The organism is Pseudomaricurvus alkylphenolicus, assembly GCF_011683955.1.
GTDB classification, from domain to species: Bacteria; Pseudomonadota; Gammaproteobacteria; order Pseudomonadales; family Cellvibrionaceae; genus Pseudomaricurvus; species Pseudomaricurvus alkylphenolicus.
On sequence record NZ_JAAQPI010000004.1, the window covers coordinates 172,455 to 230,125 of the forward strand.

General features: G+C 53.7%; 43 protein-coding genes (2 of these 43 cut by a window edge). 21 read left to right on the plus strand and 22 right to left on the minus strand.

Annotation, left to right across the window (positions count from 1 at the left end):
- The 4 genes in view from HBA55_RS12595 to HBA55_RS12610 are tightly spaced (at most 58 nt apart) and all read right to left on the minus strand, a layout consistent with a single transcriptional unit that may run on beyond the window.
- Positions 1-122, minus strand: the 5' portion of a protein-coding gene (locus tag HBA55_RS12595; RefSeq protein WP_166991447.1) for a thiamine pyrophosphate-dependent enzyme. It extends 1,522 nt beyond the left edge of the window; 122 of the gene's 1,644 nt are visible here — the first part of the coding sequence; it begins with the start codon at positions 120-122; its stop codon lies off the left edge, out of view.
- Between the two features lie 53 nt (positions 123-175).
- Positions 176-445, minus strand: coding sequence for a hypothetical protein (locus HBA55_RS12600; RefSeq protein ID WP_166991450.1), 270 nt, complete (start codon positions 443-445; stop codon positions 176-178).
- Between the two features lie 8 nt (positions 446-453).
- A complete protein-coding gene (locus HBA55_RS12605; protein ID WP_166991452.1) occupies positions 454-1,608 on the minus strand; it encodes a nitrilase-related carbon-nitrogen hydrolase in 1,155 nt (384 codons plus the stop codon).
- Between the two features lie 58 nt (positions 1,609-1,666).
- Entirely contained in the window at positions 1,667-3,250 is a 1,584-nt protein-coding gene (locus HBA55_RS12610) for a phytoene desaturase family protein (RefSeq protein ID WP_166991456.1), read from the minus strand.
- A 357-nt stretch (positions 3,251-3,607) separates the two neighbouring features.
- Here HBA55_RS12610 and HBA55_RS12615 point away from each other — a divergent pair, with 357 nt between their 5' ends.
- A complete protein-coding gene (locus tag HBA55_RS12615; protein WP_166991459.1) occupies positions 3,608-4,339 on the plus strand; it encodes a FadR/GntR family transcriptional regulator in 732 nt (243 codons plus the stop codon).
- Here the strand turns inward: HBA55_RS12615 and HBA55_RS12620 are convergent.
- Positions 4,336-6,093, minus strand: coding sequence for an ABC transporter ATP-binding protein (locus tag HBA55_RS12620; RefSeq protein ID WP_206019779.1), 1,758 nt, complete (start codon positions 6,091-6,093; stop codon positions 4,336-4,338). The two genes, HBA55_RS12615 and HBA55_RS12620, sit on opposite strands and share 4 nt — an antisense overlap.
- Complete coding sequence (locus tag HBA55_RS12625) at positions 6,080-7,870, minus strand: ABC transporter ATP-binding protein (protein ID WP_206019780.1); 1,791 nt, start codon at positions 7,868-7,870, stop codon at positions 6,080-6,082. The genes HBA55_RS12620 and HBA55_RS12625 overlap by 14 nt, the downstream gene beginning before the upstream one ends.
- A 124-nt stretch (positions 7,871-7,994) precedes the next feature.
- On the opposite strand from HBA55_RS12625, the gene HBA55_RS12630 reads away from it, so the two are divergent.
- Complete coding sequence (locus HBA55_RS12630; RefSeq protein ID WP_166991465.1) at positions 7,995-8,783, plus strand: SDR family NAD(P)-dependent oxidoreductase; 789 nt, start codon at positions 7,995-7,997, stop codon at positions 8,781-8,783.
- A 1-nt stretch (position 8,784) separates the two neighbouring features.
- Positions 8,785-9,360 carry a DNA-J related domain-containing protein gene (locus tag HBA55_RS12635; protein ID WP_166991468.1) on the plus strand — a complete coding sequence of 192 codons (576 nt, stop codon included), beginning with the start codon at positions 8,785-8,787 and terminating at the stop codon, positions 9,358-9,360.
- 462 nt (positions 9,361-9,822) lie between these two features.
- Here the strand turns inward: HBA55_RS12635 and HBA55_RS12640 are convergent, their stop codons facing one another.
- Both HBA55_RS12640 and HBA55_RS12645 read right to left on the minus strand, forming a co-directional pair.
- A complete protein-coding gene (locus HBA55_RS12640; protein ID WP_166991471.1) occupies positions 9,823-10,662 on the minus strand; it encodes an SDR family NAD(P)-dependent oxidoreductase in 840 nt (279 codons plus the stop codon).
- Between the two features lie 124 nt (positions 10,663-10,786).
- Positions 10,787-13,075 (minus strand): TonB-dependent receptor, encoded by a 2,289-nt coding sequence (locus tag HBA55_RS12645; RefSeq protein WP_166991474.1) that lies wholly within the window; start codon positions 13,073-13,075, stop codon positions 10,787-10,789.
- A 469-nt stretch (positions 13,076-13,544) separates the two neighbouring features.
- On the opposite strand from HBA55_RS12645, the gene HBA55_RS12650 reads away from it, so the two are divergent.
- From HBA55_RS12650 to HBA55_RS12675, 6 genes are read left to right on the plus strand one after another with little or no spacing between them, the layout of a single operon-like run.
- Positions 13,545-15,200: an AMP-binding protein gene (locus tag HBA55_RS12650; protein ID WP_166991477.1), complete on the plus strand. Its 1,656-nt coding sequence runs from the start codon at positions 13,545-13,547 to the stop codon at positions 15,198-15,200.
- Positions 15,197-16,381: a thiolase family protein gene (locus tag HBA55_RS12655; protein ID WP_166991480.1), complete on the plus strand. Its 1,185-nt coding sequence runs from the start codon at positions 15,197-15,199 to the stop codon at positions 16,379-16,381. Before HBA55_RS12650 ends, HBA55_RS12655 begins: the two co-directional genes overlap by 4 nt.
- Positions 16,378-16,770, plus strand: coding sequence for a Zn-ribbon domain-containing OB-fold protein (locus tag HBA55_RS12660; protein WP_166991483.1), 393 nt, complete (start codon positions 16,378-16,380; stop codon positions 16,768-16,770). Before HBA55_RS12655 ends, HBA55_RS12660 begins: the two co-directional genes overlap by 4 nt.
- Before the next feature lie 28 nt (positions 16,771-16,798).
- Positions 16,799-17,527, plus strand: coding sequence for an SDR family oxidoreductase (locus HBA55_RS12665; RefSeq protein WP_166991486.1), 729 nt, complete (start codon positions 16,799-16,801; stop codon positions 17,525-17,527).
- The gene (locus HBA55_RS12670) at positions 17,524-18,891 is read left to right on the plus strand and encodes an aromatic ring-hydroxylating oxygenase subunit alpha (protein ID WP_166991489.1); all 1,368 of its coding nucleotides are present in this window, start codon (positions 17,524-17,526) and stop codon (positions 18,889-18,891) included. Before HBA55_RS12665 ends, HBA55_RS12670 begins: the two co-directional genes overlap by 4 nt.
- A gap of 2 nt (positions 18,892-18,893) precedes the next feature.
- Positions 18,894-19,400, plus strand: a complete 507-nt coding sequence (locus HBA55_RS12675) for an aromatic-ring-hydroxylating dioxygenase subunit beta (RefSeq protein WP_166991492.1) — start codon at positions 18,894-18,896, stop codon at positions 19,398-19,400.
- A gap of 46 nt (positions 19,401-19,446) precedes the next feature.
- Here HBA55_RS12675 and HBA55_RS12680 read toward each other — a convergent pair whose 3' ends face one another.
- From HBA55_RS12680 to HBA55_RS12690, 3 genes are read right to left on the minus strand one after another with little or no spacing between them, the layout of a single operon-like run.
- Positions 19,447-20,760, minus strand: a complete 1,314-nt coding sequence (locus HBA55_RS12680) for a YfiM family lipoprotein (protein WP_166991495.1) — start codon at positions 20,758-20,760, stop codon at positions 19,447-19,449.
- Between the two features lie 26 nt (positions 20,761-20,786).
- Positions 20,787-22,301: a PAS domain-containing sensor histidine kinase gene (locus tag HBA55_RS12685; protein ID WP_166991498.1), complete on the minus strand. Its 1,515-nt coding sequence runs from the start codon at positions 22,299-22,301 to the stop codon at positions 20,787-20,789.
- A gap of 27 nt (positions 22,302-22,328) precedes the next feature.
- The gene (locus HBA55_RS12690) at positions 22,329-23,102 is read right to left on the minus strand and encodes an SDR family oxidoreductase (RefSeq protein WP_166991501.1); all 774 of its coding nucleotides are present in this window, start codon (positions 23,100-23,102) and stop codon (positions 22,329-22,331) included.
- Between the two features lie 286 nt (positions 23,103-23,388).
- Between HBA55_RS12690 and HBA55_RS12695 the strand changes: the two genes are divergently transcribed.
- From HBA55_RS12695 to HBA55_RS12705, 3 genes are all read left to right on the plus strand, one after another.
- Complete coding sequence (locus HBA55_RS12695) at positions 23,389-25,191, plus strand: acyl-CoA dehydrogenase (protein WP_166991504.1); 1,803 nt, start codon at positions 23,389-23,391, stop codon at positions 25,189-25,191.
- Positions 25,192-25,231: 40 nt separating this feature from the next.
- Positions 25,232-27,349, plus strand: a complete 2,118-nt coding sequence (locus HBA55_RS12700; protein WP_166991507.1) for a 3-hydroxyacyl-CoA dehydrogenase NAD-binding domain-containing protein — start codon at positions 25,232-25,234, stop codon at positions 27,347-27,349.
- A gap of 122 nt (positions 27,350-27,471) precedes the next feature.
- Entirely contained in the window at positions 27,472-28,656 is a 1,185-nt protein-coding gene (locus tag HBA55_RS12705) for an acetyl-CoA C-acyltransferase (RefSeq protein WP_166991510.1), read from the plus strand.
- Between the two features lie 97 nt (positions 28,657-28,753).
- Here the strand turns inward: HBA55_RS12705 and HBA55_RS12710 are convergent, their stop codons facing one another.
- Complete coding sequence (locus HBA55_RS12710; protein ID WP_166991513.1) at positions 28,754-30,991, minus strand: TonB-dependent receptor; 2,238 nt, start codon at positions 30,989-30,991, stop codon at positions 28,754-28,756.
- A 242-nt stretch (positions 30,992-31,233) separates the two neighbouring features.
- Entirely contained in the window at positions 31,234-33,198 is a 1,965-nt protein-coding gene (locus HBA55_RS12715; RefSeq protein ID WP_166991516.1) for an NAD(P)-binding protein, read from the minus strand.
- A 250-nt stretch (positions 33,199-33,448) separates the two neighbouring features.
- Here HBA55_RS12715 and HBA55_RS12720 point away from each other — a divergent pair, with 250 nt between their 5' ends.
- Positions 33,449-34,090 carry a TetR/AcrR family transcriptional regulator gene (locus HBA55_RS12720; RefSeq protein ID WP_166991519.1) on the plus strand — a complete coding sequence of 214 codons (642 nt, stop codon included), beginning with the start codon at positions 33,449-33,451 and terminating at the stop codon, positions 34,088-34,090.
- Between the two features lie 24 nt (positions 34,091-34,114).
- On the opposite strand, the gene HBA55_RS12725 is transcribed toward HBA55_RS12720, so the two are convergent.
- Complete coding sequence (locus HBA55_RS12725; protein WP_166991522.1) at positions 34,115-34,588, minus strand: nuclear transport factor 2 family protein; 474 nt, start codon at positions 34,586-34,588, stop codon at positions 34,115-34,117.
- A gap of 390 nt (positions 34,589-34,978) precedes the next feature.
- Here HBA55_RS12725 and HBA55_RS12730 point away from each other — a divergent pair, with 390 nt between their 5' ends.
- Positions 34,979-35,299 carry a hypothetical protein gene (locus tag HBA55_RS12730; protein WP_166991525.1) on the plus strand — a complete coding sequence of 107 codons (321 nt, stop codon included), beginning with the start codon at positions 34,979-34,981 and terminating at the stop codon, positions 35,297-35,299.
- 254 nt (positions 35,300-35,553) lie between these two features.
- The gene (locus HBA55_RS12735) at positions 35,554-36,204 is read left to right on the plus strand and encodes a hypothetical protein (protein WP_166991528.1); all 651 of its coding nucleotides are present in this window, start codon (positions 35,554-35,556) and stop codon (positions 36,202-36,204) included.
- Here HBA55_RS12735 and HBA55_RS12740 read toward each other — a convergent pair.
- The 6 genes from HBA55_RS12740 to HBA55_RS12765 all read right to left on the minus strand — a co-directional run bounded on the left by HBA55_RS12740 (position 36,201) and on the right by HBA55_RS12765 (position 46,692).
- Positions 36,201-37,133 carry a hypothetical protein gene (locus HBA55_RS12740; RefSeq protein ID WP_166991531.1) on the minus strand — a complete coding sequence of 311 codons (933 nt, stop codon included), beginning with the start codon at positions 37,131-37,133 and terminating at the stop codon, positions 36,201-36,203. The genes HBA55_RS12735 and HBA55_RS12740 overlap by 4 nt on opposite strands.
- Positions 37,114-37,833: a GntR family transcriptional regulator gene (locus HBA55_RS12745; protein ID WP_166991534.1), complete on the minus strand. Its 720-nt coding sequence runs from the start codon at positions 37,831-37,833 to the stop codon at positions 37,114-37,116. The genes HBA55_RS12740 and HBA55_RS12745 overlap by 20 nt, the downstream gene beginning before the upstream one ends.
- A 167-nt stretch (positions 37,834-38,000) precedes the next feature.
- The gene (locus HBA55_RS12750; RefSeq protein WP_166991538.1) at positions 38,001-40,400 is read right to left on the minus strand and encodes a TonB-dependent receptor; all 2,400 of its coding nucleotides are present in this window, start codon (positions 40,398-40,400) and stop codon (positions 38,001-38,003) included.
- Positions 40,401-40,763: 363 nt separating this feature from the next.
- Positions 40,764-42,488 carry a solute:sodium symporter family transporter gene (locus HBA55_RS12755; protein WP_166991542.1) on the minus strand — a complete coding sequence of 575 codons (1,725 nt, stop codon included), beginning with the start codon at positions 42,486-42,488 and terminating at the stop codon, positions 40,764-40,766.
- Between the two features lie 106 nt (positions 42,489-42,594).
- Positions 42,595-44,682, minus strand: coding sequence for a glycoside hydrolase family 31 protein (locus HBA55_RS12760; protein ID WP_166991545.1), 2,088 nt, complete (start codon positions 44,680-44,682; stop codon positions 42,595-42,597).
- 288 nt (positions 44,683-44,970) lie between these two features.
- Positions 44,971-46,692: a SulP family inorganic anion transporter gene (locus HBA55_RS12765; RefSeq protein ID WP_166991548.1), complete on the minus strand. Its 1,722-nt coding sequence runs from the start codon at positions 46,690-46,692 to the stop codon at positions 44,971-44,973.
- Positions 46,693-46,877: 185 nt separating this feature from the next.
- Between HBA55_RS12765 and HBA55_RS12770 the strand changes: the two genes are divergently transcribed.
- The gene (locus HBA55_RS12770) at positions 46,878-47,837 is read left to right on the plus strand and encodes an aldo/keto reductase (RefSeq protein ID WP_166991551.1); all 960 of its coding nucleotides are present in this window, start codon (positions 46,878-46,880) and stop codon (positions 47,835-47,837) included.
- Positions 47,838-47,848: 11 nt separating this feature from the next.
- Positions 47,849-48,823, plus strand: coding sequence for a TauD/TfdA family dioxygenase (locus HBA55_RS12775; RefSeq protein WP_206019781.1), 975 nt, complete (start codon positions 47,849-47,851; stop codon positions 48,821-48,823).
- A gap of 84 nt (positions 48,824-48,907) precedes the next feature.
- Here HBA55_RS12775 and HBA55_RS12780 read toward each other — a convergent pair whose 3' ends face one another.
- Complete coding sequence (locus HBA55_RS12780; RefSeq protein ID WP_166991555.1) at positions 48,908-49,801, minus strand: AraC family transcriptional regulator; 894 nt, start codon at positions 49,799-49,801, stop codon at positions 48,908-48,910.
- Positions 49,802-49,984: 183 nt separating this feature from the next.
- On the opposite strand from HBA55_RS12780, the gene HBA55_RS12785 reads away from it, so the two are divergent.
- From HBA55_RS12785 to HBA55_RS12795, 3 genes are all read left to right on the plus strand, one after another.
- Complete coding sequence (locus tag HBA55_RS12785; RefSeq protein ID WP_166991558.1) at positions 49,985-51,133, plus strand: iron-containing alcohol dehydrogenase; 1,149 nt, start codon at positions 49,985-49,987, stop codon at positions 51,131-51,133.
- 711 nt (positions 51,134-51,844) lie between these two features.
- Positions 51,845-53,047 carry a sodium:proton antiporter NhaD gene (gene nhaD, locus HBA55_RS12790; RefSeq protein WP_240946070.1) on the plus strand — a complete coding sequence of 401 codons (1,203 nt, stop codon included), beginning with the start codon at positions 51,845-51,847 and terminating at the stop codon, positions 53,045-53,047.
- 83 nt (positions 53,048-53,130) lie between these two features.
- Positions 53,131-53,868: a helix-turn-helix transcriptional regulator gene (locus tag HBA55_RS12795; RefSeq protein WP_166991563.1), complete on the plus strand. Its 738-nt coding sequence runs from the start codon at positions 53,131-53,133 to the stop codon at positions 53,866-53,868.
- A 53-nt stretch (positions 53,869-53,921) separates the two neighbouring features.
- Here HBA55_RS12795 and HBA55_RS12800 read toward each other — a convergent pair whose 3' ends face one another.
- The gene (locus HBA55_RS12800) at positions 53,922-56,132 is read right to left on the minus strand and encodes a TonB-dependent receptor (RefSeq protein ID WP_166991566.1); all 2,211 of its coding nucleotides are present in this window, start codon (positions 56,130-56,132) and stop codon (positions 53,922-53,924) included.
- 415 nt (positions 56,133-56,547) lie between these two features.
- Here HBA55_RS12800 and HBA55_RS12805 point away from each other — a divergent pair, with 415 nt between their 5' ends.
- Positions 56,548-57,671, plus strand: partial view of a 2Fe-2S iron-sulfur cluster-binding protein gene (locus tag HBA55_RS12805; RefSeq protein WP_166991569.1) — the 5' end (the start) only. 2,113 nt of this gene lie beyond the right edge of the window; only the first 1,124 of its 3,237 coding nucleotides appear in the window; the start codon lies at positions 56,548-56,550; the stop codon falls past the right edge of the window.

Genomic DNA, 57,671 nt, shown 5'->3' on the forward strand with positions numbered 1-57,671 from the left:
CCCTCTTTGTACATGGCATCGAACAGGAAATCCAACTGCCCGCCTGGCAGTGCAAATACGGTATCCACGCCGTTTGCGCGCAGAGACTTAATAATGGCCTCGCCACCTGTCATCGTTGTCATAACTTATAAACCTCGAAATTCAATTATTTGTACACGCAGTTTTTAATAGCCTGCTAATGTGCAACACGCTTTCCGGCCTGCGCCTGCTTTTGACTTTTACGGCGTCGGTAGCGAATCAGGAAATAGGGAAAGCCCAACATATACACCCAGAACATAGGCACCTTGATGGCCTTGCCAAGTGCGCTGACCACATCATCAGGGCTTACGTAGACCCTGCTCTGCATAGGCTGATCCGGGTGGCTATGGATAATCAGGTGATCTTTTTTGTATTCGAAGTGACCGAACTCAAAATCGATATCCGCCAGTTTGCTTTTGACTTTCATGGGCTCACCTACGTTTTCTGCAAACGCCCTGTGCTCTGGGCGTAGTCGATGCGTTTTTGCAACAGCTCGGAAACCTCTCCCGGCTCCATCCCTGCAGGCGGAGTAAACTGGCCGCGCTCGTACAGGTTGTTAAAGACCTCTTTGCAGATGGAGATCTTTTCCACCAGTGCCTTAGGGGGTTTGCCCGACGGGAAACGGTTAGGCGGATAAATGGGATTGGTGTACATCTCCCGGAAGCCTTCAGTGCGTACATCCACCCAGCAGTTATGATTGGTACGGGTGCGATAGTGGCGCAACGCCTCGATATCAATGGTCACCGCCAACACCTGCTCAGAGGGATAAGGCGCCTCGCGCAGCAGCATGCCGGTGTAATCAATCGCGAAGGAGTGCCCGGGACAGAATGCCTTCGGATAATAATCGTAGTTTACACTGCCCCAGTTGGAACCCAGCAGATAGCACATATTGTCGTGAGCTCGGGTGCGGCGGGTAAACTTCCAGAAATCCCACGGCTGGGAAACACCCTCGACCTCTTGAATGGCACCGGGATGACAAATGACTTCAGCACCGTTGTAACCCAATGCCCGTGACACCTCAGGTGTGCACCCATCGTGGCAGGTCATGGTGCCCAGCTTGCCAATCTCTGTATCAATAACCGGGAACAGATCTTTGATACTGCCGCCGAAATGTTCGCAGTATTCATCAAAAATATCGTGTGGGCTGGTACCCAGACCCAGCGAGGCATTGATGTGCCACTTGTGGTACTTCAACACCACCTCGCCGGTGGGACCTACGATAAAATTGGTGTTAAACCAGCGATCGGGAAATTCCGGTACCTGCTCAACCACACCGCCACCACAAATATACAGACCGTATTCTTTGGCGATTTCTCCCAGCTGATCAATCTCGGGGCCGGGAATGGTCACGGCTTTTTTCATCTGGTCGCCGATCTTGCTTTCGCCCTTACCGGGCGTACCGACACCCTGCAAAAAATACTCTGGCAGAACCACCAGACGCACCGGCACTTCCCAGTAGTAACCCACACCAAAGTGAATCAGGTTTTTAACCCGATCCAGATTCAGCTGAATACCTTCTTTATCACTGACGACATTCACTTCCGGTTGAATAATCAATGCCGTATAAGGATCAATTCTCTCTCTTGCCATTTTGTAGTCTCTAAGAAAGTCTCTAAAAAAATGTCTTTAATATGTGACTCAATGAGCGTTAGAAGTCGAAATCATCGTCTTCGCTCTTGATGCCCAGGTCGTGCAAAATTTCGTTGGCCGCGATGGTGCCCATTCCGCAGATACCGCCACCGGGATGGCAGGAGGGTCCGGTCATGTAAAAGTTTTTCAGTGGACCGCGATAATCAGCGTAGTTGGGGAATGGTCGGAAAGCGCCCATTTGCGCCAGAGTACGTTCACCACCGGTGGTGACACCGCGGTTAAAACACAGGTTGGCCCTGGCGAGGCTCGGTCCGGTCTCCACATACTCCGCCATAATATTGTCATCGGACATATTGGTGGTGTAGTTGCGCAGCTGCTTTAACAAGGTGTTACGGCAATAGTCCGCCCCAATCTCTTCCCAGTTATCTCCGTTGGCAAGATCCACGGGCACAAAAGTATCCATGATCAATGTGTGCTTGCCGTCCGGAGCCCGGGTCGGGTCCATTCGAGTCCAGGCGGCGGTCCAAAGGAACGGATCACTCGGCGCCTGGCCAGCCGCGATTTCCTGATACTGCTTATCGATATCCGCCACGGTACCGAAAATGCGCTGGAAGGCAGTCTGGTCCATATCCGACCCGCCTTTAAAGCTGGGCGCTTCGTGCAGGGCGTAGTGCACCCGCGCGATAGTGATGTCACCAAACTTAAAGTTGCGCACCATATCCTTGAAGCCGCCCGGCAGCTCGTTATCGTCGAATCCCTTAAGGTAGGTCTGGAATGGATCCAGAGCACTGACCACACCACGGCTCGCCATAATCTCGGTGCCGTCGTGCAATCGAATGCCTTTGCAGCTACCGTTTTCGGTAATAAATTTATTCACCGTCATGCCGGTCATCACCGCACTGCCGTTGGCCTCGATGTAGCGCTTCATGGACTCGGACAACATGCCGCTGCCGCCTTCCGGAATAGACTGTCCAAAGTAATGGATGCTGGGAATCATCACGTAGAAACCGGCCGCGGTTCCCAGTTGGTCCGGCAGCGTCTGGGGCGCCATGGCCCAGCCCAGGATAAACGCGCGTACATGGTCATTTTCAAAATTTTCCAGTGTGAACTGGCGTGAGCTCAACTGGTAGTCCCGCAGGCGCTTCAGGCCTTCAGGGTTGTTTTCCAGTCCTTGATACATATAGCTGGGAGGCGCCGGAGGCGAGAACATGCCCTTAACCACGCCATCCTGAATTTCGCCAAACTCTTCATAGATCTCGCGGTAGCGCTGGGCATCCTTGCGGGAGTATTCCGCGATGGTATCGCAGGTTTTGTCCACGTCCTTGTATACGATAATGCCCTGACCTTCGTACTTGTTGGGGTGACCGGTTATGTGGTCATCGGACCAAATGTATTTCAGCCCATGCTTTTCCAGCTCCGGCTTCAGCTCCTGAAAGTCCGGGTTCAGATGGATCCAAACGTGAGACGATCCAAACGGATCGTGCTTGAAATTGGGCAGAGTCAGCTCTCGCGTGAGGGCGCCGCCGCCAACCCAGTCGTTGCGCTCTGCAACCAGTACTTTCAATCCATTCTTAACCAGTAACGAGGCGCAGATCAGCCCGTTGTGGCCGCCGCCCGCAATGATTACATCGTAATCTGACATTAGTGCTTTACCTCATCTCCTTACCACCACCGTCGAATAGGGACGATTGGTTCGATGTCGTGTGCCCAAAGGCAATTAATGGGATGAATGAAATTTACTAATAATCCCATTAATTGTCAACGGAAGCAGACCAACGACAACCAAATAAAATAGAGAATTTCTGTAGTGCACTGCCCAACTTAACTTATAAGTATCTGTTTTCAAAAGATTTAATTTTGGCAAAATGCCAAATAGGAAATTTCTTTAATTTGAAACCGCCCAAATCAATTAATCCCATTATAATATTCAAAGTGGATCATCAAAGTGGCAAAGGTTAAAATGCGTACATGTGACTAATACACCCAAGGACATCGCCTCATGGCCAATTCCCCCTCCGAAGCCCCCAAGAAGAATACGCGAGGCCAGGTTAATGCCGCAGTCGATACCCTGGGCAGGCGTATTGCCGGCGGTGAATACTCAGAGGGCGAGACACTGCCCATAGAACAGGAGCTGGCCGCCAGCCTGACGGTGGGCAGAAATGCATTAAGGGAGGCCGTAAAGGTACTTTCCGGCAAAGGGCTGATTTCAACGGCGCCCCGAAGCGGCACCAAGGTTCGCCCCCGAGGTGAGTGGAACATGCTGGACCCGGACGTGCTGCGCTGGCATGCCGACCCTGAAATTGCCACGCGGGAATTTATGCTCGACCTGATCGAACTGCGCCGCATTATTGAGCCGAAAGCCGCAGAATTGGCGGCGGTGAGGGCAACCAAAGAAGATGTGGCAGAGATTCTCTCCGCCTATGAAGCCATGGCAAAGAGCGAAGACGATCAGGAGCGCATGGAGACCGATATCGCCTTCCACAGCGCGATTCTCAAAGCGTCACACAATTCCGTGCTGAGTCATTTTAAGTACGCGATCTCCACCTACCTGCGCGCCCACGTCGATGTGGGCGAGAGCCAGCCGCAAGAGGTGGTCAAGGAAGACCTGGAGCGCCATTATCAAATTGCCTGGTCGATCGCCTCCGGGAAAGCCAAATCTGCCTATACCAAAACAGTGGAAATGCTCAACCTAAACCGCAGCCATTTTGAAGAGACTACAGAGAAGCCTTAGGATTCTGACAAGGCATTAAGCAGGCCCGCGTAATGCCCCTGCATGTCGATCAACTCGCTGTGGGATCCACGCTCAATAATCTGCCCTTTCTCCAACACCAGTATCTGATCGGAATGACGAATGGTACTGAGTCGGTGAGCGATGGCGATGACCGTTTTATCCATAAACACATGATCGATGGCCTTTTGAATCAGTCGCTCGGTCACGGAATCCACCGAGCTGGTGGCCTCGTCGAGCAGAACCACCTCGCTGCCGGAAGCCATGGCCCGGGCAAACGCGATCAACTGGCATTGTCCCGCTGACAGATTACCGCCATTGCCCTGCAGCTCAAATTGATACTGTCCTGGCAACTGCTCGATAAACCCGTCCGCATAAACGTAACGGGCAGCATCCCTGACCTGGGCGGCAGAGATATCCTCACGCCCCAACCCGATGTTGAATTCGATTGAGCGGTTGAAAAGAAACACTTCTTGCTGCATCAAAGAGAACAACCGACCGGCCTGCGCCTGGGAGATATCTCGCAGCTCCATACCATTTAGCCGAATGGAGCCGCTGTAGTTATCGTAGGTTTTGGTGAGCAATCGCAGAATTGTGGACTTGCCTGAGCCCGTGCCACCCACCAGGGCAATCTGGCTGCCCTTGTGCAGCTCGAAACTCACACCCTTTAGCACCAGCGGGCCGGACTCGTTATAGCGAAAGCTTACGTCCTCAAACACCAGTGATTCAAATTGTTCCAGTGCTTGAGGCTGTCGCGTCGACATTGGAGAGCTTTGTTTACCCTCTTCCTGCAGTGGCTGCTCATAAATTTCTTCGATATGACCAAACGCGGCCAACGCGCGCTGGATAGAGGCAATTTGCGAAGTAAAATCCCGTATCGGAACAAAAATCCGGTCCAGCGTCTGGGTGAATCCAATCAACACACCATAGGTGATACTGGCCGCCAGGATCTCTTTGGCACCAAACCAGATAATCAATGCCATGGCGATCGTGGTAATACCCTCGATAATGGCAAACAGAGCGGAGTCGTAAAAATTGGATCGCGACTGGGCGTCGTAAAAGCCCTGGGTGTAACCGCCATACTTGTGCTGCACCTGATCCTCCGCCGAATAGAGCTGCACGGTCTTCATCCCGTTGAGGCTCTCCTGCAGATAGCCGGTTCCCTGGGACAAAACCACCCGCCCGCGGGCGTAGGATTCGCGCAGTCGGCGACGCAACATTTCCGTAACCAAGTAGGTGGGCGGCCCCATCACCAACACCATCAGTGCCAGTTTCCAGTTAATAAACGCCAGAAAAATCAGCAGAGCCAGGGTCGTGAGTACATCACGAACCATACTCAACAAACCCTGGGCAAAGGACTCGTTCACCGCTTCCAGATCGCTGGTCAGGCGTGTGAGCGATACACCAATAGGCGTGGTATCAAAATATCGACGCGGAAAGGCCAGAATACGCGCAAACATATCCGCGCGCATATCCCGTAGTGCATGCAATGCTGAAGTCTGCAAAAAATAATTGAACAGCGCATCCGAGAGGTAGTTGCCCAGCAACACCAACAGCAGCAACCCGGACCACCAATACAGTCCGCTGATCTCGCCAGTGACCACCTTGGTATCGATGATATGCATGATCAACCAGGGAAACAGCACACTGCACAGAATGGATAAGGGCACCGCCATGGCCCCCACATACACCTGCCGGCGGTAACACTTCAGGTACCCCCAGAAACGGTGAATCAAATGCAGATCAAACCACTTCATGATTCACCTCCATTTCTCCACCAGCCCGTTGCAGATCCCAGGTTTGCCGGTAGAGCGATGAAGACTCCAGCAACTCCTCATGAGTGCCGCGGGCGACAATCTCTCCCTCATCCAGCACCAATATGTAGTCCACCCGCTCCAGCACACTGGCGCGGTGAGAGACAATCAAAATGCTTTGGCTTTGCATCACTTCGAAGATCTGGTCCAACAGGAATCTTTCGGTTTCATTGTCAACGGCCGACAATACATTATCCAAAATCATCAGCTTGGACGGGGAATACATGGCGCGAGCGAGACTCAGACGCTGTTTTTGCCCGCCGGAAAGCAAAATACCTTTCTCACCCACGAGCGTGTTCTCCCCCTCTGGGAACTGCTGCACCTCATCCAGCAAATCACTCTGGAACAGCACGTCATCCAGCGCCCGATACTCCTGGTCACCAGCGCTGAAACGAATATTGTTGGCCACAGAATCGGAAAACAGAAAGGGCTCCTGGGTGATGGTGCGAACCGCGCTGCGCAAATCCTGGCGCGAAAGCTCGGTAATGTCGTGGCGGTCAATAAAAATACGGTCTCTCTCGATTTCCAGGTGGCGATTGATGCAATTAACCAGCGTACTTTTTCCTGAACCCACCTGCCCAAGAATCCCCAGGGTTTGCCCCGGTCGGATCTCAAAACTGATGTTCTTTAGGGTTGGCTGTTGTTGCCCTGGATAGGTATAAGACAGATTCCGCACCTTAACCGCACAGCTAAACAGATTGTCGCGCTCCTCCTCCGGCAGGTGGCGCGTATCCTGGGCCGGCAAGTCGCGATCCAGAATCTTGCGCAGGCTCTCAATGCTGAGCATACCGGTCTGGAACGATGAAAAGATCATCGCCATGGAGAAAAACGGCATGGCCAGCAGCGTGGCGTAGGCCAAAAACGCCACCAGCTCACCCAGAGACAGCTCGGACTGAATCACATACAGCCCGCCCACCGCCAGTATCAGCACCTTCATAATACGATCGGTGTAGCCCAGAATCGGCAATACCAGTGTCCGGATCCTGGCCAGCTGAATCGAGCGTTTGAGTAACACCTCGTTGCCTTCGGCGAAAGAGGCTTTCGCCCAGGGCTGGACCTGATAAGACTTGATAACTTCAATCCCCGACATCAGCTCAACAGAACGCGTGGAAAGGTCCTGCAACTCCACCATGCGCTGCTTCATCATACGCCGCATCTTGCCGATGGCACGGTGGGAAATCAGAAACGTAACCACCACGGGCACCATGCAGTAGAGCGTGAGCTCAGGCGAAAGCTCCCACATTTTGTAGGGGGTTAATGACAGCGCAAAACTGATATTAAACACCTGCAGCATTACCACCCCTGCCAGCGCGCGAATACCATTGATATCGTTATTGACAATAGAAATCAGGCTGCCGGTTTCGTACTGCTGGTAAAAATCCCGCTGCAGGCGGGTCAGCTTGCCAAAGGCATCATTTTTGAGGTCTCTTTCGATGGCTCGGCCGGGGTTAAAGAACAACATCCGCGAAAGAGTTCGGGCCCCCATCATGGTCACGGCCAGCACAACGATCAATCCGATGGTGGTTGTAAACTGGTCCTGATGCTGCTCCAGGGAATCCTTAAGCAGGTCAATAGCCGTACCGATATGCCGGGGAATACTCACTGCCAGCCAATTGGTGGCCAGCAACATAAAAATGCCCAATCCGTAGGACAGTTTGTGCTGGTAGACGTAGTTTAGGAAAAACCGCCAGTTGGTGTCGCGCGCAGGGTGATTCGACAAGCTAAATCCAGTGCTTTGTGGTGAAAAGGGGTCATTGAGAGAGGTGCTATGGTACCTTTTTTGCACCCTGTTGCGCTACACTGCCTGGCACCTGGCGCTCATAGCAACAACATCAGAGGCACTTATGGATTTGAATCTAGAGGGCAAAACTGCCCTGGTCACGGGCAGCAACCGCGGCACAGGAGAAACCATTGCCCGGGCTCTCGCCGCCGAGGGCGTGCGTGTTGCCGTACACAGCAATGAACAAGGGGCTGCCACGGAGGTTGCCAACGACATACCGGAAGCCGTTGATGTATGGGGTGACCTCACTGCCGATGCCGGTGCCGCGCAGGTGCTTGAACAATGCCAGCATGCCCTGGGGCATGTCGATATTTTGATCAACAACTACGGCACAGCGGCCGCCGGTCTGTGGGAACATTGCAGCAGTGATGACTGGCTCGACATGTACCAGAAGAACGTCTTGTCGGCCACTCGCCTGGTCCAGGGCTTGCTGCCCAGCCTTAAGAGTCGCCATTGGGGTCGAATCATCAACCTGGGCACCATCGGCAGTCACCAACCCAATGACATAATGCCCCACTATTATGCCGCCAAAGGGGCACTGGCAACCATGGGTGTGAGCTTGACCAAAGCTTTGGCAGGCACTGGAATCACCGTCAACACCGTCTCGCCGGGCTTGATCCACACACCCGAACTGGAGGCTGGTTATCGCAAACGGGCCGCGAAAAAGGGCTGGGGAGAGAGCTGGGAAGAGATTCTGACAAGACTGGTTGAGGAGGACTTCCCCAACCCCTGCGGTCGGATCGCCACCCGCCAGGAAGTTGCCGATGCGGTTGTGTTTCTTTGCAGCCCGCGTTCGGACTTTATCAATGGGCAGAATATTCGGATTGATGGCGGCGCGGTAAGGTACGTTTAACGTGGACAACCCGCTGATCACTCCTTTGGCAACCCTGCTGAGCGAGCGCAAAGCTCAGGCCTGGAGCGAACATCAGCTACTGTCGTCGCTGGTGGAACAGGGGCATCTGCAAGAAGATTACGCGTCGGATAATCTCGGCCTGTTCCAGGCTCACTTTCTGACCATGAACGCACTCTACCGACTGCGCCGGCAGTGGCAGCAGAATGGCAGCGGCTGGTTGATCATTTCCCCACTGCTCATTGAGCTCAAGGCACCCTCCAGCTCCGAAGCAGACGAACAACAGTTGCAAGACAGCGACGGGGCGCTGGAAGATTACTATCTGGATTGGCAACATTTTCGCGGTGCCAGTGACGAGTCGGTGGAACAGCTGCTGAATTCATTCTGGACTCGCTTTCTTGCGCAGGATGAAAAACAGCAGGCGCTGCAGCGATTGGATCTGGAAGAGCCTGTTACTTTAGCGGAAATCAAACAGCGATATCGGCAGCGGGTAATGCAGTATCATCCGGATCGAGGGGGTGATGAAAACCAGATTCGGGAATTGAATCGTGCCATGGAGATTTTGAAGCGGTGTTTTTAGATTCGTTAGCCGGGATCAAAAAGGCAGCATAGTGCCACAACCGGTAATTCACAAATGCGCTCTTCGAGCGCAATCGCCCTCAGGGCGGGCTCCTACAAGATACCCCAACCACCCGTAGCAGCGCGCTCCGAGCGCGACCGGTCTTCTCCAGAGTAACGGTTTAAAGCTGCGAAGGTCAGAACGATAAACTTGGTGTACCTCGATCTAAAAGGTGGCTGGGTGTTCGTTGGAGGGGCATTTCAAGCGAACGCCGAAGGAGTCAATGAGACAAGCGTTTTCTGCTTGGCTCATTGGGGACTGAGGGAAGCCTGGAGGGCCGGTAGCGTCCCTCCAACGGACACCCAGCCGCCCGTTGTGGCACAAAATCATCAGCCCCTTTCGTCCTATCCGCAAAGAAAAGACCTGAGAAAGACACCTAATTCCAATATCTCTTTGGGACCATACATTGGCAACTTAGGGCGATCATTGCTTACCCTGATCGGGTGAGACCCACCACTCGGTAGCGGACCAATTCAATACCGCTGCCTGCCGCTCAGACTCCGACATACGATGTATTCGCCCAAGGACCTCAGCAGCAACGTCGTCGCCGGGAACCCGAAACTCCGTATTGGCTCCATCCATCACGGACATAACCGCCTGAACAACATCCTCGACTCGACCGCTGCTATCCCTAAGGCGCGGTTGTCGCAGTGCAAACATTAATGACCCATAGCAGGAAGGCACATCTGACATTATCTCCTGCCGTATTAACCCAGACGGAAAGGAGGACGGCACGACTGCACTTACCTCGATGCCAAAGGGCTGCACCTCCACTCGCAAACTTTCCAGCATTCGCTCCAACGCTGCTTTGCTCGCTGCGTAGCTGCCATCACCAGGCAGGCCAATTTGTGCGGAGAGAGAACTGATGCCGATAATTTTGCCACAAGCCTGCTGCCTGAATATTGGGAGTACCGCCTGGACACAGTTGAGTGCCCCGAAATAATTCACCTCAAACATCTGGCGGTCAGACGCTGCATCACTAGATTCCATCGGTGAAGTCGTGTGGACGCCCGCATTCAGTATCACCGCATGCAATGATGCGTCTTCAGAGATCCTGCCAACAACATCATTGACTTGCCCGGCCTCCGTAACATCCATCCGCAATATCTGCAACTGAGGATGTCCATCCATCGCCAGTAACTCACCCGGGCGATTCAGATCGTGCAGGGTCGCCACCACTCTCTTGCCATCATCCAGGCAACGACGCACAAGGGCAGCCCCCAGCCCGCTACTGCACCCCGTTATTAGCACCGTTCCGTTCATTTTCTATATTCCAAACCGCTCCCGGCGTCCTGCCTCCCGCTGAATACCGTACATCCTGTAAACAAAAAGGCGGGCACCCACTGAGAGTGCCCGCTGACAGGGAGGTACAACAAGAACTGCCTACTCAGTCAAACATATAGGTGAGCTGCATGCCGTATACACGTGGATGGGGCTTAACCTTGATACCCACCAGGCCAAAACCATCGCCGGTACCGGTGTAGTAATCTTCGCCAAAGACATTCTCAACATAAGCACTCAGACGAATACGCTCGCTTTCCAGACCCGCACGGATATTCACCACATTGTAGTCATCAATCTGGTAAGGGAATTTCGGCAGCTCCAACACTCCAGCGGTTGAAGCGACAGCCTCCAAATTGCTGGCCGCTTCGTCGCGGTAGTTCCACTCGCCGCGAATAAAGCCTTCGTATTCGCCCATGGTGAAGGCGTAGTCAAGTGATGCACTCATGGTGAGCTCGGGTGTCATCGGCAAACGTTCGCCCGACAAATCCACCTCGGTGGAATTGCCTTTAATCAGTGCGTTTTCGAAAGAGTCAAACTCAGAATCGAGATAACCCATGCTGAAACTTGCGGTCAGGCTTTCGGTCACTCTCGCAGTAACCTCAAGTTCGGCACCTGAGGCAGACGCCTCAGCTGCGTTCAGGGTTTTCTCCACTGCGGAACTGATATCATTGGGATCGGCCAGGAAATTGGACTGTACCTGCAGATCGGTCCAATCCAGATAGAACAGCGCACCGGCGACACGAACACGTCCACCCGCCAGTTCGGACTTAAAGCCCAACTCGTAGCTGGTAAGTTCTTCCGGATCGAAGTCGGTGATATCGCCACTGCGGGTAAAGTCCACACCACCAGCCTTGTAGCCCTGAGAGACGGAGCCGTAAACATTAAATTCCCGGGTGGGTGCGTACTTCAACACCACCTTGGGCGAGAAGTTGGTAAATGAGCTGTCGCCCTGGCTATCGGGAACCGCGCCTTCAAACGCAACCACATCAAACGAGCGATTGTCGATTTCGTCCCGAGTGTAACGAGCCCCCAAGGTCAGATCCCACTGATCGTTGAGGTGATAGACCGCCTCACCAAATACCGCCTGACTCTCGGTTTCAAACACGCGGTTGTTTTCATTGATTCGAAATCCGCCTGGAATCGGTGGCAACAGTCCGATGACTTCGCCCGTATTGGGATCCGTATATTCGCCGTCATCACCCGCCTGGACGGAGTTAAACTGTTCAATTTCGTCCTTGGCGTAAAACACACCCAGGGTCCAATCAATGGTCTGGTCACCAGTGGATTGAATGCGAAATTCCTGGCTGAAGGAGCTGCCTTCATATTCATTGAAGCGTCTCAGCGTATCAAGACTCATGCCGTCCAGGTCAGCAGAGCGATCGGTCTCACTCTCAACCACACCGGTGATCGACTTAAATTGGAAACCGTCAAAATCGTGGGCAATGCGCAGGTTGACGATGGTAAATTCATTGGTGTTGATCTCTTTGAGATCCCGATTCACCTTGTCATCATTGCTGGAATAAAAGCCGGCCTCATTGATCGCCACAAAACCGGCGCCGAAAATACTCTGGGTGTCCTGATTCAGAACGCCCGTGGGCACGGTAATATCGCCGCCTTCGTCCTCATCGGTATAGGTGAGGGATAAGTCAACGGAAGTCTTATCGGAAGGCAACCAACGAAATGCCACGCGACCGGAATGGTGCTCATAGCCATCCTCGGCTCCGGCAGGATTAACGTTTTCTACAAAGCCATCGGACTCTTCATAGGCGTAAACCGCCCGCATCATAAAGGTTTCGGAAATGGGCAGATTAACAATGGCCTCGCCACCGTAGGTGTCAAAGTTGCTGGCTTTGACAGACGCCTCGGCGTAGAACTCGCTATCAGGCAGCTTGGTGCTGATGTTCAGAGCTCCCCCCAGCGAGTTGCGACCAAAATAGGTGCCCTGGGGGCCACGCAGCACTTCGATCCGTTCCATATCCTGCAGCTGGGGGTTAATAGTGCCATTGGAGACGCTACCCACGTTCAGCTCGTCAATATAAAAGCCAATGGAGTTGGCGGTGCTCACTTCACCCAGGCCAACATTACTGACACCACGGATACTGATGTTGACACTGCGACTGCCGGAGCCGCCGTCATCGCTGAAGCCCACATTTGGGGTTATGGAAAGATAGTCCCGCGCCTCGCTGATATTGCCTTTCTTAAGCGCCTCGGAAGAAAATGCACTTACACTGATAGGCACGTCCTGCAGGGATTGCTCGCGACGCTGGGCGGTCACCACAATTTCTTCCAGGGTAAGGGCCTCATCGGCGATGGTGGCAGGGCCGGAACCCATCGCTATAGCCATCATCGTCAACACCAGGGGGGTTCTGTTGTGTGTCGCTAATTTCACCATGACTGCTCTCTTATTCTTACTCTTCATTTTAGATGAATCACGCTACCGGTCTGATCAGGTCTTCTTATCTTCCTTCAACCTTTCGACTTATCTTTCGATTCGCCCTTTGATTTACCGTTCAGACCGACTCTCAATATCATCATGATCGACGATGGACTCATTTAATCCCATTAATAACATTTCTGTCAACACACCAATCTAACATTTATGGGATTAATTAGTGGTAAAACGTGATTAAAATACTGACTTATAATAGATAGATCCTTTTTGAGATATTTTTAATCCCATTATTAAAATCATGGGAAATGTGATTCATAGCCTCTGACCTATAGGGTTTGCTCAGAAATAGCCGCCCAGCAATATCCATAAAGCTGATATCGGACATACACTTTATTAACTTACAATTTAAATCGGCCTCAACTACAGTATTAAAAAACGCAAAAAACAATAGCCAAGGTCACAACTGATTATGCCGAGTGTCTACGAAGCTTTCCGCGACAGCGTGAGCCTGTGTCCGTCCAACCCGTTTATTCATATTCCAGCCGCTGCCTGTGCTCAGTATCACGACGGCCCCATTGAGCTGACCTACGCCGAAGCCGGAGATCAGGTGGAACAGCTGCAACTTCACTACGGCAGTGCCGGCTACGGCATAGGCCACCGAGTAGGGTTGCTGCTGGAGAATCGGGTGGAGTTCTTTCTGCACTGGATCGCCCTGAACGCCCTCGGCGTAAGTGTAGTACCTGTTAACGGCGAGATGACCGCCGAAGAAAAAGCCTACCTCTTGGGCCACAGTGAGTCTTGTCTGGTGATCACTCTGCCGCACCGACTGCAAGATCTGGAAGCCACCAACCTACTGCTGCCGGAAGCACTGCCACTGGTCCCCATCACTGACCTGACATCTTTACCTGCGGTGACAACGCCAGCCTCCAAAGGTAGGCCGAGTGACGACACCGAGTGCGCCCTGCTATATACCTCCGGCAGTACCGGCAAACCCAAGGGCTGCGTCCTCACCAACGATTACTTTCTTACCAGTGGCCGCTGGTACGCTGAGCTGGGCGGCTTGTGCGCGCTGGAGACGGGCAAAGAGCGGTTGTTGACGCCCCTGCCCGTGGTGCATATGAACGCCATGGCCTGTTCCACCATGGTGATGATTCTGACCGGTGGTTGCATCGTTCAGCTCGACCGTTTTCACCCCAAGAGCTGGTGGAAAACTGTACGCGACAGCGGCGCCACCGTTGTGCACTATCTGGGTGTGATGCCGGCCATCTTATTAAACATGGATGCCGATACCAGCGATACTCAACACGCGATCAAATTCGGCTTTGGTGCGGGCGTGAATCCCACACATCACGCTGCGTTTGAAGATCGCTTTAACTTCCCTCTGATCGAAGCCTGGGCGATGACGGAATCCGGATGCGCCGGCGCCATTATTGCCAACCATGAGCCTCGCCATGTGGGCACTTCCTGCATCGGCAAACCCTCGGCCGCTATCGAGGTAAAACTGGTGGATGAACAGGGCGAAGAAGTCGTTTTTGGCGAACCCGGTGAACTGCTGGTGCGCGCCGCAGGTGATAATCCCCGCAAGGGATTTTTTGTAGAGTATTTAAAGAATCCCGAAGCTACCGCCGAAACCTGGGCCGGAGATTGGTTGCACACCGGCGATGTGGTACGTTTTGGCGAAGATGGCCAGCTGCACTTTGTGGACCGTCGCAAGAATGTGATTCGCCGCAGCGGCGAAAATATTTCGGCACTGGAAGTGGAAGCCGCGTTATCAACACATCCGGCTATCGACCAAGTGGCCGTCGCGCCCGTGCCCGATGAAATTCGTGGCGATGAAGTGACAGCCTGCATTGTATTGGCTGACGGTTTCGCGGCCGACGAGAATACCGCACGCGATATCTACGACCATTGCTTCGAGGCTCTGGTTTACTTTAAAACACCCGGCTATATCGCCTTTGTGGACGCCCTGCCACTGACACCTTCTCAAAAGCCCCAACGCGGTGAACTCAAGACACTGTGTCGAGAATTGGTGCAAGCGCAAAACTGCCTGGACCTTCGCGATTGGAAAAAGCGCAGCTATGTACCCGGTGCTTCGATAACAGCGGCGGAGGCCAAGGCAGGATGAGCCGACCACAACCCTACACAGGCGTCGCCATACTGGCACCGGTGACTGTGCCTTACGCACGCTTTAGTGATCACAGTGCAGCCTGGTTTATCGGCAATGCACTGGCGACTATGCTCCGGCAAACCGGCATCGACAAAAAGGAAGTGGACGGCCTCAGTATTTCCAGCTTTACCCTGGGTTCGGACTCGGCTGTCAGTCTGACAGAACACTTCGGATTGGTGCCTCGTTGGTTGGAGCAGATTCCCTTTGGTGGCTCCTCGGGCGTGGTGAGTTTGCGCCGAGCCGCGCGTGCCATCCAAAACGGCGATGCCGACATGATTGCCTGCATCGGTGGCGACACCTCTCAGACACAGAGCTTTAAAGAGACAGTCGCCAACTTCAGTACCTTTAGCACCGACGCCGTCTATCCCTACGGCTCCCCCGGTCCCAATGGTCCCTTTTCTCTGATCACTCAGCGCTATATGGACACCTACGGCGCCACACGGGAAGATTTCGGCCGTATCGCCGTCTCTCAACGCTATAACGCCAATCACAACCCCAATGCGCTGCTGGGTCACAAAACCCTGACAATGGAGCAATACCTGCAGGCACGGCCCATTGCCGGGCCGGTGCATTTGTTTGACTGTGTGATGCCCTGTGCCGGCGCGGACGGATTTCTCGTCACCAGCGTAGCGCGTGCAGAAGCCCTGGGGCTACCCTATGCCACGCTGTTAGCGGCAGACGAAAGACACAATGCCTTCCACCAAGACCCCGTGCAATTGCGTGGCGGCTGGTCACTGTTTCGCGACGATCTCTACAATTTGGCGGGCGTCGGCCCACAAGATATCGACTGCCTGCAAACCTACGACGACTACCCTGTCATCTGCATGTTGCAAATGGAGGGCCTGGGTTTCTGCGAGCAGGGCAGCGCGCCGGAGTTTGTACGCAACAACTCACTCAGCTTTGACGGCGGTGGATTGCCCCACAACACCAACGGCGGACAACTTTCGGTTGGACAAGCCGGCTGCGGTTACCTCGGTGTGGTGGAAACGATTAAGCAGGTTTTGAACTGCGCTGGTGATCACCAGGTGCCCTCCGCCCGTATCGGCATGGTCAGCGGCTACGGCATGGTCAACTATGATCGCGGCCTTTGCAGTGCCGCCGCAATTGTTCGCGGTGAAAAACAGGGAGGCCTGGCATGAGCCATCCACTACCCCCAAGCCATCGCACCCCACTGGGTTTTCAACTTCGCGATGCACAGACACGAGACCAACTGGTGCTGCAGGTTTGCCAGCAATGCGAAACGGTGCAATACCCGCCGCGCAACGTTTGCGTGAATTGCCTGGACAATGACCTCAACTGGCAGCCCGTAAGCGCGGAAGGCAAAGTCCTGGCCAGTAACCAACTGCACAGCAGCGTAGAAGAATATTACCAAGAAGGCATTCCCTTCGAGTTAGCTTCGGTCAAGCTCAACGCAGGCCCGGTGGTGTTGGCGTGTAACTCTATAGATGCCACAGCAGGCGATCAGGTACGTGTTCTGGGTGAACAAGACGAACACGGCAACCTGCTGCTGCGAGCGTTGAAACCATGAACAAGATAGATAACAGGAGAGAGAACTGATGAGCAAACACACCGCCCTGGTCACCGGAGGCAGCAGTGGCATCGGCCTGGAGATTTGCCGCCAACTGCTGGACAGCGATTACGAGGTGATCAACCTGTCACGCCGTCCAGCGCCGCTGGAACACCCGGCTCTGCACAATTACACCGCCGATCTTTCCGACCTGGAGCAAACCAAAGCCGTGGCGCAAGAGGTTTGCAGCAAGTTTGAAGTGGATACTCTGATTCACAACGCCGGCCTGATTCGCGCAGCACTGATCGAAGATGTCTCCATTGAAGACCTTCACCACTTGACCGATGTACATCTGGGTGCGGATATCCTGTTGACCCAAGCGGTTCTGCCCAATATGAAAGCGAAAGGTTATGGCCGCATCATTAATATGGCCACCCGCGCCCTGCAGGGAATGGAAACCCGCACCTGTTACTCCGCCACTAAAGCGGCCATGGCCGCCATGACGCGCACCTGGGCGCTGGAGATGGGGGGTCACGGCATAACCGTGAACGCCGTAGCTCCCGGCCCGATTGCCGAAACCGAAATGTTCCACAACGTGATCCCGGAAGAAAGCGAAAAAATGAAATCCATGGCGGCAGGCCTGCCGGTCAAACGCCTGGGCAGCCCCGGCGATGTCGCCCGCGCCGTTATGTTTCTCGCCTCACCGGACAACGGATTTATCACCGGCCAGACGCTGTTTGTCTGCGGCGGTGCCAGCCTTGGAGGACTGTCACTATGACCACAGCCACAGAAGCACGCAACAACATCATTGCCCGACAGCAGCAAACACTCGGCCACAGCAACGAAGAACTCACCAGCCTGGTGGAGAAAGACCGCGTTCACCGCGACGTATATCTGGACCCGGAAATCTTCGATCTGGAAATGGAACGCATTTGGGGCCAGGCCTGGGTCTTTGTCGGTCACGACTCGCAGGTGAAAAAGCCAGGCGACTTTATTACCACTACCATCGGCAAGGAACCGGTGGTAATGGTGCGCGACAAGAAAGGCGAAGTTAACGTGGTATACAACCGCTGCGGCCACAAAGGCGCCAAAGTCGTGGGTAAACCCTGTGGCAATGCGCAGATGTTTCGCTGCCCTTACCACGGCTGGACCTTCCAACTGGATGGTACCCTTAACGCTACACCACATAAATGCGGCTATGAAGACACCGCCTTCGACCCCGCTGATCCGCAGTTCAGTATGCAGAAGGTGGCCAGAGTTGAGAATTATCGCGGCTTTGTTTTCGCCAATTTGTCCGAGCAGGGTGACGACTTTGAAACCTTTATGGGCGCTGCGCTGGAAACCATCGACAATATGGCCGACCGCTCGCCGCAAGGCGAGGTGGAAGTGGTCGGTGCCTGCCTGCCCTACTTTCACGACTGCAACTGGAAGATGTTTTTCGAGAATCTGAACGATGCCCAGCACCCCATGGTGTGCCACGGCTCCGTTGGTGTTGCCACCAAGAAGACTGTACGTGAATTGCCCGAAGGCACCCCAGTCCCCAAAGAAGTTGAAATCATTTCGCCCTTCGGCAGCTCCTACGAACTGTTCGACGATATGGGCGTAACCGTGATGGAGAACGGTCATAGTTTTATGGGCGGCAAGCACAGTATCCACTCGTCTTACTCGGAGATTCCCGGCTACATGGAGGCTATGATCGAAAGCCACGGCCAGGAAAAAACCGAGCGGGTTCTGGGCAGCAACCGTCACAACACCGCCATCTACCCGTCGTTTACGATTAAGGATGCGGTACAGATCATTCGTGTGGTGCGTCCAGTATCCGTCGACAAGACTCTGATTCAGACCTGGCACTTCCGCCTTAAGGGTGCACCGGAGCAAATGCTGCATCGGACCATCACCTACTCACGCCTGATCAATTCACCGGCCTCCATGGTCGGCCCTGACGACTGGGATTGCTACGCCCGCATGCAGGAATCCCTGCGCTCCAACAGCGCTGAGTGGGTCGACATGCGCCGCTATATTGGCAGAGAAGAAAGCGCTGATGGCTTGACCCGTGCCAAAGGCACCAGCGACCTGTCCATGCGCAACCAGTACAAAGCATGGACAAACTACATGACTCAAACCAGCGAGCAGGAGGCCTGATCATGAGCACAAACACGGCACAAACCCTGTATACCCAACCGCAGACCAGCGAGCTGGAGCAGTTTCTCTACCACGAGGCCGACCTGCTGGACAATAACGACCTGAAGAGCTGGATGGAACTGTTTACTGAAGACGGCACCTACTGGATGCCCGTCGCCAGGGACCAGGACGATCCCCACGGGCATATTTCCATCCTGTTTGAAAACCGCGCTGTTATGGCCGTGCGCGCCAATAATTTTGGCCATCGGTTGTCGGCTTCCATGGAGTACGATATTCGCACCTCTCATTTGATTGGTAATGTACGGGTGACGGAGTTTGATGAAAATAGCGGCGATTGCACGGTGAAATCGAATTTCCAGGCGGTGCTGTATTATCGTGAACAGACGTTGTTTGCAGGAACCTGTACCCATCAGCTAAAGCGTCAGGGTGAGGGATATAGGATTTTGCAGAAGCGCGTGGATATTTTGAATTGCGACGCGCCGCATCGGTCGATTATGACGTATATCTGATGCGGCTTTTGACCCACAGCACTTGATTGGCCAGAAAGCCTGCGAACTATCCCTGAGCGTCGTCCCGATAGAGCCGTAGTGCAAGCAACTGTTGGTCAATCTGGTCAGTCAAACGGCGATAGGCTTCGCTGTCGATATCACCGTAACGCTGTCGGAACTCGGCTTGGCTCAACCCTTCCGGCAGGCGGTTAATCGGAATCATCAGGTCTGATTCTTGCAGCGGCAGATCGAACCGCGCAAGCAGCTCAGCGGCCTGTTGCGGGTCACGGCTGGCACGCATTGCAAATAGAGTCCCGGCGCGATCCGCGGCCAGATCGGCAAAGCTGAAACCGCTGCCGCCGGCAACACTATCCAGCATCTCCTTGAATTCGCCGATGGCGTAGCTGGAACCGGCGTCGCCCAGCACCTGTATTGCGGCGGAATAAACAAAGTGCAGGCGCAGATCAATCCGTCCACGCAGCAGTGTGCGGTGGTGAGGAGGATTCTGTCGCTGTTGCTCATTCAATACCGGCCCAGTCAGTTGCTCGAAATGGTGGCTACCCAGATAGAGCGACAGTGCCAGAATCGCCGAGCGAGCGTGCAGGTGTTGCTCTCCCTCGGCAGCCTGCTGTTGTACATTGAGCATCAACGGGGCCAGGAAATAGCTCAACGACACCCATTCATGCGGCTCCAAAGCCTGGCCTTCTCGCAACAGCTGATCGTAGTAATGAGCGATGCGAATCGAATCCAGCCCGGAGTTGTCGTCGAAGCTGCGCAGCCGCTCCAGCAGTCGGCTGAGTTGCTGTCGAGGATCTGAGGGCGGTTGAATCAACAGCTGCAGTTGATCCTCTTGCGCCTGTTGCAATCGAACCAGATCCAGCAGTAGCTGCCCCTGCTGTTGACCAAACACCCGCTCCACCAGCGACGGCAGCAACCGGCGGGTCCAGCTGTCGGGCAGCGTTATACTGCCCAACTGCACGTTAGTCAGCTGCAGTTGCTGTGGCGATACTGGCAGATGCAGCTGCAGTGACAGATAACGTCCGAATATGTTGTCGGGAAGCTCAATGCTGGCTCTGATCCAGAGTCCATCAGTGGTCGGGTTAAAGTGGCTGTGGATCGGGTAGGCGCGAGCCAGCAGGCTATTGAGGCTCTGCAGCTCGGCATAGCTGATATCAAGTCGGTCCGGTTGTTGGCGCTGCATCAGCCTTAGGGTGCGCTTGACCAGCTGCTTGGCGTGGTAAACCTGCTGAGGGTTGGCAGTTAACGGCGGATCCACCAGCGGCTGGTCATCGATAAGATGACTTAGCACCCACACCAGCCCGAATACGCCGAGTAACGCCAGCACTCCGAGACCTAGCGATAACCTTAGCAGCAGTTTCAATCTGACACCCCCAAATCTTAAATACACTAAGTCTGCGCATCAATGGCGGGCAAGGTAATGCTCAAGCAACTATAGCTAACCCCATCCGAGTCCACTTCAATAACCCCGCCGTGGGTCTCGATAATCGTCCGGGAAATGGATAGCCCCATTCCCAGGCCTTCCTCTTTTGACGTCACATAAGGCTCAAACAGTTTTTCCGTCATGTGCTCGTCAATACCGGCACCATAGTCAGTTATCCTGATCTGCAGCTCTGCATTTCGAACCTGAGTGGTGAGTCGAACTATTTTGTTCTCCCGTTGCACTTCCTTATAGGCGTCCATGGCATTGCGCAGGAGATTGACCAATACCTGTTCGATCTGAATTCGATCAGCGTCAATCGCCGGTTCGGAGTCACAGAGTTCAAATTCAATCTCGACACCTTCCGCCGAGATATCATGTTTCATAAATTCCACCACGTCGCGACAGACCGGATTGATTTCAAAGATCTGGCGTTGGTAAGGCGTCTTTTTAATTAATGCGCGCAGGCGCTTAACGATGCTTGCAGCACGGTCCGCCTGGCGGGCGATATTGCTGAGCACCGGCATCAGCTGCTCCACGGCCGTTATTTTCCCCAGCTCGATCTGACGCATGGCGCCGCGCGCGTAATTCAAGGTGGTAGCCAGCGGCTGATTGATTTCGTGGGCGATGCCTGAAGCCATCTCCCCCATGGTCATCAGGCGCGAGGCATGGGCAATTTCTGCCTGGTGTTGTTGAGCCTCACGTTCGGCCAACAGGCGATCGGTCACATCACGAATCATCAGCGTGTAGTAGTCGTCACTCTCGGTATAGCTGCGCTGGGGATGAACCAGCACTTCCTGCAGTTCCATGCGGCGACCGGCAAAGCGGGGAGAGTTGAGCACAATATTGCCTCGCCAATGACCTTTTTGGCGGGCCAGCTGGCAGGCCAGGGTTTTAACCCGCTGAGTGCTTTCTCTGTTGATCAGATCAGCAAAGCCATTAACCTCCGAACTGTCCTTTAATCCGAAGCCTTCCAGAGCAGAGCCGTTCATGTAGGTGACGTGAAATTCGCGATCACAGAACACCACCAGGTCGGTGGAGACCTGCAGCACATCCGCCAATCTTCGAGAGGCCATCTCTGCCTGAACCTGGGCGGTGATATCGCGGGTAACCGTGATAATCTCTTTCAGTTCACCGCTATCCTCATCGCGTATGGAGCGGTGCGTGCTCTCCACCCAAAAATAACCGCCGCTCTTGTGACGATGGCGATAGCGAAACGTGCGAACCCCGTGGCGATGGATAGCCGGAATCAGCTTTTGCTTCATGGCCTCGGCATCTTCAGGGTAGAAAAAGTCGTAGGCGGGTTTGCCCAGGACTTCTTCCGGTGTGTAACCGAAGCAATCTTTTACCGCTGGATTAACCGCTGTATAAACCCAGTCGCCCGGGCGATGTGTGCTGATCATCTCACCGGACTGCTCCACCAGAAAGCGGTAACGTTCGGCTCCAAAATTCAGGTCACTGGCATCCTTGGGCTCGGCGGTCATGGCGGGCTAATCCATTGTCACCGGGCCTCAGATCCTGAGGCCGGCATCGATTTCAAAGGTGCGGCCGGAGACATAGTCATTCTCCAGAATAAAGCTGACGGTGCGAGCGATATGCTCGGGCTGCCCCAAACGTTTGAGGGGGATTTGCCGGGTCATCATCTCCAGGGCTTCCGGCTTCATGGCGGCGACCATTTCCGTCTCCATATAACCGGGGGCGATGGAGGCGCTGCGGATGCCGTAACGAGCCAGCTCCTTGGCCCAGGTAACGCTCATGGCCTCCACCCCGGCCTTGGCAGCTGAATAGTTGGTCTGGCCAATATTGCCTGCTTTGCTGATGCTGGCAATATTAATGATGGCGCCCTCGCAGCCCAGCTCAATCATCTTGGTAGCCGCTTCGCGACCACATAGGAACACACCGGTCAGGTTCACATCCATCACCGATTGCCATTGTTGCAGGCTCATGCGCTTTTCCACCACCCCCTTGCTTGCTTTGATCAGCAGGGCGTCGCGGGTAATACCAGCATTGTTGACCAGACCGTGCAGCGCACCAAAGTCACGGCTGATGGCAGCAAACACCGCTTCCACTTCGTTTTCGCTGGCTACATTACCGGTATAGCAGCGGATCTCCGGTGAGTGATCGCCCACTTCTTGCTGGCAGGCTTTGGCTGCAACCTCGAGCTTTTCTGCGTCCAGATCAATCAACGCCAGTTGCGCCCCCTGTGCAGCCAGATATCTGGCAGTTGCCAATCCCAGCCCCTGAGCACCACCGGTGATCGCGATCACTTTACCTTGAATGTTCATTGTCGAATGACCTTTGTTAGGGTTAATCATTATGTGTAAGGGTCTTCGATCTTCCGTAATCAAACTCCGATGCCACCAAGTTTAATCCAGCAACCTATTGAAAAATAACACTTATTCAGAATTTCACGTATTAGTAATACACGCTTTGGCATCTGGAATCGCACCATTCTATAGAAATTCAACGCTTGATCAAACAATTACCTTTCCTGTACATTCCCGATTAAATTCGGGTAAACCCCTATTTCGGTGAACCTCTAAATAGTATCACCCAATGAGCGAGGCATCTATGAGCCATCCCCTACTCAATGAGCGAGAGCTGGACTTTCTGCTCTACGAACTGCTGGACACAGAGGCGCTGTTACAGAGGCCCCGCTACCAGGAGCATTCGCGAGAGGTCTTCAAAGCGACCCTGGAAACGGCTCGCACGGTTGCCGAGCGCTATTTCGCCAACCACAATGCCAAGGGCGATGCCAACGAGCCCAGCTTTGATGGCGACAAGGTTCACCTGATTCCGGAAACCCAGGAGGCCTGGGACGCCTTCGCCGAGGCCGGATTCCTCGCGGCCCACTACGATTTTGAGGACGGCGGCATGCAGCTGCCTGAAATCGTGCTGCGCGCCAGCATGGCGTACTTTAGCGCCGCCAACATAGCCTCCACCGGTTATCCGTTCCTTAGCATCGGCGCCGCCAATCTGATTCAGTCGTTCGGCACCGAGGAACAAAAGAGCAGGTTTCTGCCCCCCATGCAGGAGGGTCGGTTCGCCGGCACAATGGCTCTGACTGAGCCCGGCCAGGGGTCGGCACTGGCCGATATCAAAACCATCGCCAGACCTGCCGAGGACGGCAGCTACCGTCTATTTGGCCAAAAGATGTTTATTTCAGGCGGCGACCAGAGCCTGACCGAAAACATTGTGCATATGGTGTTGGCCAAAATCGAAGGTGCGCCTGCCGGTGTCAACGGCATTTCACTCTTTATATGTCCCAAAGTATTGGTTAATGAGGACGGCAGTCTCGGCGAGCGCAACGACGTTGCTCTGGCGGGGTTGCTGCACAAAATGGGCTACCGCAACACCACTTCCACGGTGCTCAATTTCGGCGAACAGGATGGTGCGGTGGGGTATCTGATCGGCGAACCCCATAAGGGTTTGCAGTGCATGTTCCAAATGATGAACGAAGCCCGAATTGGCGTGGGTATGGGTGCCGCCGTACTCGGCTATCAAGGCTTCACTTATTCTCTCGATTATGCCCGCCAGAGGCCGCAGGGAAGACTGCCTTCCAACAAAGACCCCGAGTCAAAACAAGTCAGCCTGATTGAGCACGCGGATGTGCGCCGCATGCTGCTGGCTCAGAAAGCCTATGCTGAAGGTTCTCTGGCCATGTGTCTGTTCGCCAGCAGTCTGTTCGAAGATTCTCACACGGCTGATACCGAAGAGAAACGTCGCGATGCTTATCTGCTGCTGGACTTGATCACGCCCATGGTCAAGTCCTGGCCGTCCAAGTACGGTTTAAAAGCCAATGAACTGGCCATCCAGATTCTTGGTGGTTCCGGCTATATCCGCGAGTATCCCGTAGAGCAGTATTATCGTGACAACCGCCTGAATCCCATCCACGAAGGTGCCGAAGCCATTCACGGTTTGGACATTCTGGGTCGCAAAGTCATTATGAAGCGGGGCGCGGGATTCAGACTGTTCAATGAAGCCGTGCAACAGACTTTGCAGCAGGCAAAAGATTCTGAATTGTGTCATGAATTTGCAGCACCTCTGAGCGAAGCGCTTAATACTCTTAACCGGGTCACCGAAACTCTGGTGGGCAAGCTCAAAGAAGACCCGGACACCACGCTGGCCAATGCCACCATTTACCTGGATTTGTTCGGCCGTGTATTTGCCGCCTGGCTCTGGCTGCAGCAAGCCTTGAAGGCGGCGGAAGGCCTGGACACCCAATGCGGCGACAGTGATCGCGACTACTACTTGGGCAAACTCCAGGCCGCCCGCTATTACATCCAATGGGAATTGCCCGAGATTGGAGCGCAAGCTGAACTGCTGATGCAATTTAACAGCGTCCCGCTGGATATGCAGGACGCCTGGTTCTAAACCGAATATTCAAAACGAAACAAGAGACAGGAACATTCCAATGAGTCAATTTACCAGTTACGAAGTCCGCGACAATATCGCGGTAATCACCCTGAACAGCCCACCGGTAAACGGCCTGGGACTGGGATTGCGTGCTGCCATTATGGATGGTTTTGACCAGGCAACGGCTGACGAAAAGGTGCAGGCGATTGTCGTGGCCTCCGCCGGCAAGCTGTTTTGTGGCGGTGCCGACATCAGCGAGTTCGGCAGCGACAAAGCCATGACCTCTCCTACCCTGCCGGAAGTCTGCAATACCTTGGAAGAGTCCGCCAAGCCCATTGTCGCTGCGCTTAACGGCATGGCTTTGGGCGGCGGCTGTGAACTGGCACTGGCCTGTGATTACCGCATTGCCCTGCCTGCTGTTAAAATCGGCTTGCCCGAAGTGAACCTGGGCATCCTGCCCGGCGCAGGTGGTACACAACGTATGCCAAGATTGGCCGGCGCACAGCTGGCCTTGGAAATGATCACCTCCGGCAAACCGGTTGGCGCCAAGAAAATGCTGGCGGCCGGGGTGATCGATCGCATTCACGAAGGCGAAGGCAGTATTCTCGACGCGGCTGTCCAGTACGCGCAGGAATTGCTCGACACCAACGCGCCTGTGCGCAGCTGTGCTCAAATGAGCGTGGATACCAGTGAGCTGCCGGAAAACTTTTTTGCAGAGTTCCGTAAATCCATTGCTCGTCGTACCCGCGGTTTTTACGCGCCGGAGCGCTGCATCCAGTGTGTCGAAGCAGCCTGCGAGCTACCGCTGCATGAAGGTTTGGCCAAAGAAGGTGAACTGTTCCGTGAGTGCATGAACACCTCTCAGGCTCGCGCACAGCAGCATTTGTTCTTTGCCGAACGTGCCGCCACCAAGATTCCCGGCGTTGACCCCAAAACCCCACTGCGCGACGTCAAAAAGGTGGCCATTATCGGCTCCGGCACCATGGGTGGCGGCATTGCCATGAACTTCGTCAATGTGGGTATTCCCACGGTGATCCTGGACCTGAACGCCGAGGCCCTGGAGCGTGGACTGGGTGTGATTCGCACCAACTATGAGATCAGCGCCAAGAAGGGCCGTCTCTCTGAAGCGCAGGTTGAAGAGCGCATGAACCTGCTGCAGGCCACCACGGAGTACAGCGAGATTGGTGATGTGGACCTGGTGATCGAAGCGGTGTTCGAAAATATGGACATCAAGAAAAAGGTGTTCCAGACCCTGGATGAAGTCTGTAAGCCCGGCGCTATTCTCGCCACCAACACTTCCACCTTGGACGTTGACGAGATTGCCTCTGTTACCGCTCGCCCTCAGGATGTGATTGGTTTGCACTTCTTCAGCCCCGCCAATGTGATGCGTCTGCTGGAAATCGTTCGAGGTGGCAAGACGGCCGATGACGCACTGCTGACTACCATCAAAATGGCTCAGGCCATTGGCAAGGTGCCCGTTGTGGCCGGTGTTTGCTGGGGCTTTATCGGCAACCGTATTCTGGAACCCTATGGGCGCGAAGCCGCACGGCTTATTCTGGAGGGCGCCACTCCCGCCCAGATCGACAAGGTACTCTACGATTTCGGTCTGGCCATGGGGCTGCCCAGCATGATCGACCTGGCCGGTATCGATGTGGGTTATCTGACCCGTCAGGGCAATCAGGAAGCCTTCTATGGACGCGATCCCGGTTATGCTGCCATTTGCGACAAACTGCATGAGCTGGGCCGTTTTGGCCAGAAGACCGGACGTGGTTTTTACATCTATGAAGGCCGCGACAAGAAGGAAGACCCCGAAGTCATCAGCCTGGCGGAAACCCTGGCCGCCGAGCAGAGCATCACCCGCCGGGAAATCTCAGATCAGGAAGTGCTTGAGCGCACCATTTACATGCTGATTAATGAAGGCGCTCAGGTGCTCGAAGATGGCATCGCCTACCGCTCCAGCGATATCGATACCGTTTACTGCAACGGTTATGGATTCCCGGGGCATCGCGGTGGCCCGATGCAGTATGCGGACGAGATTGGTCTCGACACTGTTGTGAATGCACTGAATAAATACCGCGACCAACTGGGTGCCTACGGCGAGGAGTGGTTTAAACCGGCTCCGCTGCTGGAGAAGCTGGCTGCGGAAGGCAAGACCTTTAAAGAGTTTACCGCCTGAAGGTAACTGCAACGAACAACACCAAAGCCTCGAAGACAAAAACATAAGTAGCAAATGCTTGGAAAGCACTTCGATTGAGAAAACTCACTGCTACAGCCAACTGTTAATATAGGATTACTCACATGAAAGAAGCGGTTATCGTATCCACAGCACGCACCCCGATCGGCAAAGCCTTTCGCGGCGCCTTTAACAACACCAAATCTCCTACCCTGATGGGTCACGCCATCAAGCACGCGGTCGAGCGCTCCGGCGTCGACGGTGGCGAAATCGATGATGTGATTATCGGCTCCGCACTGAATGCCGGTAGCGCCGGCGGCAATATCGCCCGCAACGCCCTGCTGGCGGCAGGCCTGCCATACAGTGCGTCCGGCCAGACTATCGACCGTCAGTGCTCCTCCGGCCTGATGTCCATCGCCACTGCCGCCAAGCAGATTATGGTGGACGGCATGAACGTTGTGGTTGCCGGCGGCCAGGAAAATATCTCCGAAATCCAACAGCCGTACTTTGAGTGGTCCAGCAAGTGTCAGGATGAAAACGTACTGATGCACGCTGAACACGCCTATATGCCGATGCTGTTCACTGCGGAGAATGTGAGCAAGAAATACAACATCTCCCGTGAGTCTCAGGACGAATACTCTCTGTCCTCTCAACAGCGCACGGCTGCCGCCCAGGAAGCCGGCAAGTTTGACGACGAAATTGTTCCGATGACGGCCACCAAAAAAGTGGTTAACAAAGAAACCAAGGAAGTGACATTCGAAGAAGTCACTCTGACCAAAGACGAAGGCAACCGTCCCTCCACAACACTGGAAAGCCTGCAGGGTCTGGCCCCGGTTATCGACGGCGGCTTTATTACTGCCGGTAACGCCAGCCAACTCTCTGACGGAGCCTCCGCCAGTGTGCTGATGGACAGCAAACTGGCCGAGCAACGTGGCCTGGAGCCCCTGGGTATTTACCGTGGCATGATGGTTGCCGGTAACGAGCCGGAAGAAATGGGTATTGGCCCTATCTACGCGATACCAAAGCTGTTGAAAGCACACGGTCTGAGTATTAATGACATCGGCCTGTGGGAACTGAACGAAGCCTTTGCCTGCCAGGCACTGTACTGTCGCGACCACCTGGGTATCGACCCGGAGATCTACAACGTTAACGGCGGTGGCATTTCTATTGGCCACCCTTACGGCATGACCGGTGCACGTCTGGTGGGACACGCACTGATCGAAGGTAAACGTCGCGGCGTCAAATACGTGGTCATTACCATGTGTGTTGGCGGTGGTATGGGTGCCGCAGGTCTATTTGAAGTCGCCTGATCTCTTAGGCTTCCGACATTCACTCTAATTTGTGGCTTGCACAGCGTGGTACCGGGTAAACCGGCACCGCGCTTTTTTGTAATTAAATACCCCGACATCACCAGTTGTAGGTTGCCGTCACCCCGTACCAGCGAGGTGGAGCATACTGGCGCTGAACAAACCCGCCAATGTCCAGGCTGTAGATCGCCCATTCCTCGTCATTGATGTTTTTCACCCAGGCTCGTAGATCCCAGGTTTCGTCCGCTGATCGATAACTCAAACTGAAGTTGGTTGTGTTGTAGCCCTCCTGCAGCGACGAACCGCCGTTGTGACTTTCAAGATATTGTTCATCGTTGTAAACCCCGTCCAGTTGCGCGGCCATATTGCCGCCAAGGGCATCCCAGTTGTAGCGAAACAGGTAGTTGAAACTATAGCCCGGCGCCTGCGGAAGCTCTGCATCTTCTACAAAGCTGTCGGCTGCAGCACCAGGCGCTTTTTCGATTTCTGAATCGATAAATGACAGTCCCAACATAACATCCAGATTCTCGGTGGGAGTCAAGAACAATTCCACTTCGCCGCCCTGATTGCTGGCATCAGAGTTTGTCACCTGTGGTGTGAGGTTAGTGAGAGAAAACGCCTGGTAGTCTTGGTAGTCATAATAGAATGCGGTGGCGTTTAAACGTGCCCGGCCTTCAGCCAACGTCGTTTTGATGCCCAATTCGTACGCATGTAAGGTTTCTTCTTTGTGTTTGAAGTTTTCAATGGTCACCGAGGAGTTTGGTGACCAATTCCCGCCTTTGATGCCACGATTGTAGGAAGCAAACACCAGAGTGTCGTCGCCGGCTTGCCAGTTAAGCTGCACTCGAGCGGCATAATCGCCGTAGTCTATATCCGACACATTGGCATAAGGTCCCACAGCCTCCTGCCGTAAATCGAATAAAACAGTCCCCGCCGGGGTATCACCCAACCCTGTCGTCGCCACGTTGACGAAGTCAATGTCTTTGTCATCCTGGGACCAACGGTAACCCGCAATAACGGTAAACTGATCTGACAGATCATATTCCACCTGCCCAAACACGGACCAGTTGTGCGACTCCAATTCGGTATAGCTGTCAATTACGCCCTGAGGATCCCCAGTGATTAAGGGCCCACCGACTGCAGCCCTGGCGCTGAGATCCATATTCAGATAATAGGCCCCCACCTGCCAGCGAAGTCTTTCCTCTTCCCCGGATAGACGCAATTCTTGAGACCATTGTTGGTACTGCGCTTCGGTGGCAAATGGAAAGTTAATTAAACCCGAGCCCGCATCTTCGAAATGAGATTTGTCCAGGTCCATCCAATTAGTGATAGAAAGAAACTCCATGCCGTCGGAAAGTTCTGTGCTGAAGCGTGCTGTCAAACTGGTGGCTTCCCGATCCAGACCGGTATCATTGCCACCAATCGACTCGTCTCCGCCTGCGTGTTTGTGTACATCTCCCGTCAGGGGATTGTCAGCATCCAGCTCCAGTCCCAAACCGTCTTCATCAACATCGACCAAGTACACCAGATACTGCCCCACAGGAACGTCATCGTCCCTGGAGTAGGACGCCGTCAGATCCAGCTGGGAAGCCTCTCCTATATCTATTTGCAGATTAGCTCGCAAGGACAAGCCGTCCGCGCCATTGGCGTCACTGCCATTGCCACCCATCGCTGGGCTACCCTCACCCAGTGCGCCGGACAGAATGGGTCCTGCCTCAAAATAACCGTCGGATTGCTCCCAGCGTCCTGCGATTCTGCCCCGAATATGATCCGTTATCGCGCCACCTGCAGCGGCCTCGATATTGTAGGAATTAAACTCGGAAACCTCCGCGCTGACATAGCCATTCAGCTCTTCGTCGTCCGCCTTACGGGTAACAAAGTGAATCAATCCACCGGTGGCGTTGCGACCGAAAAGGGTTCCCTGTGGCCCCCTGAGCACCTCCGTTCTTTGCATATCGAACATCTGACCTCCGATGGCGTTCATACTGCCAATATAGACGTCGTCAAAGTAAACCGCGACGGGTGCTTCCAGGTTGTCCTGGAAATTATTCTGGGACACACCCCGCAGATTAAAAATAGTAAAACCCGGTGTAAACGACTGTACCTGCAGCCCGGGAATTTGCTGGGTGATTTCCTGGGTATTATCCAGGCCCAGTGCTTCCATTTGATCCCCGGACATGGCACTGACGGAGATACCCACATCCTGTAGACTCTGCTCCCGCTTTTGAGCTGTGACTATAACCTCTTCCAGAACCAGAGCCTGAGTGGGGCAAATTGTAACCACGGCGGAGACGGCTACAGCCAATTGGGAGCGGTTAAAGAATGATGTATTTTTCATGACGACCTCTCACTTGATTTAGTTTTATTTTCCGTCATTTGACGGTATTTATATTTATACGCCCGCCATGCAGAACGGTCAATGTCTTCCGTCATATGACGGTAAGACGGTATGTTGCTGTCAGGAAACAATAAAAAAGGCCGACGGACCCTTCCAGAGATCGCGCCGGCCAGGAGAGAGACAGTTTCTGAATGACCGTGAACGTGGCTTCCTGTCTCAGGGAACTTGGGCTAAACGCCACTTCACGACATCGCCAGGATCTGCTTGGCGGCGCGCTCGCCCTCATGACAGGCATTGGTCCACAGCTGCTCGCCTGACAGTTCAGAGTGAGCAAACCGAACCCGACCATAGCCCTCACGAACCACATCCCGAGGGGCGGGGCGGCCGTCCTTTCCAAAAAAGAAGCCCGGCTGCGGTGCCACATAAGCGTGTCCCCAGCGATTGGTGATCAGGCCCGCAATATCTTTTTTGGCATCAAATCCGTATGGACCAAACATTTCGGTCATCTGCTTGCGCAAACGATACTCAATATCCCGATAGCTCATGCTGAACAACGAGGCTCTCGCGATGCTGCCCTGGGCCTGGATAGGCAGCCCCTTGTCGGAGACTTCATCGGTAAACGTGTTATAGAAGGTCAGCGTCGTCGGTAAATCCGGATCTAAAGGCATATGGCGTCCGTCGATATTCATGGGAGCGCGGACATTGGTAAACCAGCCAAAGCCTTCAAACCAACGCGCGGCCGTAATGCCCAGGCGTTCCATAAAACGCCAATTGCGAACCGCCAGATTCATCACCAACATGGGCGCATGGAAGAACTCGCCCATGGCCCAACGCAAATCTTCCGGCGCATCCCGAATTACGTGCTTGTTAATCCACTGACCACCCGCCATCACCACATGTTTGGCTTTTATTCGTGTGGGAGTATGTGTGGCATTGTCGATGTAGGTCACATTAACACTATCGGCCGACTCCGCGGGCCCTTCGTGCTCTACAGAGACTGCGGTTGAATTGACTCTTATACGCAAATCCTGCCCTTTACGATCCAGCGAAGACCAGTTGATATTGCCGTAGACAATGTCGTGCAGATTGTCTTGGCCTTCAATGGAATCGGGAATCATTTTTTTAACAAAATGGCGGGCGATGGCCGCGTTACCACCGGGAAAGCTTACCAAGTTAAGGTCGTAATCGCCCAGTGGGTTAGAGTGCCCATTCGCTCGTGGCACATCACTGACGCCCGGCATGCCAAACGAAAGCGCCCCGAGTGCCGAAATCACATCCGTACCCAGCCCGGGGCCATGGGCAGCCATCATCGGATTCAGATAGTTCAGTACGTGGGGATCGCCAACACCAACCTCGTTGGTGATAAACTCCTTGTAGGTCATGGAATCCAGCCATTGTTCCCAATGCTTGCGAGCGCTTGCGCCCTTGTAGTTTTCCAACGCCAACATTTCCTGTTTGGCACGTTCAGAAATTGGCGCATCCCTGAAGCCGTTATCCCACGGATTAATCGCCCAGGAGCCTTTACCGTTTTTGTCCTTGTAGTAGTAACCCAATGTCGCCGTGTGCTTGAACAACTGCATAGCATCGTAGTTGTCTTCAGTAAACTTTAGCGGCTTATCGGTACCGGACGCCTTGTATTCAAATTTGAGCGCATTGGGGCTGTTCTTGCCTGGGAGCCCCAGATCAAACCAAACAGGGTGATAGAAGAAACCGGCTTTCTCGGCCTCTTCCGGAGGCCACAAGGTACCGTTCGAACCCTGAGGTGCATGCAAGTGATACCCATCCACCACCATTTCATTCTGCTTGCCCTCCCCACCGAAAATGGGATGGTTTTCAACCATCAGCACCTTGCCTTTACCCTCTTTCAGATAGGTAAACGCTGTCATCAGCCCGGCAAAGCCTCCGCCCACAATCACGAGATCGTATTCCTCACCGGAATCCATCATCTTCGCGGGAATATCCTTCCATAGCCCGTCGCGAATGGAATGAGCGCCGTTGACGACTTCGTGAGTATTGCCGTTTGAACGAGCATAGTCTCCGACACCGCCGGGACCTGTCCATTGATTATCCAGACCTTGAGAGCGAGCGTGAGTGGATACCCCGGCTGTCGCGCCCGCCAGAAGTGCGGCGCCACTGCCCTTTAACACACCTGACGTAAAGTCCCGTCGAGTGATCGCGGTGTTCATGCCCAGTTTTGATTCGCTCATTTGAATACTCTCTCCGCAGTGTCTCTGGTATTAGTTGCTGCCCGGTTTTTAATTGCCGTCATTTGACGGCCTTTAATTAATTTATACCGTCGGCCGACGGTGTGTCAATGGAAAATTAGGTCGCAAGTTATTTTGTTAAAATTCAATCACTTAGATAAAGACACGCCCCTATTCATCCGTTCAGAGGGGTGTTAGACTTCCGTCTATCGACGGCATACCGCTCATAATTAAGACCAAGAGGTTGAATTCCATGCCAGCAACAACCGCTCCCACCAAGAAAACAGACGGCAGAAGAACAGAGCGTGCAAGTTCGAAACGACGACGCCTGGACATTTTGGAAGCGGCCCGCTTGATCTTCAGCGAGGAAGGGTATGATCAACTGACCCTCAGAAATGTGGCCTCCAAGGTTGGCATCCACCTGAAGACACTGCAGCACTATTTCCCCTCCAAGGAGGAATTGGTGCAGTCGATGTTGATTTACCATGATGAAACTTATGCCCAGGCCTATGAGTACTTGCGTTTGGAATCAGACGATCCCGAAGAACTGTTTCGCAAGGCCATGGCATTTTTGATCAAGGACGACAAGGACAGGCAGACAGCGGGATTTTTCTACCAGCTTTGGGCGCGGGCACACAATGACGAACATGCCAATTCCGTAATGCATGGCATGTACCGCAACCACTGCAGCAATATCGAAAAGTTGATGGAACCCCTCAATCCCGACCTGCCCAAGCAGGCCCGCAAGCAGCGGGCGATTATGATTATTTCGATGATCGAAGGGTTGATGTTGATGATCGGCTACGGAAAGAAAAAGCCCTGGGGAGTGGGAAATCTCGAACAACAAACCATAGAGCTGGCGGTTAAGTTGGCGAAGGATCCAGATATCATCTGAATCCCCGCAATAACACTTTCTCTTTTAGCGACTCGCTACGTCGAACTCGCCGGGCACGTACATTTCCCCGTGGGACCACCACTCACCGTCGATACGCTCCCACAGGAATAACATTTTAAACACAAACGGCTGCATGCCGGATTCTTTCGGCGGCGTCACGTAGAAATTTACCCAATCCCAACCAAGATCGCCTTTGACCTTGGTTTTGTAGGATTTGATTTTGACTTCTGCACCGATTATCTCATTGTAAACCGGGCGCAGTTCGTTTCGACCTTCGTGGGTGTGTCCCTCAGGATCGGTTGACACAACCTGATCCAGATAGAAACGTGTCAAAATTGGCTCGGGATCGTTATTGTGAAAAGCCTGCTCTTTCATGTCGTACTTCTCTCTAATCTGTTGCTTGAATGATTCCAACTCATTCACACCCGCACAGGCCGACAGTGATACGGACAGACAAAAAGCAGACGCTAGACGCAGCGCACTCTTCAAGATTTTCATGATTTTTCTCCAAACGGTTTTTGATGGATGCGCTGGAAATCAGACGCTCTATTCAATGTAGTGTCTGAGAGCGATCGGAGACAATCATCGATTCTGATGAGCAGGCCCTGTCATTAACACCTCAGCAGCAACAGTCTTTTGCCAATGTTTTTGACTGCTGGAACTTGCACAGAAAACAGGTGTGTGCCGATGATCCGTACCACAACATCGCCGCAACTGTTGATAATGACGCAACTCATCCATCAATGTCATCACATCGTTATTCAGTTGATGCTGCAAGGCCATCTCAATATAGGAATGATAGTAATCGGCAATGGCTTGTCGCCCTTGGGGGTTCTGAATTGGTCAAACCCCCACCCCTGGACTATATTGGAGGCATGGAGGTGTCAGATGTCCACGGCCGTCCCACTCACCGCTGGAACCGAGATTGCCCGCAGTTTTGCTGCGAGTACGGTGTCCTCTGCGGAACCGGCCACTCCCGACCTGCCCCGATCTGATCCCTTTGCCTCCGACACCCTTACCCTATCCCGCCTTGCCCGCGAGCGGCAGCAGAATGAGACCCTCGTCAACGACAGCGCCGGTGCTGAAGTGCCAGAATCCGGCGATGAATCGGTGTCAGTGTCGTCGAGCACGGGGCAGAGCAGCTCCCGCGGTGGTCTGGCGCAGCAGGAAGCCATTGCCTTGTACCAGCGGGTCGCCAGCCTGTTGTGAATTTCGGCCACTGTTGGCAAGGGAAGCAAGTTTCAATACACTCCGATACTGTTACACCAAAACTTGGCGCCGCCGATGCAGAAGGCTGCCACCAACGCATAACAATAACCATGTTTACAAAATCAAGGTTTTCCAAATCCGGTTTGTTTAAGTCCAGGAAGCAGGCGAACGAATCAGCTGCCGCCTCAGACCTTCCTGCGGCATCTGTTTCTGAGACACTGAACCCCTGCCGGGCAGGCAATAGGCGGTTTTTGTTGGCCGGGGATCAACAGCAGCAGCTTCTCGAACGCATGCTGCTCGACTGCCTGCGGCAAGGTCGGGCGGCGGTACTGTTCAGCATTTACGACTATCTGGACCAACCCGATAGCCTGCAGTCACTGTGCGACAGGGCGGGTGCCAGTGTCCGCATTCGTCACTTTTCCGTGGCGGAACTCCCCTCTCATTCCATCGACCCGGCTGCCGCGGAAGTCTGGCTGGTTGCCCCCTGTTCCGGCACCACCGAGGGCAGTAACCAACTGGAGATTATCGAGTTTTTATGCTGGTACTCGAAATCTTTGTTCGGTATTGCAGCCGAACAGGCTCCGGTCTTGTTTATGGAAGGCTTTGACCATGACGAGTTGTTGGACGACCCGGATGTCATGGTGTCCTTGAGTATCATTGAACATCGCCGCCACCCGTTGGTCATGAAGAATCGCTGGATGAGTCTCAACAGTCATCAGATCCTGTGCGAACGTGAATATATTCAGGTCATTTCAAGAACCGAGCATGATGCTCTGCAAAACGAGTTGCGCCGACATGGACTGCGCGGCGACATTGGCAAACTCACTGATGATCAAATCCTGATCCTGCAACAGTGGGATACGGTTGACAGTGCGCTGACACATCTGCCACCGCTGCGTTTTTAACGGGGCTCGTTTATGAGCGGCTCAGCATCTTCCGTCGCCACGTTTTCCTGCAGTGGCCTGTAGAGATATTGATCCACATCGTAGGGAAAATCCAACATATGAGGATTGTCCAGCTCAAAAACCCTGCGTTTGTGAAGCTCCACGAAGTCCACACTGGGCTGGTAATACTTCAGCCCCAACTCCTGCACTAAACCTTTGCGGTGCGCAATTTTCAGTCCTTTCAAAATCCACTCAGCCAGTTCCTTATTGCTGGCATGGGTATAGAAAAAACGCGGAAAGGGATAATACAGAACAAAGGATTTGTCGTAACTCAGATCTTCGATATGGCGGTGAGCACGGTATTCGCGGTACAACTCGCTGGCTCCACGACAAAAAAAGTCGATGCGATTCTTCGCAACCATTTTAAACAAGCTCTCGAAATTGGACATCTCCAACACGTTAAAACCGTTGTAGCGCAATACTTCGACATCACGCCAGCCTTTGCCCTGACCGTGCACATAATCCAGTAGTTGATCCAGTGATTCGACAGAACCCAGCTCTCGCTCCAGAGATGATGACATAAAACACACCCGGTAACCGTGAATACCGAGATTGACGGGGAAAGGGATAGCAATGAGGTTGTGTTGAGAATATTCTTTTTTGTAACCCAGCGAAGCGACAAAACCTGGAATCGAGTTGTTGCCAATCATCGCCACTGTGCGGGCATTATTGATGGATGGAACCGGCTTTAGCGTGACTTTCGGCAGCGACGGATCCTGCTCCAACGCCAACTTAAGCAGCTGCAAGTCATAGACAAAACGCGCGTCCCCTTCGTGTTCCTGTGCACGATAGTGGACCACAATCCCGGCGTTAACACTGGAACACAGCACCCCTGCCAGGATAGATCCCAGTAGAGAAAGCCGGAAAACCCTATTTAAGATGCACCGCATAAACAAAGTTTTCGGTACTACAGTAGGCCTGGCTGCACTCCACCACACGACCGTCAATATTGATGCTTTGGCGCTCCACCATCAGCACCGGGGAACCCGCCGGCAGCCCCAGCTGTTTGGCGTATTCCTTGGGCAGGGCTGTCGCATGCAGTTCATCTTTTACCGACACAATACTGATGCCATATTTCTCCTGATAGAGGATATACAGAGCGTTGGGCAGTTCGGTTTGCTTGTCAATATCAGGAAATACAGACAGGGGTTGGATAACCTTCTCAACGATGGCCGGCTCGCCATTGAGATAGCGCACCCGCAACAGTTCCACCACCTGGGTTTTACCTTCCAGGCCGAGCTTTTTGCGCTCCTCTTTGGTGGGTGCGCGGCGCGATGAGCCCAGCACCTCGGTTTCGGGGATCATACTCTCGCCCTGGGGTTCTCGAAGGCGAAAGAAGCGGAACAGAGAGCTTTCCTGGGTATGCTCCGCCACATAAGTGCCCTTGCCCTGGCGTCGCTCCAGCAGGTTTTCAGCCACCATATGGTTGAGAGCCTTGCGTACCGTGCCCTGGCTGACGCCCAGTTCCGCCGCCAGCGCCATTTCACTGGGCAAGGGTTCCGAGGGTTTCCAGTAGCCCTCGACCAGACGCTCGGTCAGCAGGTCGTAAACTTGCTTGTACAGTGGCTGGAAACCTTTGCTCAACGACATTGAATACCCTTACTTGCAATCCTGGAGCCGCGAAAAACGCGATAGTTGGCACTCATTATCGCGATATGGCCGACAGGGGTCAAAGGATTGTCGGTTGGCGGCCCGGAAAAATCGGGGGGCTTAGCCCCCCGGCCTGACAGGCCCAAGCATAGACAGTCGCTACAAGTTTAGAAAGAGGCGCGGAATGCCGCCCCAAAGTAACGCTCCGCGTCGCGGGGCACCTGGTAGCGGAAGCCGTCACCACTGTAAGTGGTTACATACTCCTCATCGCCCAAGTTCTTGCCGATCAGCGAGATACGATAGCGATCATCGTCAAATGAGAAACCGATGCTGGCGTTGAAGATATCGTATTCGGGCAGTACGGCCGCCGGATTTTCCGAACCATCGTTGCCAGGCAGCGTTGCCACCTGCTCGTCAGTATGAACGAAGGAGCCATTCAGGATGATGTCCATATTCTCCATCGGAATCACGTACTCGGCCATAAGCGAGTACTTGAGCTCCGGTGCAAAGGGCACGGGCAGTCCGGAACGATCCGAGCAAGAGGTGGCCTCCAGAGGGCAATTAAACTTGTCGATCTCTGCCTCGATGGAGGCGATACCACCGTAGAACGTCAGGTTTTCCATGGGACGCCAGGTGAAATCCAGCTCGATACCCTCGGTGGTGACATCACCGGCATTGGTCAGGCGAGTGATGCAGGTGCCGTCTGAGCAGTCAAAGTTGTTTGCCTGAAAGTCCGAAATCTCGGTGCGGAAAATCGCTGCGTTCAGGATCAGGGTATCGGCGGTGTACTTCCAGCCCAGCTCCAGTGCGTCGGAGGTCTCTTCTGAGATGGGCGCGGCATCGTCACCATTGGCCTTAAAGTTATAGTAGATGTTAAAGCCCGGGCCCTTGTAACCCTGGGAGGCGGTGGCATAAACCATGGATTCTTCATTGAGATCCCACTGGAAGCCGAGCTTGCCGGAGACATTGGTTTCATCCGCTTTGCCAGAGAAATCGGTATTCTCGGTGGCTGGTCGAACGCCTACACCACGGCGACCAAATTCGTCATTACTGCGACGTTTATGACTGTATTCAATCTCATCGTCGGTATAGCGCAAACCAAACAGGACTCGCATGTCGTCACTGACATTGACCTTACCGTCACCAAAAAAGGCCCAGTTGTTAAATTCCGTGCGCATATGAGCCGTGGCAGAGACAATATCGTTGGCGTTACAGGTGACACCCAGGCTCTCGGTAAAGCCTTCGATGTCCGCCAGGGCATTCTCAAGTTCAGAACCGCTGAGGGTTTCGTTGGCGTACCAGGTCATGGCCTGGTTCAGCTGGCCATTGTTGTTCTGGCAGCTGGCATCACGGGTAAAGCTGCGCTCAGACTCGATGTTCCAATAAAAGGCGCCCAGCTGGTATTCAATAAACTCACCCACCGGTGAGGCAAGACGGAACTCCTGGGAAAGTTGGCGCCATTCCTGGGGACCAATGTCGTGCAGCTGAAAAGGCACGCCGAATACGGGTTCAGTGCTGTCACCCGCGATGGAGGTAAAATCACCTTCACGGATCTCTGTGTTGTCCCAGGCGCGATAAGCGGTAATGGAGGTGAACTCATATTCACCCATGGTCTTATTGATCTGTACGGAGAAGGCAGTGGTTTCGTCCAGAGTGACGGTGGTCAGATCGTGATCGACCTTGCGCAAACCCAGATCCAGATCGGCCTTGCCGTTTACGATACCATTGCTGTCCGGCGCAGCCGGAGAATCAGGGTTGCGGCCACTGGGCAACAGCTCCAGATCGGTACAGCACTCGTCCTCAGCCTCGTAACGCTCAACAATAAACAACATATTGAGGTCTTCGGCCGCATCGAACTCCAACATACCACGCAGGCCCTGGCGGTCGTAACCGTTGGTCATTTGATTGTTGAATTCGTTTTTGATGTAGCCGTCAAACTGCTTGTCCAGCACGGTCAAACTACCGCGGGTACGGTCGGTTAGGGGGCCAGACACCATTGCTTTAAGACTGTATTCGTTGTCCTGGAAAATCTGCGCTTCCACAGAGCCTTCGAACTCGTCGCCGGGACGTTTGGTGGTCATATTTACCACACCGGCGGAGGCATTTTTGCCAAACAGGGTGCCCTGAGGCCCTCGCAGGACTTCCACCCGTTCCAGGTCGTAAAGATCACCGAAGGCCTGTCCGGAACGGCCCAGTACCACACCATCCACCACGGTGGAGACGCTGGGCTCAGCGGCGATGCTGAATGAAATGGTTCCAATACCACGAATGGTCAGCGCAGAGTTTCGGGTGGTATTGCCTTTACGGAAACTGACCGAGGGTGCCATCTGCTGCAGGCCTTCGATGTTATTGGCAAAGGCGGCGTCGATCTGGTCAGAGTTCATCACGGTGACCGCTACGGGGACATCGCTGAGTTTTTCCTGGCGTTTCTGGGCGGTAACCACTACCTCTTCCAGCGCCCAACCGTCGTCCTTCTGTGCATAGCTGGCAGTGCTGAGTGCAAAACCGGCCACCAAGGCCGTAGTGGTCGCAACCGCGCGGCTAATCGGATTCTTCTTTGGCATCATTGTTATCTCCTGAATCGTTGTAATTATTTCGCTGTGTATTCTTATAGCTTTGACCAACTCTATAATACATCTTATGTCTTATACAAGACTAATTTTGCATATTAATCCCCCTCGATCCAGCGTTTTGCTGATTTACGTCCTCCCTGAAAGCTCAATGGGAGTATCATGGAGCCTGCCCCCAATGCACTTACTCAAGCCAGTTTGACACTGTTCTCTGTAGCAGCCCGCTCTGAGGGCGACCGGGTTTGGCACGTTATCGCGCTCGGAGCGCGCTGCTACGGAGAGTTCAAACACTGAGTTTATGCTTAAGTAAGTGTCATTCGAGTCTGGCCCCTTGATTGTTAAATACGTTTGATCGCAACTTTAGGTTTCATTCCAGTGTAGCCGCTGGCTGTATTTCTGCCGCCAGCGGTTCATGCTGATCACGCACAGGGCAATGTTGATGACCACCAGGCTGCCCATCACCGGCCAGAACGCCGGGCTTAGACCGCCGACCAGTCCGATGGGCGAAAACAACACATAAGTCATGACGATACCGCACATCAACGTAATAGCCACCGGCAAGGCGTAAACCCAGGGGGTCATGTCCACTTTCGCCTGCTCATGGTAATGCCAGGGTTTTTCCAGAGGCATCCAACGACCGATCGCGAGCATGATTCCGACCTCAATAAAGAAGAGAATCGCGTAGATATGGATAAAGTTAAGGTCCACCTCGATAACAAACTTAAGCAGACCGTACACAATAATGTGGAAAATAATGGCCACTTTTGCTGCCAATGGTGGTACACGCTTGGTAAATAACCCCACCAAAACTACGGCAATAACAGGAATATTATAGAAGCCGGTAAAGATGCGAATCACCTGGAACAGACCTTCGGGCGCGTACTGCAGCAATGGCGACACCACAAAGGAAAACAGAGCTATCACCACACTGGCCATCTTGGCCACCCTGATCAGCTGGTCATCGCTGACCTGGTCGTTCTTCCAGGGCTTGTAGATATCCAGCACGAACAGGGTCGCGGCGCTGTTCAACAGGGAGTTGAATGAACTGAACACCGCTCCCAACAACACCGCCAGGAAGAAACCTGACATATACACCGGCAGCACATTTTTCACCAATTCCGGAAACGCGAGATCTATGGATTTAAGCTCGCCGCCGTAAAGATGAAAGGCGATCACACCGGGCAGCATCATCAGGAAAGGCACGAGCAACTTGAAGTATCCCGAAAACAGAACCCCCTTTTGACCTTCCGCCAGATTTTTTGCCCCCAAAGTGCGCTGAATAACGTATTGATTGGTACCCCAGTAAAACAGATTGGCAAAGATCATGCCCGTAAAGATCGTGCCAAAGGGAGTGGGATCGGTTGCGGCACCAATGGCGTTAAGCTTCTCGGTGTGTGTGGTCATGACCTCATTGATGCCGGCGGAAACACTGCCGTCTCCCAAAGCGGCAAAACCAAACAGAGGCACGGTGATACCGATAATCAACAGACCCACACCGTTGATCGTGTCGGAAACGGCCACTGCTTTCAGGCCACCGAACACGGCGTAGATAGAACCGATCAGCCCAACGGAGATAATCGTGATGACCAGAGCGGCGCTGTAGCTGACACCCAGCAGCGCCGGCACATCAAACAACTGCAGTACGGCAATGGACCCGGAATAGAGGATGGACGGGATGGTGATTAACCCATAACCCACCATAAACAACACCACGGTCAGACGCCTCACACCATCGTCGAAGCGCCCCTTAAGAAACTCAGGCAGGGTGGAAAAAGCACCGGACAAATACTTGGGCAGGAATACCAGCGCCATGATGATCGTGGCAAAGGCAGCGGTTACCTCCCAGGCCATACTGCTCATGTTGTGGCCATAGGCGGAACCATTAAGCCCGATCATCTGCTCGGCGGAGAGGTTGGTCAACACCATGGAGCCGGCAATAAAAACACCGGTCAGCCCCCTGCCTGCCAGGAAATAGCCGTCCTTGGTATCCACTTCGCCTTTGGTTTTCTGATAGGAAACCCAGGCGACGATACCCATAAAAAACACGCAGGACGCCAGCGTGGTGATTACATAGTTGAGCTCCACGATTGTGATCCTTTGGCTGTTGTCATCATTATTATGGTTGGGCTATTCCTCTACCGCGGCTGTACAACGCAGGAATAGCCTCCTCTTTGTTTTTGTATTTTGAACATTATTTCGCTTGCCATTCGTTGATCACCGGCAGGCCACCCTGCTGTGTCAACACATCACTGTACTCCACCGCAGGTCCCATCGGGATTGTGCGACCCTCGGGAACAAACACCGCAATCTCATCCAGTGGCATCTTCAGCTTGTGGCTCTTGCCACCTTCGAACTTTTCGCCCGACGGGAAACGACACCAGCTTTCGCTGACACTGCAGGGCAGATAGACCTCGACTTCGCCGCCCGGTGCTACACAGGGAGCTACGAGCATATCGTCGCCGAAGAAAAACTGATCTTCGAACGCCCAGGCCGCTTTTTCATCCGGGCAGGTCAGTACCATGGCACGCTGTACAGGCAGACCGGTATTGCTCGCCTGTTCCATCACATCGCTCATGTAAGGGAAGAGTTCGTAGCGCAGCTTGAGCGCTTTATTCACCGCCTGCCCGGCCTCCTCACCATAGGACCAGGGCTCGCGCTGACCAATGCCATGTAAACGCATATGAGCGGAGAACACAGCTGCCTGAGACCATCGCACGTAGAGTTCTGAATCCCGTTGGTCGCCGTAAAACCCGCCCACGTCCGTCGCATAAAAAGGTGCACCGGACATACCCCAGGACAGGCCACCTCTCAGGCTGCCGGCCAGCCCACCCCAGTCCGCCTGGGGGTCACCGCCCCACTGGGCCGGATAGCGCTGGGAGCCCGTCCAGGACGAGCGGCTGAACAGGAACGGACCGCTCTTGCAGTAGCGCTCCGCCGCTTCGTACACGCAGCGGTTGTAGAGCAGCGTATAAGCGTTGTGCAGGGTTTCTCCACTGTCGCCATTATGCGCCAACATGTTTTCTTCCACCTGCTCACCGAAATCCGCCTTGATCATATCAACGCCCAGATCAAACAACGGCTTGTGGCTGTCGCGCCAGAAGGCGTAGGCCTCGGGGTGGGTAAAATCCACAATGCCCGATTCAGGCAGCGGCGTCAGCACTTCGCCAAAGCAGCTCATGTCCCACTGATAGCGATAGGTATCGCCAGTACGGCGATCCTTGAGCAACCAACCCTTTTCGGCCATTTTGTCGAATAAAGGGTTCTCTACCGATACCAGCGGATATTCCCAAACACAAACCTTAAAGTTCATCGCCTTGAGCTCGTTCATCACCGCTGCCGGATCAGGATAACGCTTGGGGTCCCACTCAAAGGCAAAGCGGGTGTCGGTGTCCTGCCAGGCGCGACCATCGAGCGTGATCACATCGCAAGGCATTTTATGCTCGCGTACTGCACGGGCGGTGGCCAGCAGCTCGTCCACATCCTTGTAATAGGCTTTGGAGAGGATCACCCCCAGACTCCAGGTCGGCGGTACCGGTGCGCGCCCGGTCAATGCGGTGTAGCTTTCGAGCATGGCAGCGCCGTTATCTGCCGACAACAACATCAGATCCATGGAGGTATCTTCCACCAACAGGCCGTAGGCGCGCTGAGACCAGGCTGCAAAGCCAACACCGTGGGTCACCGGGGCAGGGGTATGCACAAACGCGCCCCAGCCGTTGGGGCTCCAGGCGAAAGGGGTATTTTTGTAAGAGATTTCGGCGTTAACGCCCAGGGCATCATGATTATAGGAACGCACCAGCTGGCCACGCTTGTCCAGGCGGCCCCACTTTTCACCCAGCCCGTAGACCGGTTCGCTGCTATCCAGCTCCAGGCTGACAAACCAGCCTTCCTCCACCCGAGCCACCGGCGGTAAACGGAAGCGCCGTACAAAGTGACCGTCAGTGGGAGACTTTTGAATGCAACGCTCGCCCTTGAAAAGTTCAAAAGAGAGAGGCTCGTGGCACAGCTTGAGTGTGTGGCCGGCGCCTTTAATAACAGTGTGGGCGTCCTGGCTGTCCAGAGTCAGAGACTCACCGGTGGGCTCTTCGACCAACATGCCGTACTCACCAAACTGGCAATCACCAAACCGCAGGCGGGCTCCAAAGGGATGAAGGGATATGGTCAGCGGACCTTCGCTGGTATAAGCGGTGACCTGATTGGCCGCCGTCAGGGAAATGCTTCCAGAAACCTTCAGCGCTGGAATATCGTTCCAGGCCGGAGACGCCGAGTTAAATTTAGCCATCTACTCAAACTCCAAGAAAGTGGTGTCGGCAATCGGGTTGCCGTTTATTATCTCTTTATCTCTTTGCTGTTATGCCTGCGTTACCTGTACTGACAGGCGCCCTATTGTTGGATTTGCCATGGTGCGGACGAGCACTCTATCGAGTATGGCACCGACCTGCGATCCTGGCTGTTTATTGGGCATTGTGGAGATACTACCCATATCCAATGTCTTTTACAAGACTGTCTTATATAAGACTGAAGTCCACACTTGAATTTTATTACTCAGTCGTTGGACGTAACACCACCATCAACCATCATTGGTTTGCAGCGCACTGCGGGCATGCACATTAACGCCGCCATCAATATAAACAATGGCATCGTTGATTGTCGAAAACATCGTTTTTTCGCACATATAGTCGCGCATCGGCGACGTACTGATCACGTCGCGCACAGGGCCGATGGCATTGGTGATATAAAATTGCACGCCTTGGCTTCTCAGGTTTTCGATGACTTGTTGCAACATCTGAATCGCCGTTGAGTCCACACTGTTGACGGCTTCCGCATCGAATAGTACATACATCAGCTTGTCACTTTGCCGATGTTTGATCCAGGCATACAACTGCTCTACAAAGTAGTCTTTGTTGGCAAAATACAACGGCGCGTCAAAGCGAAAAATCAGTACGTCATCCCGCACCTTGGCATCGGAGAAGCGATTGACGTTACGAAACAAGCGACCGTTTTCGATGGAACCCAACTCGGTCATATGGGGATTGGCGGTATTGTAAATCACCATACCGATTGACAAAGCCACCCCCACAAACAAACCTTCCTGCACGCCCAGCAACAAGGTAATGACGAACGTTGCCATCAAGATGGCAAACTCCCGACGACTGTGACGTGAGAGCTTTATCATCTCTTTGTATTTAAACAGCCCGACAACGGAAACAATAATGATAGCCGATAGCAAGGCTTTGGGTAACGGGTAGGTTTGAAAATAGGGTGTCAGAAATAAAACCGTAATCAGAATAAAAAAGGAAGACACCAGTGCCGACACCTGAGTCATCGCACCGGCCTCCCGAAACGCCGCACTGCGGGAAAAACTGGCCGATACCGGAAACGCCTTAAAAAAAGCCCCTACCAGATTGGCGGCTCCAACAGCCAATAACTCCTGATTGGGTTTTGCGCTGATTTTGTCGGTAGGTTTCTCCTGGGATTTACAAATGGACATGGTGCCCACATATCCCATCAACGCCACCGTCAAGGCAACGGGCATCAGATCAATAAAATCCTCTGCCCCCAGATTCGGCAAAGTCAAATCCGGCAAACCCTGGGGAATAGAAGACACGACATCAACGCCATAACCCTGAGCGTTCCAGACTCCCGAAGCGACCATACCTAACACCAACAGAATCAATGCATAGGGTGGCCCCGAATAGATGCGCTTGGAGTACACCATAAACAGCAAACCAAAAGCACCGATGCCAACGGTGACCCAGTTCCAGTCTTGCATACTCATCAGCAATTGATAAACCAGCTGGAACAGGTTGCCGCCTTCAACGTCCACCCCCAACATATTCTCGAACTGGCTGCCCATAATGATCAGTGCCGCCGCCGAGGTATAACCGACAATCACCGGATTAGACAAAAAGTTGGCGATAAAACCAAAGCGAATAAAACCAAAAAACGCCTGAATCACCCCCACCATTAAAGTCAGTGCGATGGCCAGTTCCAGGTAATGGTCCGAACCCGGTTCAGCCAGCACACTCAGCCCCGTAATAATCAGAATGGAATCGAGTGCAACCGGGCCAATGGAAATTTTGTTGGAGGTACCGAGCAGTGCATAAATAACCGGGGGAATAATGCAGGCATAAAGCCCGTACTCGGGTGGCAGACCTGCCACCACGGCGTAACCCATGCCCTGTGGAATTAACATCACCGCTATGGCCAGACCGGAAAACAGGTCACTGCGAAAAGTATCGCCATCATAACCCTGCAACCACAGCAATCCGGGGAAGAACTTACTCAACATAAACCAGTACTCGCTTGGGCGAACGCCCTTTCGATTTCACCAATAACCTTTTCTTTATATTTATAGCTGTTATCTGAGCTTTCTGAACCACCAACCGCTACCAGTCACATATAATCGATTGACAATTCTTATGTCTTATATAAGATACATCTTATCACTGACACACAACATTAGCGAGCGCAGAAATGTCAATCTCGAAAAAGCCAAAGATAGGCCTGGGGCTCTGGAAGATACCAACGCCCGAATGTGCCGACGTCGTCTACAACGCCATTAAAGTCGGTTACCGCCACCTGGATAGTGCCTGCGACTACGGCAATGAGGTCGAAGTGGGCCAGGGTATCCAGCGCGCCATCGCTGACGGACTGTGCAGCCGCGACGATCTGTGGATTACCTCCAAGCTCTGGAACACCTACCATCGTCCCGAGCATGTACAACCGGCGCTGGAGAAAACCCTGAACGATCTTGGGCTGGAATACCTCGATTCCTACCTGATTCACTTTCCCATCGCGCAGCCATTTGTGCCTTTTGAAACCCGCTACCCGCCAGAGTGGTTCCTCGACCCGGACGCTGCAAACCCCGAGATGAAAATCGAACCCGTGCCCCTGCACCAAACCTGGCAGGCCATGGAAGCATTGGTGGAAAAAGGCCTGGTCAAACACATAGGTGTCTGTAACTACAACACCGGTCTGCTGAATGACCTGATGGCTTACGCACGCATTAAACCGGCGGAGCTGCAGATTGAATCTCACCCCTACCTGACCCAGGAACGCCTGATTCGCCTGGCCCAGGATTACGGCATAGAAGTGACTGCCTTCTCTCCACTCGGCGCGCTTTCTTATTTTGAGTTAAATATGGCCGAGCCGATTGAATCCGTGATCACCCAGCAAGCCGTTGTGGACATCGCTGAAGCCCATGGAAAAACCCCCGCCCAAGTGGTCCTGCGCTGGGGCGTACAGCGCGACACCGTCGTGATCACCAAGAGCACCAAGACCGAACGCCTGCAAGAGAATATCAACATATTCGACTTTACCCTCAGCGATGACGAAATGGCGGCCATTTCCGCCCTGAATCGCAACCGTCGTTTTAACGATCCCGGCGATTTTTGCGAGGGTGCCTTTAACAAGTTTTATCCCATTTACGACTAGGAGATGACAGAGTGCCTTATATAAGTACGATGGTTACCGATCTTGAATACAACCCCGAGCACTTTCCCACCGTTGTGGTTAACGACGGCTCGGTGGAAAACCTGGAACAGGCCAAACAGTTTGTGGCAAACAACGTCGACGCACTGAAAAAAGAGCTGGGCAGCACCGGTGCGATACTGTTCCGCGGCTTCCCCATTACCGATGCGGAAAGCTACGATGCGTTTTTTTCATCCTTTGGCTATCCAAACTTCACTTACAAGGAATCTTTGTCCAACGCCGTTCGCATCAATCACACCGAGTATGTGTTTACCGCCAACGAAGCCCCTAAAGACGTGGAAATTTACCTCCACAACGAAATGGCGCAGACACCGATTTACCCCAACATTATTTCCCTGTTTTGTGAGGCTGCTGCCGACCAGGGTGGTGCCACCGTCGTCTGTCGCTCCGATAATATGTACACCGAACTGATGAAGAACGCACCGGAAATGACGGAAAAACTGGAGAAGGTCGGCGTCAAGTACACCACCGTGATGCCCTACGACGACTCGCCCGAATCCGGCCAGGGTCGCAGCTGGCGCGGCACCCTCGGCGTGGAAACCAAAGAACAGGCAGAAGAGAAACTGAGCAGCCTGGGTTACTCCTGGGTATGGAACGACGACCAGTCCCTGGCCGCACAAACCGGCGCACTACCCGCCATTAAAACCCTGGAAGGTGGCCGCAAGGTATTCTTTAACCAGATCATCGCAGCCTATATGGGCTGGAAAGGCGTGCGAGAAAATCCAAGCGTGGCCCTGTGTTTTGGGGACGGCTCCGACTTCACCAAGGATTACCTGGATGAAATCGTGGCGGCTTCCAGGAAACTCTCTTACGACATCGAATGGCAGGATGGTGATGTGGCCATTGTCGACAACCACCTGGCCATGCATGGCCGCATGCCCTACTCCGGCGATCGTAAACGCAAGGTCCTGGTTGTACTGGGTCGCTAAGTCAGCTGGCTGCTTCCGACACAGGGAGGTGTCGGCAAAGTCGCAGTCCTCCTTTTCGCGTTTTAATAAAGCCTGGAAAACTCTTTAGAAACCTGAGAAAGATCCAGGCGTCGCATTAAAGTGGCGTTTGAACTCCCGGCTAAACTGCGACGTACTGGTATAGCCCACCAGCATGGCCGCGTCACTCGCCCGACGGCCCTGCAACTCAATCAACTCCTTGGCCTTGGTCAGCCGCAGCTTCTTCAAGTACTGCAGCGGCGACTCTGCGGTCACCTGCTTGAACGCCCGGTGAAACCCGGACACGCTCATATTTGCCTGCTCCGCCAGGCTCTCCACCGTAATCACCTCCGCGTACTGCCGATGCAGACGCTTGAGCGACTTGGCAATCTTGGCGTAGTGGCTGTCGTGGCGGGCAAGATCGAACAAAACATGACCGCGATCGCCAATCAATATTCGATAAACGATTTCCTCAACAATGGCGGGGCCAAGTACAGCCGCATCTCTGTCGTTGTGCATCGCCACCAAAAGTCGTTTAAAGCAATCATTCAAGGCATCATTCAAGCAATCAAATTGAATACCCAGATCCAACGCCGCCGGGGCCACTGCAGAGCTTCCGCCCAGCTCATCGCTGCTGAGCAGATTCACCAACTTGTGCAAGGTTTCGGAATGGACGTTAATCGTGATGCCCAGTAAAGGTTTGCCGTTATCCGTGCGAGCATCGCACGTTAAAGGCAGAGGCACTCCAAGAACCAGATAATCGCCCGCGCCATAGGTCGCACAGCTGTCACCAAAATAAACCGTCTTCTGCCCCTGCCCCATCACAATAATGCCCGACTGGTACATCAACGGTTTGCGGTCACAATCCACTTCAGAGCGATAAAGATACACCCCTGGAATATTCGTTCGGGCGCTGCCCTCCAATGTATTCAACTCGCGCTGATCCACGTAGGACTGCATCAACCCGGCAAGATTGCCCATACATCACCTCTTCACAGCTCGACCGACAAGTCATACAAAAATATCGCACACTGCAGAAATAGGCAATTAATTTGGAGATATGTAGCTTTTTAATCAACATCAACGACACTAATATGCATTCTCACCGGCATCGCCCACCCCGGGCGCAAGCCCGCCCCTACCTATGACCGCAGAGGTGTTCCCATGGAATTTTCATACGTTAATCCCACTCACATTCTTTTCGGCAGAGGCCAGACGGCCAATATCGCCCGCCAAGTACCCCAGGAACAAAAAGTCCTCGTCATCTACGGCGGCGGCTCCATCAAGCGCAATGGTGTCTACGACCAGGTGACAGAAGCCCTGGCGGGGCATCAATGGGTGGAATTCGCCGGCGTGGAAGCCAACCCGACGGTAGAAACCCTGGACAAGGCCGTGGCACAGGCCAAGGCCGAAAAAGCACAATACATCCTGGCCGTAGGTGGCGGCTCCGTCATCGACGGCGCCAAATACGTCGCCGCAGCCGCCCTCTACGACGGCAAAGGCTGGGACATCATGGAAGGCAAACACCGTGTAAAAAACGCCCTGCCCCTCGGCGCGGTCCTGACCCTGCCCGCCACCGGCTCCGAATCCAATGGCGGCGCTGTCATCACCCGTGCAGCCACCCACGACAAACTCTCCTTTATGTCGCCCGCGGTACGTCCCCGCTTCGCGGTGCTTGATCCCGACGTTATGAAAAGCCTGCCAGAACGACAACTGATCAACGGTATCGTCGACGCCTGGGTACACGTTTGCGAGCAATACCTGACCCGCCCCACCGGCGCCATGGTACAAGACGGCTACGCCGAAACCCTGCTGCGCACCCTGCACCACCTCGGCCAGACCTACCCGCAACGGGACAACGACCAATGGCGTGAAAACCTTATGTGGAGCGCCAACCAGGCCCTCAACGGTTTAATCGGCGCCGGCGTCCCTCAAGACTGGTCCACCCATATGATCGGCCACGAACTCACCGCGCTTTATGGTGTAGACCACGCCCGCTCACTGGCCATCGTTCAGCCCTCATTGCTGCGTCATCAGATCGACGTCAAACGAGAGAAACTGGAACAAATGGGACAAAGAGTCTTCGAGCTGCCCAAAACCGACGACCTGGCAGAACGCACCATCGACACCATTGAGCAGTTCTACCAACAACTGGACGTTGCCACCCAGTTAACCGAACACGGCGACAACAAACCCGCAGCGATCGAAGCGGTGATTGCGCAACTCAAACAACACGGAATGATCAAGCTGGGCGAAAATCGAACAATTGATCTGACAACATCCGCGGAAATTCTGCAACAAGCCATAGCCTGACCAAGCAAGCTGATTGGTTATTGATCAAACAGCGTTAGATGGAAGCTCTCCGATCCCAAGGTGGCTGGGGGTTTCGTTTCCAGAGCATTAAAGAGGGCGCCGAAGGAGGGAAAAAGACCGAGGTTTTTTGTCGGGCTTTTTCCTGACTGAGGGAAGGCCGGAGGGCCGCCCGACCGCTCTGGAAACGGAACCCCCAGCCGCCGATTGAGGCACAGAACCTACAGCCCGGGTCTGACCAGAATATTGGCGGATTACGTCGCTTCGCGACTAATCCGCCCTACGGGTTTGCGGGTTTGCGGGTTTGCGGGTTTGCGGTTTTGCGGTTTTGCGGGTTTTACCGGGTTTTCGGGTTTAGTGTAATTGCCTGGAGTAGGTGCCATTTGGATCAACCCCGCAGCATCACTTTCATTGTCAAAACAAAAGCAATTCCAATAAATTTCAAATCACTTCCTTCACAACACCAATCCTCCACTATACTCAGGGTAAAAAACAAAACTCACGGATTAGCGAGTCGCATTGATGAAATCAATCGCCCTGTTCATAACCAGCTGGATGCTACCGGCGATCACCCTTGCCGCCCAGGGCAACGAACAACACCTCGACCTCACCAATGACTGGGTCGGCCACGCCGCCCTGCTGGTCTTCGCCATCGCCTACATCTTCGTCATCCTCGAAGAACACCTCAACCTCAGAAAATCCAAACCCGTACTTATGGCCGCCGGCATCATCTGGATACTCATCGCCGTCGCCTACCGCGAACACCACATGTCCGCCGCCGTCGAAGAAGGCATCCGCCACAACTTCCTCGAATACACCGAACTCTTCTTCTTCCTGCTCGTCGCCCTTACCTACATCAACGCCATGCTCGAACGGGGCGTCTTCGATGCTTTGAGAGATTGGCTTGTCGACCGCAAATTCAGCTACCGCAGCATGTTCTGGTTGACCGGCATACTCGCCTTCATCATCTCCCCCATCGCCGACAACCTCACCACCGCGCTGATCATGTGCTCCGTGGTACTCGCCATCGGCCAGGGCCAGCCCACATTCGTGGCCGTCGCCTGCACCAACATCGTCGTCGGTGCCAACGCCGGTGGCGCCTTCAGCCCCTTCGGCGACATCACCACACTCATGGTCTGGCAAAAAGGCATCCTCGAATTCACCACCTTCTTCAAACTCTTCCTCCCCGCCGTCGTGAACTTCATTATCCCGGCTGCCATCATGCAACTGGCCATACCCACCGGCTGCCCATTGCCCGTCAAACACGAACGCACCCAAATCAAATTTGGCGGCATACCCATCGTCTTTATGTTCCTCGCCACCATTGTCACCGCCGTCAGCTTTCACAGCCTGCTCAACCTGCCACCGGTGTACGGCATGATGACCGGCATGGCCTACCTCAAACTGTTGGGGTACTTTATTGCCCGCAAAGAACACCGGCTGATTGACGTTAGCGACACCCCCACCAATGGCAGTGAATCCGGCCCCTTCGACATCTTCAGCCAAATCGCCAAAGCCGAGTGGGATACCCTGTTTTTCTTCTATGGGGTTATTCTTGCCGTAGGTGGACTCGGCTTTATTGGCTACCTGGGAATGACGTCAGAATTTTTTTACGGAGAACTCGGGCACACAACAGCCAACATCCTGGTCGGCATACTGTCCGCTATCGTTGATAACATCCCGGTAATGTTTGCGGTGCTCACCATGTACCCGGACATGAATGAAACTCAGTGGTTGCTGGCCACCCTTACCGCCGGAGTTGGCGGCAGCCTGTTGTCGATAGGCTCCGCCGCTGGTGTCGCCCTTATGGGGCAGGCCAGGGGACAATACACATTCTTTAGCCACCTGAAATGGACACCCGTGATCGCGCTGGGATATGGCGCCAGTATATGGGTACACCTGCTGATTAACAGCTAAAACAGACTCACCTGTTGGGTTCCAATTTAAATTCAGGTCATCTATTCTGGGAAACATTGACCCACAAAGAAATAGGGTGAGTAATGCCCAATCCTAATACACGGCCTGCTGATTTACCCAGAGAATTCGCCGAGGAAGCCATGCAATTGGTTTCAAGCATGATCCCCACCACGGCCTTGAGCTTTTATTTCCTCGACCCGCACATGCATCTGAAAGGTTTTGTGGGAATCAATGTCGATGACACCATTAATAGCGAGTACGGCGCAGAATACTGGAAACTGGACCCTCTTCACCCAAGGAACTTTGCTGACAGCGAAGAACTGCTCGTTTGCTCCAACACAACCATGCCCTACAAACAATGGCGACAGACCATCTTCTATCAGGATTTTATGGAACCCAGGGGATTTTCTCACTCGGCCGACATCTTTTTTCGCAATGACGAGAGCATTATTGCCGCATTGCTCACCACGCGCTCCAAAGAACTGGGAGAATACCAACCTGAGGAGCTGAGATTAATGAGAGGCGCACAGCGTTTTATCCAGTTCTCACTCAACAGGATTTACCTGCCACCCAGAATTGCTGAGAGGCAATACGTCGAAGAACGTTACGGCCTCACCCAACGGGAACTGGACGTCCTGGAATCCGCCATGGCCGGGCACAGCAATAAGATTATGTGCGAAGATTTGAAAATGCGACTGCCAACCTTGAGAACGCATCTGCACCATATCTTCGAAAAGGTCGGTGTCAGCGGAACCAATGAACTGATCTCACGAATCTTTCGCGAGCTAAGCGATCGCGATCATCGTATGGAGGTCGAGTAGCCCTTCCGCACCAGGTACTGATGCAGAAGGGATGTCGTTTTTTTCAGATATCCTTAAAAGTGATAGGAAGCCGTAAATCCGTACCAACGTGGTGGTCCGAAAACGGACTCGTTAAAAGGGGTTCCCCCAACCACATCAGCCCCCGCCAAATCCAGGTTATACACTCTGTACTCGGTATTGGTCACGTTCTTGACCCAGGCCATGACTTTCCATTGCGCATCTGCCGCTGTGTAGGCGACATTGGCATTGCCAATAAAGTGGGCATCCTCGAAGGAAGCCGGCGCGTTGGTCGTTTCCAGATACTGGTCACCATTGTAGTTGAAGTCAAACTGCGCTGACATGGTCCCGCCAAGAGCCGCCCACTCGTAGCGAACCAATCCATTGATACTGACCTTCGGAGCCATGGGCAACTCAGCATCCACCTCCACGCCCTCGGTGACGGCGGGTACATTCTCTACATGTGAATCCACCACGGACAAACCAAGTAGTACGTCCCACCCCTCGGCAGGTAACAATGTCAGCTCCAATTCGCCGCCAACCGCTTCGGCATCCCGGTTAACGACGGTCTGAATAAAATTGGTCGTAGAAAAGGACTGATAGTCCTGATAATCGTAGTAAAAGAGTGTGGCATTCAGGCGTGCCGCCCCGTCCAAAAAGCTGAATTTGGTACCGACTTCATAGGAGTAGAGTGTCTCTTCGTCGTGTCTGAGTACACCTGCTGGAATTTCCCCGGTGCTGAAATCAACCACATCCACAAAGAAGGAAGGCGTCACCCAGTTGCCGCCCTTAATGCCCCTATTCCAGGCCACAAATGCCAGGGTATTTTCGTTGGGACGCCAATCCAGCTGCACTCTGGCAGCCCAATCGCCATAGTCGATATCTTCTTCGTAGTCTGCTTCCAAGACGGATTCAAATCCGGCTCCAAAATCGAGAATCCGCTGACCGCCATAGTTAAAATCTTTATCGTCTTGCGACCAACGGTAGCCCGTCACCAACGTCATTGTCTCACCAATATCGTACTCGTATTGCCCAAACACGGACCAGTTAGTAGCGTCCAGGCTGTTTTGCATATCGAAGCCGCCTTCCTCTCCACCACCCCCCGAGGCAATAAACCCTCTGACGGTTGCAGAGTTTTCCTGCTCAAACGACAAGTAGTAGAGGCCGGCCTGCCAGCGGGAGCGCTCCCCTTCACCGGACAGTCGAAGCTCCTGCGACCACTGTTCGTGGTCTGATTTCGCGCCAAATATGAAAATGGGTGCAGGGCGGGCATCGGCGTCTTCCAGATACACCTTGTCGTTGGCCATATAGTTGGTGATAGACACCAGCTCCAAATCGTCAAGGTCCCACGTTAATTTAATGGTCGCGGATGTATTTTCACGATCCATATATCCATCAGTATCGGAGTTAATCTCGTGTACATCCGTCTGCGACTCGATGTTACCCAACCCCGTGACGGGATCCGGCGTGGAGGGCGCGTACTTGTAGGTGCCGGTGGGTACATCGTCGTCTTCGGCATAGCTGATTTTGATCCAGGCATCCAGATTATCGGTGACGTCAAACTGTAGCTGTCCTTTCAAGGCGTAACCATCCAGGCCGCTGGAATCTCTTCCTCCGGGGTACTGGTTTTCGAGATAGCCTTCAGAAGTCTCCCAGCGAGCGGACAGTCGGCCCAACACATCCTCACTGATTTGGCCGCTAATGGCGCCCTCGACACTGAACTTGTCATAGTCGGCCGCACTGACCTCCACATAACCTTCGGTATCTTCCGTGGGTTTTTTGCTGATGAAATGAACCAGTCCGCCAGTGGCATTGCGACCGAAGAGTGTTCCCTGTGGCCCTCTCAACACTTCCGCTCTTTCCGTATCGAACAGCTGGCCATTTATCGCATTCATACTCACGATGTAAGCATCGTCGACATAGGTAGCAACCGGTGCCTCCAGGTTATCAGAAAAATTATTTTGAGAAATTCCACGAAGGTTAAAAATAGTAATTGCCGGGCTAAAGCTGTTCATATTAAAGCCGGGTACCTGTTGGGTAATTTCAACGGTATTGGTCACCCCCAGCGCCTTCAGCTGGTCCCCGTCAAACGCGGAAACCGATATGCCGACATCCTGCATGGACTGTTCACGCTTTTGAGCTGTGACAGTTATTTCCTCTAGTATTGCGGCATGTGTGGTTGGTATCGACACACCCATCACCAGTGTGCTGGCGAGAGTAGCCAGGCCAGAGGCCCTTCGCTGAACATTGGATGTTGTGTTTATCATTAGATCTATCCTCGTAATTTCTTTTGGCTATTTATTTCGTGTTGCGTTATATAGATTGTTCCTCTTGACTTCGTGCGATTCGGAAAACCAGAACGGTTCCATTGAAAACGGTGCCTGTCCCCAGATCCGGCCATCGTCAGAATGTATGATATGCAGAAGCGATATGAGCCTCCGAAAAAGGGGGGCTACAACGTCAATGAGAAGTCAGCAGCCCCTTAAGGTCGTCAAGAGAGATTTCGTCAAGAAATCAACTGCAGCCTACCGCCACCACTATGATCGGCCCATCATATATTTGTATGATGCTGGAAAATTGTCCGCATGATCTGAAGCTGTTTCTCTGGATCATCACTTTTAACGATAGTCCCGCCTGCACCCGAGTCTATATTCTCTCAGCTCGCACTTCAGGATTGTCAGTATGAGATTGTTTTCCTATAAAAACCGCGCCATCGCCATGGGGCCACTGCCCTACGAAAAACTGAAACGGACTGGGTCACCCGTTGATTTGTCCACTGTTACCTCTCGGCAACCGTTAGAATTTCGCTGCGAAGACAATCCCGCATCATTGGTCAATGCCATGCAAATCTACGCCGCTTATATGGACGCATCCCGCAATGGACCGGTCTCGGATCAGATGCCCGATATCCCCGCCTGCCCTCAGCAACGAGCCGAACAGGTGAAGTCCATGGGCTATTTTATGGATGCCTTGCAAGTCAGCTGTTGTTCCATCTCCGGCGAGTTGTTTCTGAACGAAAGTTACATCAATCCACACCTGTCCGATGTTGAGAATGAACTCCATGCGTTGCCGCCGGAGCGTCCGGGATTCCATCATCATATCGCGCACGAATTGGACCAGAGCATCGAATCAAACGCGGAGTCCATTCAGCACCATACTCACACCATTGTGCTTATCTACGATGTTCCTCGGGAGTTGCAACTCGAAGAGTCCGCCTATGACTGGCTCGCCGACTGCGGACTTCACCGAGGCAGTATCCGCGCCTCGGAAACCGCCGTCGTACTGGCCAACTATATCCGTGCGCTGGGCTTCGAGGCACGTGCGCATACGGAATCCACCACCGATATAGACCTCGCCAGGGCGGCAGTTGCAGCCGGTGCCGCAGAGATCGACGAGAAGGGAAGGCTTCACCACCCCTACCTGGGGCAGAGATTTGCCGTCGCTGCCGTCACCACCACTCTGGAAGTCGCCGCCGACCAACCTTTGGCTCCCCGAGGCCTGGCGGACAGTATTCGATCCCACGGCCCTGCATGGATGCTGGGCAGGGGGAAGGCGTCGGGCACCCTTAAAAACGCCTTTAATCTCGACCCCTATAAACACAAAAGCTATGAGCGGGACATCTATGGCCTTGACAGAATCAAGCGTCGACAAGAACCGACAACACTGATCGATGAGCCCAGAATCCCCCGCGTCCCCAAACGCCACGATGTCTTCTGGCGAGCCAACTTCGGCGATATGGGCAAGGCGGTGCAGGATGCTTGTGTGGATGAATTCTGCGTGGTTAAAACAGCCTCCGCTGAAGCCCA

Bases quoted from the DNA above. Each gene is read 5' to 3' on its own strand.
- HBA55_RS12600 (WP_166991450.1), bottom strand. From the start codon at position 445: ATGAAAGTCAAAAGCAAACTGGCGGATATCGATTTTGAGTTCGGTCAC.
- HBA55_RS12605 (WP_166991452.1), bottom strand. From the start codon at position 1,608: ATGGCAAGAGAGAGAATTGATCCTTATACGGCATTGATTATTCAACCG.
- HBA55_RS12610 (WP_166991456.1), bottom strand. From the start codon at position 3,250: ATGTCAGATTACGATGTAATCATTGCGGGCGGCGGCCACAACGGGCTG.
- HBA55_RS12615 (WP_166991459.1), top strand. From the start codon at position 3,608: ATGGCCAATTCCCCCTCCGAAGCCCCCAAGAAGAATACGCGAGGCCAG.
- HBA55_RS12620 (WP_206019779.1), bottom strand. From the start codon at position 6,093: ATGAAGTGGTTTGATCTGCATTTGATTCACCGTTTCTGGGGGTACCTG.
- HBA55_RS12630 (WP_166991465.1), top strand. From the start codon at position 7,995: ATGGATTTGAATCTAGAGGGCAAAACTGCCCTGGTCACGGGCAGCAAC.
- HBA55_RS12640 (WP_166991471.1), bottom strand. From the start codon at position 10,662: ATGAACGGAACGGTGCTAATAACGGGGTGCAGTAGCGGGCTGGGGGCT.
- HBA55_RS12645 (WP_166991474.1), bottom strand. From the start codon at position 13,075: ATGGTGAAATTAGCGACACACAACAGAACCCCCCTGGTGTTGACGATG.
- HBA55_RS12650 (WP_166991477.1), top strand. From the start codon at position 13,545: ATGCCGAGTGTCTACGAAGCTTTCCGCGACAGCGTGAGCCTGTGTCCG.
- HBA55_RS12655 (WP_166991480.1), top strand. From the start codon at position 15,197: ATGAGCCGACCACAACCCTACACAGGCGTCGCCATACTGGCACCGGTG.
- HBA55_RS12660 (WP_166991483.1), top strand. From the start codon at position 16,378: ATGAGCCATCCACTACCCCCAAGCCATCGCACCCCACTGGGTTTTCAA.
- HBA55_RS12665 (WP_166991486.1), top strand. From the start codon at position 16,799: ATGAGCAAACACACCGCCCTGGTCACCGGAGGCAGCAGTGGCATCGGC.
- HBA55_RS12670 (WP_166991489.1), top strand. From the start codon at position 17,524: ATGACCACAGCCACAGAAGCACGCAACAACATCATTGCCCGACAGCAG.
- HBA55_RS12675 (WP_166991492.1), top strand. From the start codon at position 18,894: ATGAGCACAAACACGGCACAAACCCTGTATACCCAACCGCAGACCAGC.
- HBA55_RS12685 (WP_166991498.1), bottom strand. From the start codon at position 22,301: ATGACCGCCGAGCCCAAGGATGCCAGTGACCTGAATTTTGGAGCCGAA.
- HBA55_RS12690 (WP_166991501.1), bottom strand. From the start codon at position 23,102: ATGAACATTCAAGGTAAAGTGATCGCGATCACCGGTGGTGCTCAGGGG.
- HBA55_RS12695 (WP_166991504.1), top strand. From the start codon at position 23,389: ATGAGCCATCCCCTACTCAATGAGCGAGAGCTGGACTTTCTGCTCTAC.
- HBA55_RS12700 (WP_166991507.1), top strand. From the start codon at position 25,232: ATGAGTCAATTTACCAGTTACGAAGTCCGCGACAATATCGCGGTAATC.
- HBA55_RS12705 (WP_166991510.1), top strand. From the start codon at position 27,472: ATGAAAGAAGCGGTTATCGTATCCACAGCACGCACCCCGATCGGCAAA.
- HBA55_RS12710 (WP_166991513.1), bottom strand. From the start codon at position 30,991: ATGAAAAATACATCATTCTTTAACCGCTCCCAATTGGCTGTAGCCGTC.
- HBA55_RS12715 (WP_166991516.1), bottom strand. From the start codon at position 33,198: ATGAGCGAATCAAAACTGGGCATGAACACCGCGATCACTCGACGGGAC.
- HBA55_RS12720 (WP_166991519.1), top strand. From the start codon at position 33,449: ATGCCAGCAACAACCGCTCCCACCAAGAAAACAGACGGCAGAAGAACA.
- HBA55_RS12725 (WP_166991522.1), bottom strand. From the start codon at position 34,588: ATGAAAATCTTGAAGAGTGCGCTGCGTCTAGCGTCTGCTTTTTGTCTG.
- HBA55_RS12730 (WP_166991525.1), top strand. From the start codon at position 34,979: ATGTCCACGGCCGTCCCACTCACCGCTGGAACCGAGATTGCCCGCAGT.
- HBA55_RS12740 (WP_166991531.1), bottom strand. From the start codon at position 37,133: ATGCGGTGCATCTTAAATAGGGTTTTCCGGCTTTCTCTACTGGGATCT.
- HBA55_RS12745 (WP_166991534.1), bottom strand. From the start codon at position 37,833: ATGTCGTTGAGCAAAGGTTTCCAGCCACTGTACAAGCAAGTTTACGAC.
- HBA55_RS12750 (WP_166991538.1), bottom strand. From the start codon at position 40,400: ATGATGCCAAAGAAGAATCCGATTAGCCGCGCGGTTGCGACCACTACG.
- HBA55_RS12760 (WP_166991545.1), bottom strand. From the start codon at position 44,682: ATGGCTAAATTTAACTCGGCGTCTCCGGCCTGGAACGATATTCCAGCG.
- HBA55_RS12765 (WP_166991548.1), bottom strand. From the start codon at position 46,692: ATGTTGAGTAAGTTCTTCCCCGGATTGCTGTGGTTGCAGGGTTATGAT.
- HBA55_RS12770 (WP_166991551.1), top strand. From the start codon at position 46,878: ATGTCAATCTCGAAAAAGCCAAAGATAGGCCTGGGGCTCTGGAAGATA.
- HBA55_RS12780 (WP_166991555.1), bottom strand. From the start codon at position 49,801: ATGGGCAATCTTGCCGGGTTGATGCAGTCCTACGTGGATCAGCGCGAG.
- HBA55_RS12785 (WP_166991558.1), top strand. From the start codon at position 49,985: ATGGAATTTTCATACGTTAATCCCACTCACATTCTTTTCGGCAGAGGC.
- nhaD (WP_240946070.1), top strand. From the start codon at position 51,845: ATGGCCGCCGGCATCATCTGGATACTCATCGCCGTCGCCTACCGCGAA.
- HBA55_RS12795 (WP_166991563.1), top strand. From the start codon at position 53,131: ATGCCCAATCCTAATACACGGCCTGCTGATTTACCCAGAGAATTCGCC.
- HBA55_RS12800 (WP_166991566.1), bottom strand. From the start codon at position 56,132: ATGATAAACACAACATCCAATGTTCAGCGAAGGGCCTCTGGCCTGGCT.